This is a genomic window from Bacterioplanoides pacificum, from assembly GCF_042648445.1.
GTDB classification, from domain to species: domain Bacteria; phylum Pseudomonadota; class Gammaproteobacteria; order Pseudomonadales; family Oceanobacteraceae; genus Bacterioplanoides; species Bacterioplanoides pacificum.
This window is the reverse complement of record NZ_JBHRYB010000014.1, coordinates 1-57,671: the sequence shown is the minus strand read 5'-3', so window position 1 is coordinate 57,671 and position 57,671 is coordinate 1. Positions and strand designations below refer to the sequence as shown.

At 51.8% G+C, this 57,671-nt stretch carries 51 protein-coding genes (1 of these 51 running past the window's edge); 35 read left to right on the top strand and 16 right to left on the bottom strand.

Annotation, left to right across the window (positions count from 1 at the left end; genetic code table 11):
- The 12 genes from ACFOMG_RS14300 to yacG all read left to right on the top strand — a co-directional run.
- Window positions 1-157, top strand: partial view of a hypothetical protein gene (locus ACFOMG_RS14300; RefSeq protein ID WP_376867587.1) — the 3' portion only. Its footprint begins 1,469 nt before the window's first position; the window shows 157 of its 1,626 coding nt (coding positions 1,470-1,626); its start codon lies beyond the left edge, outside the window; its stop codon occupies window positions 155-157.
- A gap of 3 nt (window positions 158-160) precedes the next feature.
- Entirely contained in the window at window positions 161-1,438 is a 1,278-nt protein-coding gene (locus ACFOMG_RS14295; protein WP_376867585.1) for a hypothetical protein, read from the top strand.
- A gap of 1 nt (window position 1,439) precedes the next feature.
- Complete coding sequence (locus ACFOMG_RS14290) at window positions 1,440-2,309, top strand: decaprenyl-phosphate phosphoribosyltransferase (protein ID WP_376867584.1); 870 nt, start codon at window positions 1,440-1,442, stop codon at window positions 2,307-2,309.
- A complete protein-coding gene (locus ACFOMG_RS14285) occupies window positions 2,306-3,268 on the top strand; it encodes a lysylphosphatidylglycerol synthase transmembrane domain-containing protein (protein WP_376867582.1) in 963 nt (320 codons plus the stop codon). The genes ACFOMG_RS14290 and ACFOMG_RS14285 overlap by 4 nt, the downstream gene beginning before the upstream one ends.
- Window positions 3,265-4,560, top strand: a complete 1,296-nt coding sequence (locus ACFOMG_RS14280; RefSeq protein ID WP_376867580.1) for an FAD-binding oxidoreductase — start codon at window positions 3,265-3,267, stop codon at window positions 4,558-4,560. The genes ACFOMG_RS14285 and ACFOMG_RS14280 overlap by 4 nt, the downstream gene beginning before the upstream one ends.
- Window positions 4,557-5,315, top strand: coding sequence for an SDR family oxidoreductase (locus tag ACFOMG_RS14275; protein ID WP_376867578.1), 759 nt, complete (start codon window positions 4,557-4,559; stop codon window positions 5,313-5,315). The genes ACFOMG_RS14280 and ACFOMG_RS14275 overlap by 4 nt, the downstream gene beginning before the upstream one ends.
- Window positions 5,312-5,944, top strand: coding sequence for an HAD family hydrolase (locus tag ACFOMG_RS14270; RefSeq protein ID WP_376867576.1), 633 nt, complete (start codon window positions 5,312-5,314; stop codon window positions 5,942-5,944). The genes ACFOMG_RS14275 and ACFOMG_RS14270 overlap by 4 nt, the downstream gene beginning before the upstream one ends.
- 142 nt (window positions 5,945-6,086) lie before the next feature.
- Entirely contained in the window at window positions 6,087-7,784 is a 1,698-nt protein-coding gene (gene pilB, locus ACFOMG_RS14265) for a type IV-A pilus assembly ATPase PilB (protein WP_376867574.1), read from the top strand.
- 32 nt (window positions 7,785-7,816) lie between these two features.
- A complete protein-coding gene (locus tag ACFOMG_RS14260; RefSeq protein WP_376867572.1) occupies window positions 7,817-9,043 on the top strand; it encodes a type II secretion system F family protein in 1,227 nt (408 codons plus the stop codon).
- Between the two features lies 1 nt (window position 9,044).
- The gene (locus ACFOMG_RS14255) at window positions 9,045-9,926 is read left to right on the top strand and encodes a prepilin peptidase (RefSeq protein WP_376867570.1); all 882 of its coding nucleotides are present in this window, start codon (window positions 9,045-9,047) and stop codon (window positions 9,924-9,926) included.
- Between the two features lie 32 nt (window positions 9,927-9,958).
- On the top strand, window positions 9,959-10,555 hold the full coding sequence (gene coaE / locus ACFOMG_RS14250) for a dephospho-CoA kinase (RefSeq protein ID WP_376867568.1): 597 nt from the start codon (window positions 9,959-9,961) through the stop codon (window positions 10,553-10,555).
- Between the two features lie 18 nt (window positions 10,556-10,573).
- Entirely contained in the window at window positions 10,574-10,762 is a 189-nt protein-coding gene (gene yacG / locus ACFOMG_RS14245) for a DNA gyrase inhibitor YacG (protein ID WP_376867566.1), read from the top strand.
- Between the two features lie 55 nt (window positions 10,763-10,817).
- On the opposite strand, the gene ACFOMG_RS14240 is transcribed toward yacG, so the two are convergent.
- Window positions 10,818-11,357 carry a PadR family transcriptional regulator gene (locus ACFOMG_RS14240; protein WP_376867565.1) on the bottom strand — a complete coding sequence of 180 codons (540 nt, stop codon included), beginning with the start codon at window positions 11,355-11,357 and terminating at the stop codon, window positions 10,818-10,820.
- A gap of 130 nt (window positions 11,358-11,487) precedes the next feature.
- Here ACFOMG_RS14240 and ACFOMG_RS14235 point away from each other — a divergent pair, with 130 nt between their 5' ends.
- Window positions 11,488-13,134, top strand: a complete 1,647-nt coding sequence (locus tag ACFOMG_RS14235) for a phytoene desaturase family protein (RefSeq protein WP_376867563.1) — start codon at window positions 11,488-11,490, stop codon at window positions 13,132-13,134.
- 31 nt (window positions 13,135-13,165) lie between these two features.
- Here ACFOMG_RS14235 and ACFOMG_RS14230 read toward each other — a convergent pair whose 3' ends face one another.
- The 3 genes from ACFOMG_RS14230 to ACFOMG_RS14220 all read right to left on the bottom strand — a co-directional run bounded on the left by ACFOMG_RS14230 (window position 13,166) and on the right by ACFOMG_RS14220 (window position 16,322).
- Entirely contained in the window at window positions 13,166-13,588 is a 423-nt protein-coding gene (locus ACFOMG_RS14230; RefSeq protein WP_376867562.1) for a copper chaperone PCu(A)C, read from the bottom strand.
- A gap of 95 nt (window positions 13,589-13,683) precedes the next feature.
- Window positions 13,684-15,672: an EAL domain-containing protein gene (locus ACFOMG_RS14225; RefSeq protein ID WP_376867560.1), complete on the bottom strand. Its 1,989-nt coding sequence runs from the start codon at window positions 15,670-15,672 to the stop codon at window positions 13,684-13,686.
- A gap of 11 nt (window positions 15,673-15,683) precedes the next feature.
- Entirely contained in the window at window positions 15,684-16,322 is a 639-nt protein-coding gene (locus ACFOMG_RS14220; protein ID WP_376867558.1) for a transglutaminase-like cysteine peptidase, read from the bottom strand.
- A gap of 164 nt (window positions 16,323-16,486) precedes the next feature.
- Here ACFOMG_RS14220 and ACFOMG_RS14215 point away from each other — a divergent pair, with 164 nt between their 5' ends.
- From ACFOMG_RS14215 to ACFOMG_RS14175, 9 genes are all read left to right on the top strand, one after another.
- The gene (locus ACFOMG_RS14215) at window positions 16,487-18,088 is read left to right on the top strand and encodes a diguanylate cyclase (RefSeq protein ID WP_376867557.1); all 1,602 of its coding nucleotides are present in this window, start codon (window positions 16,487-16,489) and stop codon (window positions 18,086-18,088) included.
- Between the two features lie 93 nt (window positions 18,089-18,181).
- Window positions 18,182-18,646 (top strand): type II 3-dehydroquinate dehydratase, encoded by a 465-nt coding sequence (gene aroQ, locus ACFOMG_RS14210; RefSeq protein ID WP_376867556.1) that lies wholly within the window; start codon window positions 18,182-18,184, stop codon window positions 18,644-18,646.
- A 1-nt stretch (window position 18,647) separates the two neighbouring features.
- The gene (prmA, locus tag ACFOMG_RS14205) at window positions 18,648-19,538 is read left to right on the top strand and encodes a 50S ribosomal protein L11 methyltransferase (RefSeq protein WP_376867554.1); all 891 of its coding nucleotides are present in this window, start codon (window positions 18,648-18,650) and stop codon (window positions 19,536-19,538) included.
- A 27-nt stretch (window positions 19,539-19,565) separates the two neighbouring features.
- A complete protein-coding gene (locus tag ACFOMG_RS14200) occupies window positions 19,566-20,825 on the top strand; it encodes a DUF3426 domain-containing protein (RefSeq protein WP_376867552.1) in 1,260 nt (419 codons plus the stop codon).
- 126 nt (window positions 20,826-20,951) lie between these two features.
- On the top strand, window positions 20,952-21,953 hold the full coding sequence (gene dusB / locus ACFOMG_RS14195; RefSeq protein ID WP_376867550.1) for a tRNA dihydrouridine synthase DusB: 1,002 nt from the start codon (window positions 20,952-20,954) through the stop codon (window positions 21,951-21,953).
- Window positions 21,950-22,264: a DNA-binding transcriptional regulator Fis gene (gene fis / locus ACFOMG_RS14190; protein WP_376867549.1), complete on the top strand. Its 315-nt coding sequence runs from the start codon at window positions 21,950-21,952 to the stop codon at window positions 22,262-22,264. Before dusB ends, fis begins: the two co-directional genes overlap by 4 nt.
- A gap of 68 nt (window positions 22,265-22,332) precedes the next feature.
- Window positions 22,333-23,964 carry a bifunctional phosphoribosylaminoimidazolecarboxamide formyltransferase/IMP cyclohydrolase gene (gene purH, locus ACFOMG_RS14185; protein WP_376867547.1) on the top strand — a complete coding sequence of 544 codons (1,632 nt, stop codon included), beginning with the start codon at window positions 22,333-22,335 and terminating at the stop codon, window positions 23,962-23,964.
- 475 nt (window positions 23,965-24,439) lie between these two features.
- A complete protein-coding gene (gene purD, locus ACFOMG_RS14180; RefSeq protein ID WP_376867546.1) occupies window positions 24,440-25,723 on the top strand; it encodes a phosphoribosylamine--glycine ligase in 1,284 nt (427 codons plus the stop codon).
- 48 nt (window positions 25,724-25,771) lie between these two features.
- On the top strand, window positions 25,772-28,108 hold the full coding sequence (locus ACFOMG_RS14175; RefSeq protein ID WP_376867544.1) for a hybrid sensor histidine kinase/response regulator: 2,337 nt from the start codon (window positions 25,772-25,774) through the stop codon (window positions 28,106-28,108).
- On the opposite strand, the gene ACFOMG_RS14170 is transcribed toward ACFOMG_RS14175, so the two are convergent.
- Window positions 28,095-29,567, bottom strand: a complete 1,473-nt coding sequence (locus ACFOMG_RS14170; RefSeq protein ID WP_376867542.1) for an AAA family ATPase — start codon at window positions 29,565-29,567, stop codon at window positions 28,095-28,097. The genes ACFOMG_RS14175 and ACFOMG_RS14170 overlap by 14 nt on opposite strands.
- Before the next feature lie 200 nt (window positions 29,568-29,767).
- Here ACFOMG_RS14170 and coq7 point away from each other — a divergent pair, with 200 nt between their 5' ends.
- Both coq7 and ACFOMG_RS14160 read left to right on the top strand, forming a co-directional pair.
- A complete protein-coding gene (gene coq7 / locus ACFOMG_RS14165) occupies window positions 29,768-30,412 on the top strand; it encodes a 2-polyprenyl-3-methyl-6-methoxy-1,4-benzoquinone monooxygenase (protein WP_376867541.1) in 645 nt (214 codons plus the stop codon).
- A 160-nt stretch (window positions 30,413-30,572) separates the two neighbouring features.
- Window positions 30,573-30,803 carry a hypothetical protein gene (locus ACFOMG_RS14160; RefSeq protein ID WP_376867538.1) on the top strand — a complete coding sequence of 77 codons (231 nt, stop codon included), beginning with the start codon at window positions 30,573-30,575 and terminating at the stop codon, window positions 30,801-30,803.
- A gap of 79 nt (window positions 30,804-30,882) precedes the next feature.
- Here the strand turns inward: ACFOMG_RS14160 and ilvN are convergent, their stop codons facing one another.
- Window positions 30,883-31,374, bottom strand: a complete 492-nt coding sequence (ilvN, locus tag ACFOMG_RS14155; RefSeq protein WP_376867536.1) for an acetolactate synthase small subunit — start codon at window positions 31,372-31,374, stop codon at window positions 30,883-30,885.
- Window position 31,375: 1 nt separating this feature from the next.
- The gene (locus ACFOMG_RS14150) at window positions 31,376-33,100 is read right to left on the bottom strand and encodes an acetolactate synthase 3 large subunit (RefSeq protein WP_376867535.1); all 1,725 of its coding nucleotides are present in this window, start codon (window positions 33,098-33,100) and stop codon (window positions 31,376-31,378) included.
- Window positions 33,101-33,515: 415 nt separating this feature from the next.
- Between ACFOMG_RS14150 and ACFOMG_RS14145 the strand changes: the two genes are divergently transcribed.
- Window positions 33,516-33,947, top strand: coding sequence for a DUF4124 domain-containing protein (locus tag ACFOMG_RS14145; protein WP_376867533.1), 432 nt, complete (start codon window positions 33,516-33,518; stop codon window positions 33,945-33,947).
- Between the two features lie 16 nt (window positions 33,948-33,963).
- On the opposite strand, the gene pgeF is transcribed toward ACFOMG_RS14145, so the two are convergent.
- Window positions 33,964-34,704, bottom strand: coding sequence for a peptidoglycan editing factor PgeF (gene pgeF / locus ACFOMG_RS14140; RefSeq protein WP_376867531.1), 741 nt, complete (start codon window positions 34,702-34,704; stop codon window positions 33,964-33,966).
- Window positions 34,691-35,659 carry a 23S rRNA pseudouridine(1911/1915/1917) synthase RluD gene (gene rluD, locus ACFOMG_RS14135; protein ID WP_376867530.1) on the bottom strand — a complete coding sequence of 323 codons (969 nt, stop codon included), beginning with the start codon at window positions 35,657-35,659 and terminating at the stop codon, window positions 34,691-34,693. Before rluD ends, pgeF begins: the two co-directional genes overlap by 14 nt.
- 137 nt (window positions 35,660-35,796) lie before the next feature.
- Between rluD and ACFOMG_RS14130 the strand changes: the two genes are divergently transcribed.
- Window positions 35,797-36,669 carry an outer membrane protein assembly factor BamD gene (locus tag ACFOMG_RS14130; protein ID WP_376867528.1) on the top strand — a complete coding sequence of 291 codons (873 nt, stop codon included), beginning with the start codon at window positions 35,797-35,799 and terminating at the stop codon, window positions 36,667-36,669.
- 750 nt (window positions 36,670-37,419) lie between these two features.
- Here ACFOMG_RS14130 and ACFOMG_RS14125 read toward each other — a convergent pair.
- A complete protein-coding gene (locus ACFOMG_RS14125) occupies window positions 37,420-39,036 on the bottom strand; it encodes an NAD+ synthase (protein ID WP_376867525.1) in 1,617 nt (538 codons plus the stop codon).
- 14 nt (window positions 39,037-39,050) lie between these two features.
- Here ACFOMG_RS14125 and ACFOMG_RS14120 point away from each other — a divergent pair, with 14 nt between their 5' ends.
- From ACFOMG_RS14120 to ACFOMG_RS14080, 9 genes are all read left to right on the top strand, one after another.
- Window positions 39,051-40,643 carry a sensor histidine kinase gene (locus ACFOMG_RS14120; RefSeq protein WP_376867524.1) on the top strand — a complete coding sequence of 531 codons (1,593 nt, stop codon included), beginning with the start codon at window positions 39,051-39,053 and terminating at the stop codon, window positions 40,641-40,643.
- Between the two features lie 46 nt (window positions 40,644-40,689).
- Window positions 40,690-42,045, top strand: a complete 1,356-nt coding sequence (locus ACFOMG_RS14115; protein ID WP_376867522.1) for a sigma-54-dependent transcriptional regulator — start codon at window positions 40,690-40,692, stop codon at window positions 42,043-42,045.
- 74 nt (window positions 42,046-42,119) lie between these two features.
- Window positions 42,120-42,683 carry a GspH/FimT family pseudopilin gene (locus ACFOMG_RS14110; protein WP_376867521.1) on the top strand — a complete coding sequence of 188 codons (564 nt, stop codon included), beginning with the start codon at window positions 42,120-42,122 and terminating at the stop codon, window positions 42,681-42,683.
- 143 nt (window positions 42,684-42,826) lie between these two features.
- Window positions 42,827-43,378, top strand: coding sequence for a pilus assembly PilX family protein (locus ACFOMG_RS14105; RefSeq protein ID WP_376867520.1), 552 nt, complete (start codon window positions 42,827-42,829; stop codon window positions 43,376-43,378).
- A 58-nt stretch (window positions 43,379-43,436) separates the two neighbouring features.
- Entirely contained in the window at window positions 43,437-46,466 is a 3,030-nt protein-coding gene (locus ACFOMG_RS14100; RefSeq protein ID WP_376867519.1) for a pilus assembly protein, read from the top strand.
- Between the two features lie 3 nt (window positions 46,467-46,469).
- Complete coding sequence (locus tag ACFOMG_RS14095) at window positions 46,470-46,943, top strand: GspH/FimT family pseudopilin (RefSeq protein WP_376867518.1); 474 nt, start codon at window positions 46,470-46,472, stop codon at window positions 46,941-46,943.
- Window positions 46,934-47,515, top strand: coding sequence for a type IV pilus modification PilV family protein (locus ACFOMG_RS14090; protein ID WP_376867517.1), 582 nt, complete (start codon window positions 46,934-46,936; stop codon window positions 47,513-47,515). The genes ACFOMG_RS14095 and ACFOMG_RS14090 overlap by 10 nt, the downstream gene beginning before the upstream one ends.
- The gene (locus ACFOMG_RS14085) at window positions 47,512-48,351 is read left to right on the top strand and encodes a PilW family protein (protein WP_376867516.1); all 840 of its coding nucleotides are present in this window, start codon (window positions 47,512-47,514) and stop codon (window positions 48,349-48,351) included. The genes ACFOMG_RS14090 and ACFOMG_RS14085 overlap by 4 nt, the downstream gene beginning before the upstream one ends.
- An 11-nt stretch (window positions 48,352-48,362) precedes the next feature.
- Window positions 48,363-48,767: a type IV pilin protein gene (locus ACFOMG_RS14080; RefSeq protein WP_376867514.1), complete on the top strand. Its 405-nt coding sequence runs from the start codon at window positions 48,363-48,365 to the stop codon at window positions 48,765-48,767.
- Here the strand turns inward: ACFOMG_RS14080 and ispH are convergent.
- The 6 genes from ispH to murJ all read right to left on the bottom strand — a co-directional run bounded on the left by ispH (window position 48,764) and on the right by murJ (window position 56,589).
- On the bottom strand, window positions 48,764-49,711 hold the full coding sequence (gene ispH, locus ACFOMG_RS14075; RefSeq protein WP_376867512.1) for a 4-hydroxy-3-methylbut-2-enyl diphosphate reductase: 948 nt from the start codon (window positions 49,709-49,711) through the stop codon (window positions 48,764-48,766). The genes ACFOMG_RS14080 and ispH overlap by 4 nt on opposite strands.
- Window positions 49,701-50,156: an FKBP-type peptidyl-prolyl cis-trans isomerase gene (gene fkpB, locus ACFOMG_RS14070; protein WP_376867511.1), complete on the bottom strand. Its 456-nt coding sequence runs from the start codon at window positions 50,154-50,156 to the stop codon at window positions 49,701-49,703. Before fkpB ends, ispH begins: the two co-directional genes overlap by 11 nt.
- 179 nt (window positions 50,157-50,335) lie before the next feature.
- A complete protein-coding gene (lspA, locus tag ACFOMG_RS14065) occupies window positions 50,336-50,839 on the bottom strand; it encodes a signal peptidase II (protein WP_376867510.1) in 504 nt (167 codons plus the stop codon).
- 62 nt (window positions 50,840-50,901) lie between these two features.
- A complete protein-coding gene (ileS, locus tag ACFOMG_RS14060) occupies window positions 50,902-53,820 on the bottom strand; it encodes an isoleucine--tRNA ligase (protein ID WP_376867509.1) in 2,919 nt (972 codons plus the stop codon).
- Window positions 53,821-53,909: 89 nt separating this feature from the next.
- On the bottom strand, window positions 53,910-54,881 hold the full coding sequence (gene ribF / locus ACFOMG_RS14055; protein WP_376867507.1) for a bifunctional riboflavin kinase/FAD synthetase: 972 nt from the start codon (window positions 54,879-54,881) through the stop codon (window positions 53,910-53,912).
- A gap of 121 nt (window positions 54,882-55,002) precedes the next feature.
- Complete coding sequence (murJ, locus tag ACFOMG_RS14050) at window positions 55,003-56,589, bottom strand: murein biosynthesis integral membrane protein MurJ (protein WP_376867505.1); 1,587 nt, start codon at window positions 56,587-56,589, stop codon at window positions 55,003-55,005.
- Window positions 56,590-57,671: the final 1,082 nt, after the last annotated feature.

Sequence of the window (57,671 nt, the reverse complement as noted above, 5' to 3'; positions counted from 1 at the left end):
GAAAGGACTTCCGTATCACTTTGATAACCCAGAACTGGAAAGCCTGCATAGCGACATCAGACTCATCACTCGATCAGAGGATTTATTCAGCAAAGTCCGCTGGCAGGCTATCATAAGGCAGAATATGTCTTTCGTTAAAAATACACATGAGTCATAGTTAATGTCTGCACCTTCCAGATCAGTTTATTATTTGTCATTGACCGCGATTGTTTGGTGTTTATCTTTTTCTCTGATGAAAGGTTGGGGAGAAGTGCACGAGTGGGCTAATGTCAGCTGGTTAATGAATTATGAACTGGGATTTATTAAGCGTGGCTTATGGGGCAGCTTGATTACCTGGCTGACCCCTAACCATGTAAACATCAACCCTCAATATATGGCAGACCTTGGCTTGCCTGTGTTTTTCTTGTTTCTAGGAGTGTTGCTAACCATAGCTTTACGATTACTGTCGCTGAGCCATCACCATTGGATATTGCTTCTGCTCTGCCTGGTTTTTTTTACCTCCCCTTTTTTAACTATGTTGGCCAACATTCGTAATTACCTAGATATTCCTATAAGCCTGTTAGGGATTCTGGGGTTGCTATCCGCACTTAAGCGCCATTATCTACTGGCGATGGTGCTATTATCGCTGGGGGTATTTATTCATGAGCTTATTATTGTGATTTTTTCACCGCTGCTGGTACTGCTGCTAATGTTACAGCATGCGCATTGCACACCGCACCAGGCTGCAGGCACACAAGCACCTGTTCTCCCGGCCGAACCAGCCGTCAGCCCATGGAGACTGCCAGCCGCTTGGTTTGCCATGGTCCTGCCCTTACTCTGCCTGACGCTGATTGTATTCAACCAGCAATCCCTCGATCTGACAGCGTTGAGCACAGATATTGATCAGCGGCTAGAGACTTTGCTTGCGATGGATAGCGATAGAGCGGCTCTATATTCAGAAATGCTGACTCACTCTTTCTTTGATTACCTAAAGGAAGAAGCACCACTATTTGAACGCCGTATTACCGATCCCCAATTTGTGCTCACCGTCGGTTTATTTCCTGCAGTTATAGCCCTCATGGCCTGGAGGCTGTTATACCATTTAACACTTAAACGACGCTTGTGGCTGCTACTTATAACCGTTGGTGCCAGTGTTGCCCCTTTAACTTTGCACCTGATTGCTTTTGATACCAACCGCATCTGGGTAATGCCTATTTTGTCCAGCTTTCTTAGCCTATGGCTGATTCTGGAAATATCACCCAATAAACAACTCAATGAACCAATATTTCCGGGACTGTTACTACTGTGCACCTGGATCATATATTGGTTAATCGAACCGGTGATAATGTTTAACGCAGCACTGACCCTGTATCAATCAGACTCATTGCTAGCGGCATTTATCCCAATTATCTGGGCTTGTTACTATACAGCCCGATCAATTTCCCAACAGGTCCGCTGATATGTTAGCTGACAGCATTAAGCTGCTACGACCACACCAGTACGTCAAAAATGGGTTTGTCCTTATCGGTACACTGTTCTCTCAGCAGTGGGATCAGAATGCTATCGGCCAGGCAGTGACTTTATTTATAGCCTTTTGTGCCATTTCAAGCGCTGTTTATATTCTCAACGATATCTTCGATTCCGCAGCAGATCGCCTGCATCCGGTAAAATGCCATCGGCCAATAGCCAGCGGAGTGATTTCTCGAGCACGGGCGACCCTATTGTTATTACTGATGATGTGCATCTCGGTATCCCTGTCGATATCCATTAACAATTACGTGCTGTTATTTATTGCTGGCTACTTTGTTCTGAATGTTTTTTATTCAGTATATTTAAAGCACATTGTCATCCTTGATGTGTTTGTTATTGCCACCGGCTTTATGTTGCGCTTGCTGGCAGGCACCACTGGTCTGGATATTGAGCCATCACACTGGTTACTACTGTGCGGCCTGATGGTGACCTTATTTCTCGGCTTTGCAAAACGGAGAGCAGAGTTATTAACACTTGAAAAGTCAGGCAGTGACTCCAGCCGCAAAGTATTATCCGATTACAGTCCAATTCTGCTGGAGCTGATGTTGGGCATTACTGCCGCATGCACTATTCTGAGTTACGGTCTGTATACAGTATCACCACAGACACAAGCACTGCATCAGAGTCAATGGCTGATACTTACTTTACCACTCGTGATGTACGGTATGTTTCGTTATCTGTATTTGCTGTTTGGTGAGCAAGCTGGCAGCGACACAGCCCAGGATATATTTACTGACCGTCATCTGTTAATCACTGCATTGTTATGGCTACTACTGGTTATCTGGAGTCTGCAATCGTGAGTCAGCTACTCAGCAGGTATCAACTACACGCTTTATTGCTGTCTGTTGTTATCGCGATGACAAGTTATCTTGTTTTTTCACTCTGGAGCGGCTGGCATCAGGTTTCTCTGGCATTTCTGAAAATAGGCATTGCAGGCACTCTAATTGCGTTAACTTTATCACTGCTAAATTACCTGCTACGGTTTTTCCGTTGGCAGCTATACCTACAGCGAATGAATGCAAATCTTGCAATCGCAGCCAGCCTGCGAATTTATCTGGCTGGCTTCTCGTTAACCACCACACCTGGAAAAGCCGGCGAAATGATTCGTGCACTGTTGCTCAATGCATATCAGGTACGTACCTCAACCACCCTATCAGCCTTTGTCAGCGAGCGCTTATCCGATCTGCTGGCCATTGTATTGCTGGCTTTACTAGGCCTTAGTCAATATCCACAATGGCAACCTCTGGTTACATTAACATTATTGTTAATTATTACAGGACTGGGGTTACTGGGTAATAAAGCGATCATCCAACGTATTAACACCATCAATATTCGACCAGGTACCTTACGATCACGCCTGCACACCCTGATAACAACAGTATTGCAACAAGCCCGACGTTGCCATTCACCGTCACTACTACTTATTGCAACGGCTCTCAGTCTTATTGCCTGGGGTGCAGAAGCACTGGCTTTCTACTATGTTCTGCAGTGGTTATCACTGGAAGTGAGTTTTGCCACCGCTGCATTTATTTACGCTATTTCAATGTTGGCTGGTGCTCTGAGTTTTCTGCCCGGCGGCCTGGGCAGCGCCGAGGCAGTGATGGTATCACTACTGACCATGAATGATATGCTGTTAGCAGATGCCGTTGCAGCAACAGTGTTTACTCGCTTGGTTACTTTATGGTTTGCAGTAATACTGGGGATTATTGCCCTCTGGCGCAGTCAGTCAGTTCAGCATGACGGTGGAGCCCTGCGATGAAACCATTACTCAGCTGGAATCGTATCCCAAATACTCAGCCTGATCAGCTGATCACCTTACAACACGCCAGCTTGCCACCCGGGGGAAATACTCCTTTTACCGTCTATGGCAACGGCCGTAGTTACGGCGATGTATGCCTGACCAGTCATGGCAGCCTGATTTATACGAAACATCTGGATCGCTTTATTCAGTTTGACCGCATCCACGGCATTCTGCGCTGTGAGGCTGGCATACAACTGGCGGATATTTTACCGGTTATTGTTCCCCACGGTTGGTTTTTACCCGTTACACCGGGGACCCGTTTTATCACTACTGGCGGGGCTGTTGCCAATGACGTTCATGGTAAAAATCATCATAACAGCGGTAGCTTTGGCCACCACGTAACCGCACTGGGATTAATACGCAGCGATCATGGCTACCTGCATTGTAGCAAACAACAGAATTCAGCATATTTCAAAGCTACAATTGGCGGGCTGGGACTTACTGGACTGATCAGCTGGGTTGAGTTTAAGTTACTGCCGATAAAAACCGAATATATGACATGTCAGGCACAACAGTTTTCACATATTGATGAGTACTGGCACCTTAATAATACGTCAGCCCATCAAAACGACTACACAGTCGCCTGGATCGATTGCCTTTCCAGAGGCCGAGCACAAGGGCGCGGTATTTTATTTTCCGCCCGCCACAGTGACCAACAGCAACCAGGCAAACACTATCATGAAAAGTTTCACTCAATGCCTGTAACACCACCCATCTCACTGGTCAACAATCTCAGCCTGCGCATCTTTAACCAGCTTTATTACCATTGGCCACGAAAAACCGGGACGTATATCTCACATTACACCCCTTATTTTTATCCTCTTGATAGCATCAAACACTGGAACCGCATGTACGGCCCGGAGGGGTTTTATCAATATCAGTGTGTTATTCCGCCAGAACACGCCACACATGCCATAAAGCAATTACTTCGCTGTATCAGCAACAGTGGTCAGGGGTCGTTTCTTGCTGTACTTAAGTCTTTCGGGACACAACCTGCCGCAGGAATGCTTTCCTTTACTCGCCCAGGTACAACTCTGGCACTGGATTTCCCAAATCGTGGTCACGTGACCCAGAACCTGTTCAAACAACTGGATCAGATTGTGTTTGAAACTGGTGGCGCTTTATATCCGGCCAAGGATGCACGTATGCCAACAACTTTGTTTCGCAGCAGCTTTCCGCAATGGCAGAAATTTAGCGAATATACCGACCCCTGTTTTTCTTCTGACTTCTGGAGACGGATGAATTCATGAATAAACTTAAACGTATCGTTATTTTTGCAGCAACGTCGGCTATTGCCGAGCAATGTGCCCGGATTTTTGTACAACACCAGGCATCGGTATTTTGCATTGCTCGTGATGAAGGGAAGCTCAGCGTGATTGTCAGGGATTTAACCTGCCGTGCACAAACGAAGACACAGATTATTACCGGGACAACAGCAGACCTGGCAGATACCAGCCAACATGCTCAACTTTTTGACCGTGCCATGGCTGAACTGGGAGGAATTGACACAGTCCTGATTGCTCACGGCACCCTGCCCGATCAGCAAGCCTGCGAGGCGAGTGCTGACCTTGCCATAGCAAGTATGCACCTTAATGCCATAAGTACCATCAGTCTGATGACACACGCAGCGAACCGGCTTGAGCCCCAGGGCAATGGCGTAATAGCAGTGATCAGTTCAGTCGCAGGCGATCGTGGCAGGAAAAGTAACTATGTATATGGTTCGGCCAAGGGCATGGTTAGCCTGTTCGCAGAAGGACTGCGCAACCGGCTATTTTCGTCCGGGGTAAATGTCATCACGGTAAAACCCGGGTTTGTTGATACACCGATGACGGCGAGCTTTGATAAAAGTGGCCCTCTTTGGGCCCAACCCGATCAAATTGCAGCAGGTATAGTTAAGGCAATGCAACAAGGGCGTAATACCGTCTATCTACCGGGCTACTGGTGGGCAATTATGCAGGCAATTCGTCATATTCCTGAAGTCATCTTCAAGCGCCTGTCCTTATGAACGCTTCCTCGCCATCCAGTACAACCATCGCATTTTTCGACTTCGATGGCACTCTTACACGAAGCGACAGCCTGTTGCCTTTCCTGCGTTCTGTTGTTGGTCACAAGAAGTTCTACAGTGGACTGATAAAACTGACTCCGGTACTGCTGGCCTATCAGACCGGGATTATCAGAAACGACGTTGCTAAACAAAGGGTGCTGACATACTTTCTGAGGGGGTTATCCCGCCGAGAACTGGAAACCCTGGGGGAGAAGTTTGCTCACCAGTGCCTACCTGGACTGCTTTCAGGTGTCGGAATGAATAAGCTGTCATGGCACCAGTCTCAGGGGCACCGATGCCTGCTGGTGAGTGCCTCGCTGGATATCTGGCTTACGCCCTGGTCCAGAATTCAGGAGTTAGAACCACCACTATGCAGCGCTCTGGAGTATCAAGACGATCTATCCACCGGAAAGCTACAAGGCTACAACTGTTATGGAACGGAAAAAGTAAGGCGGATCTCACAGTGGTTAGAAACAGCAGGTAAACACCATACTATTTATGCTTATGGAGATAATGAATCTGATATGCCTATGCTCAGACAGGCCGACTTCGGTTTTATTCTGACGCATGGCACATTTCAACCAATATAAAAAAGAACCTTGCTAGCCCTGAACTGCTACTCAGGTCACGCTAAGGCATGTTCCCCCGCGCCTCCTGCCCCCGGTAGCTAGCGGTCTGAGGCCATGTCTGGTATGTTCAGCGTCAAAAGAACTATACACTCAGGCTTTTCTCATGAGCGCCATATCCGGCTTACCCAAACGACTGGTTGAACAGAATCTGATCTCGCAGGAACAGGCGGCACAGATTGTTGAAACATCTCGTAAAGAAAAACTCAGCTTTGTCAGTGCTGCGGTCAAATCGGGGTTTATTAAGGCTCGCCCGGTTGCTGTACTGGCATCGGAGGAGTTTGGTTTGCCACTGCTCGATCTCGCAGCCTTTGACTTTGAACTGGCCCCTCAGGAGCTGGTCAGTCAACATCTGATTGAAAAGCACCGGGTATTGCCGTTATTCAGTCGCGGCACCCGCTTGTATATCGCCCAGAGCGATCCTTCCGCCATGTTGGCGATTGATGAAATCAAATTTAATACCGGCATGAACATTGAGCCGGTTTTGGTCGAGGAAGACAAACTTTCCGCAGCCGTCGATAAATTCCTCAGCGCCAATGACAACTCCTTTGGCGACTTCGACGGTGAGCTGGACGACGTTGATCTGGAAGACCCGGAAGCCGAAGCCAAAAAACGTGAAGCGGAGCAGGATAATGCGGGCGACGATGCACCTATCGTAAAATTCGTTAATAAGATGTTACTGGATGCCATCAAACAAGGTTCATCCGACTTACACTTTGAACCTTACGAAAAGCGTTACCGGGTACGCTACCGCACCGATGGTGTGTTACACGAGGTTGCCAGCCCTCCGGTCAACCTGGCCGGTAAAATCGCCGCACGTCTGAAGGTGATGTCGCAGATGGACATTTCTGAGCGACGGATCCCTCAGGATGGCCGGATCAAGATGAAAATCTCGAAAAATAAGGCCATCGACTTCCGGGTAAATACCTTGCCCACCTTATTCGGCGAAAAAATTGTATTACGGATTCTTGACCCTTCTTCCGCCCAGCTGGGTATTGATATGCTGGGTTACGAACCCGAGCAAAAAGCGCTCTACATGGAAGCATTGGGCAAACCACAAGGCATGATTCTGGTTACCGGCCCTACGGGTTCCGGTAAAACGGTATCTCTGTACACCGGCCTGAATATTCTCAATGTCGAAGGCACCAATATCTCCACTGCCGAAGACCCGGTTGAAATCAACCTGGAAGGTATCAATCAGGTTAACGTTAACGCCCGGGTTGGCCTTGATTTCGCGTCGGCTCTGCGCTCTTTCCTGCGTCAGGATCCGGATGTGGTGATGGTTGGTGAAATCCGGGATCTGGAAACCGCCTCTATTGCCATTAAAGCCGCACAAACCGGCCATATGGTGATGTCGACACTGCACACCAACAGTGCACCGGAAACCCTGACCCGTCTCGCCAATATGGGGGTACCCAATTTCAGTATTGCTACCTCAGTCAGCCTGATTATCGCGCAGCGTCTGGCCCGGCGGCTATGCTCCAATTGCAAGGTCCCGGCAGAAATTCCAGAGCCGGCACTGTTAGAAGCCGGTTTCAGCAAAGAGCAGCTGGCCGAAGCAGAAATATTTAAACCTGTCGGCTGCGACAGCTGCAAAGAAGGCTTTAAAGGCCGGGTGGGCATCTACGAAGTGGTCAAGATTACCGATGCTATTTCGCGTATTATTATGCAAGGCGGCAATGCCATTGAAATTGCCGATGCCGCGCGTAAAGAAGGTTTTAACGACTTAAGAACCTCCGCTTTAATGAAGGTTGCACAGGGTATTACCAGCCTGGAAGAAGCCAACCGGGTGACAACGGATTAACAGTGTATTGACGCTGTAGCAGGAATTTATGTATGGCAAAACAAATTAAAAACAGCAGTTTTACCTGGGAAGGCGTAAACCGGCGTGGCCAGAAGGTCAAAGGGGAAATGTCTGGCCAGAATGCCGCCGTAGTTAAAGCTCAGTTACGCAAGCAAGGGGTTCAGCCGGAGAAAGTCCGCAAGAAAACCGAACCCTTATTCGGAATTGGAGGCAGCAGCAAAAAGCCTATCAAGTCCGCTGATATCACCTTTTTCGTGCGCCAGATGTCTACCATGATTAAAGCGGGCGTCCCTCTGGTACAGTCTTTCGATATTGTTGCAGATGGCGCCGACAACCCGTCAATGAAGGAGTTAATTTTTGAGCTGCGCGATACCGTGGCCGCGGGTAATGACTTTGCCTCAGCATTAAAACAGCATCCGCAATATTTCGACGACTTAACCTGTAACCTGGTGGAAGCTGGCGAACAGGCCGGTGCTCTGGAAACTCTGTTAGATAAGGTTGCGGTTTACAAAGAAAAAACCGAAGCCCTGCGCAAAAAAATCAAAAAAGCCACTATGTATCCGGCCATTACACTGGCGATTGCCGCTATTGTTACCGTGATTCTGCTGGTAAAAGTGGTACCCACCTTTGAAGAAATGTTTAATAACTTTGGCTCAGAATTGCCTGCACCAACTCAGTTTGTGGTGATGTTGTCTGAAATAGCCCAGGCTTATTATCTGGAGTTTCTGGGTATTGTCATTACGGGAGTGGTTGGCTTCTCCCAGGCAATGAAACGCTCAAAGCCGTTCCGGGAAGGGTTTGAACGCTTCAGTCTGAAACTGCCGTTATTCGGCGACCTGATCCGCAAAAGCGCCGTTGCCCGTTACGCCCGGGTGTTATCCACTACCTTTGCCGCCGGTGTACCTTTGGTCGAGGCACTGGAATCCGTGGCTGGCGCGGTCGGCAACGTGGTGTACAAAGACGCCGTATTAAAAATCCGCGACGAAGTCGCCACGGGTCAACAAATGCACTTTGCCATGCGCTCCACCGGGGTATTTCCGAATATGGTGATCCAGATGACCAGTATCGGTGAAGAATCCGGTGCTCTGGATGCGATGTTAGATAAAGCTGCCCATTACTTTGAAGAAGAAGTTGATGCGATGGTTGATGGTCTTACATCTATGATGGAACCGATGATTATGGCCTTCCTGGGTGTGGTTATTGGTGGCCTGATCGTTGCTATGTACCTGCCGATCTTCCAGATGGGTGACGTTGTTTAATATGGATTTATTCGACGTTTTGGCCGAAAACACCACAGCTTTGTTAATTGCAGTGATTGTTACCGGTTTATTAGTTGGCAGCTTTTTAAATGTTGTGATTCTGCGTTTTCCGGTGATGTTATTCCGTAGCTGGAAACGCGACTGCGATGAATTCAGTCAGAACCCGCCGCAACACCCGGCGCTGAACGATCTGTCTAAACCCTACAATCTGGTTAAGCCGGACTCTCATTGCCCTGAATGCCAGACACCGGTACGTGCCTGGCAAAATATTCCGCTGCTCAGTTTTGCTCTGCTGAAAGGCAAATGCGCCGGCTGTGGTACTGACATCGGCTGGCGTTATCCCGCCGTTGAGCTGGTAACCGCCGTTATGAGCGCCACCCTGTTGCTGATTTTCCCGTGGAGCTGGCAACTGGCGGCCATGCTGGTTTTCACCTGGTTGCTGATCAGTATGTCGGTGATTGATATCGATCACCAGATTTTGCCCGATAGCATGACGCTGGGGCTGATGTGGCTGGGTTTATTAGTGAACTCACAAGGATTATTCACCGATCTGAACAGCGCAGTGTACGGTGCGGCCTTGGGCTATGGCTCGCTGTGGACAGTATTCTGGCTATTTAAGCTGGCTACCGGTAAAGACGGTATGGGGTTTGGTGACTTTAAACTGTTAGCCGCGTTAGGAGCATGGCTGGGTTATTCCGCTTTGCCGCTGATCATCCTGTTGTCATCGGTCGTTGGTGCAATCGTTGGTATTGCCGGCATTCTGATTTTGGGGCGCGATAAGAATTTGCCGATTCCATTTGGCCCCTATCTGGCTATGGCGGGCTGGATAGCGGCGCTCTGGGGTGACAAAATCGTTGCCTGGTATCTGGGCAGCGTGCTCTGAATAACTCCTTAAACGATCACAGTTATACATCTATGTTTGTACTTGGATTAACCGGCGGTATTGGCAGCGGCAAGACCGCTGCCAGTGATTATCTTGCCAGTAAAGGCATTTGTGTGGTGGATGCTGATGTTGTCGCCCGGCAGATCGTTGAACCCGGGCAGCCGGCGCTGGCTGCCATAACACAACGTTATGGCGCGGATGCCCTGCTGGCAGATGGCAGCCTCGACCGGGCCTGGTTACGGCAAAAAGTATTTGCCGAGCCCGCCGAGCGCCAATGGCTGGAAAGCCAGACCCACCCCCGCATCCGCCAAGCGATTATTGATCAGCTGCAGAACGCCAGCTCGGAATACGCTGTGCTGGTATCGCCGTTGCTGTTTGAAAGTGGCCAGTATCAACTGACACAGCGCACCCTGTTGATCGATGTTGCAGAGGATATTCAGATAGCCCGTGCCACCAGTCGCGACCAGAATGACGAACAGCAGATCCGGCGGATTATTGCCGCACAAATGTCACGTACGGATAAACGTGCAAAAGCCGACGATATTGCCGACAATAGTGAAGATCTGGCCCATCTGTATCAGCAGCTGGATCAGCTTCATCACACCTACCTGCAACTGGCACAAGCCTGACACGAGTTACAAGATTCCATGAAAGTACAATGCCCAACCTGCCAGAAAGATGTGGAATGGAAACCGGAAAGTAAGTACCGGCCGTTCTGCAGTGAGCGCTGTAAACTGATTGATCTGGGGGAATGGGCCAGCGAGGGTCATGCCATCCCCGGTCGCCCGGCCGACGAAGTATTAATGTCGGAAGACCTGGAACAATATAAGCACTAGAGCCTGCGAATATAAGCACTAGGGCCTGCGAATATAAGAACTAGGGCCTGCGAAGCTATTGCCAGTCAGATAACAATTGACTGGCCTCCTCCGCCCAGGCTAACCAGCCCTGGACATGATAAATCCCGCGCCGCAGCGTCAGATAGGGCAAGCGATAGGGCTGCTTCTGTGACTCTGCCAAAGCCTGATACTGCTGCTCCAGCTGTTGCAACACCGCCAGGGTTTTACGATAACTATCCTGCTGTTGCTGCAAATCCCGCAACAACACCTCGCTATCGACCAGATGACCACCATACAGTTTTACCAACAGGGTATCGTTAATCTTTAACGGTTTACTGAGTTGATGCATCCAGCCGATCAGCTCCTGCTTACCGCTATCAGTGATGTGATACACCTTACGATCAGGCTTCCCTTGTTGTTGCTTATCCTGGCCGACAATCAGACCATCCGTTAACAGCCCTTTCAACTGCTGATAAATCTGCTGATGACTGGCCTGCCAGAAAAATCCCATATGTTGCTGAAAGCGTTTGTGTAAGTCATAACCCGAACCGGGCTGTTGCTCCAGTAACACCAGAATTGCGTGTTTTAACGCCAAAAGAATAACCTGCTTATCGAAACATGATATGCAAATTGTTGCATAGAAACGACAATAAGGATAGGGTAGAAAATATGCAAAAAGTTGCATAACACCCCTTAATTAAAAATAACAATACAGGGAGCTCAGCATGGCCAAAGTGAAAGTCAGAACCGGTACCCGCTTACGTCCGGACCGGGTTGATCAGCAATTTGATGTGATTGTGATTGGTTCCGGCATTGGCGGCCTGGCCAACGCCGCTTTTTTATCCTTGCTGGGTTATAAGGTTGCGGTCCTGGAGCAACACTACACCGCTGGCGGTTTTACCCATGCCTATCATCGGAATTGTTATGAATGGGATGTGGGGGTGCACTACGTTGGCGAGGTGCATAAACCATCAACCTTACGCCGGGTGTTTGATGTTATCAGTGAAGGCCGGTTGCAATGGGCTGCCATGCAGCCGGAATACGACCGTATTATTCTCGGCGACAAAGAATATGGCTTTGTCGCCGGCCGGGAAAATTTTGCCGCCATGCTGAAGCAACAATTTCCGGAAGAAGCGGCAATGATCGATGATTACATCGAGCTGATTCGTGAAATGAGCCGGAAAACGCCGAAGTTTTTTGCCGGCCAGGCCATGCCTCCGTGGCTGGCTCGGGCTTACAACCTGATTCGCCCGTTACTTGTGCCGAAGCCGTTTTTTCAGACAACCCGGGAAGTACTGGAAGGTATGACCAATAATCAGCAGCTGATTTCGGTATTAACCGGTCAGTGGGGCGATTACGGTCAGGCACCGGCAGATGCCGCTTTTATCATGCACGCTTTAATCGCCAAACATTATCTTGCTGGCGGCGCCTATCCGGTCGGCGGATCAAGCGAAATTGCCCGCACTATTATTCCAACGATTCAGCGCAGTGGTGGCGATGTTTTTACCTATGCAGGTGTGGCTGAAATTTTAGTGAAAGATAATCAGGCTTATGGCGTAAAACTGGAAAGTGGCCACGAGTTATATGCCAGTCGGGTAGTCAGTAACGCCGGTTTTTATAACACCACACAAAAGTTATTACCGGCAGCCGTCAGACAGAAGCTCGGCGTTGAACAATGGCAACAACAGGTACAGCTGTCCAGCTCTCACTTATGTATTTATGCCGGATTTAAAGGAACGGCGGAAGAACTGGGGATAAATACCACCAATTTATGGATTTATCCGGACGGTCATCACGAAGAGAATCTGCAACGCTTTAAACAAGACCCGGACGCTGACTTTCCGATTGTGTATGTGTCGTTCCCATCCGCCAAAGACCCGGACTGGAATAACCGCTACCCGGGAAAATCAACCGTCGAAATCGTCACTATGGCAAACCATGACTGGTTTAAACAATGGCAGGACAAAACCTGGGGGCAACGGGGTGACGACTACGAAACCATCAAAGAAAATTTCAGTCAGCGGCTGCTGGAAATTTTATTCAAACGCATGCCGCAGTTACGTGATGCTCTGGATTATTACGAATTATCAACGCCACTCTCTACCGACTGGTTTCAATACGCCAGCCAGGGAGAAATTTACGGCCTGGATCATTTTGTTGAACGCTTTAAAAAGCCGTTTCTGCATCCGGTGACACCGGTAAAAGGTCTCTATATGACCGGTGCCGATGTTATGACCGCCGGGGTTGGTGGTGCACTGATGGCCGGGTTAATGACCACCTGTGCAATGCAGGGCCGCAAAGCAGGTGATGTACTGAAACTGCTGAAAGGCTATCAGCCGGATACGCCCGCGGAAGCCGTTAACGCCCGCTGATCCTTATCAGCAGGCCGGTGGCAAGCAACCTTTATTTAATGGATTTCAGTTCAGCGCTGGTCTGTACACACTCACCATCGCTGAAACACAAATCCAGTGGCAAAGTCTTTGCCAGTGGCAGCTTCAGCTTAAACAGCATCAGGTGTAAGCCACCTGGTTCGAGAGCGACATGACCTGCGGCCGGAATCTCCAGTTCCATCAGCTGCCGCATTCGCATCACGCCCTGGTCGTGAGTATGGGTATGAATTTCAATCAGCCCGGCCCAGTCCGCACGGGCACTGACCAGTGTCCGTAGCTGCTCACCACGATTATGAATGGTTAAGAATGCTGCACTCATATAACGCCCCGGAATCGGCTCACGTACATAAGCACCGTCAATCTGAATACTGTTATCTGCCACCACAGGCAACGTCAGTAATAACAAAAAAAGGCTGCATAACCCGGATTTCCACATGATACTGTCCTCGGCCAGAGTCAAAAAGCGCTATTGTACGTTACCCATTCGTAGGTACCCAGTGACGACATGTCGCAGTAGCTGTCCACGGCACATTATTCGCCAGACCAGTGCAGCGCATGCTCCAGTTCAGCAATGGGTTTACTGAAATAATAACCACTCATACCATCCACACCGGTGGCCGCCAGCACAGCCACATCATTCTCTTCTTCCAGGCCTTCACCTAATACCTGCAAATCTAGGTTATGGGCAATCTGCACCATCGACTGGATAAAAAATTTATGGTCCTGCGCCGAATGCAGTCCACGGTTAAAACTGCCGTCAATGCGTACATAATCCAGAGGCAAACGTTGTAAATACGCAAATGCCATACTGCCCGTTCCAACCTGGTCGACTCCCAGACTGACCCCCAGCGGCTTCAGCAATAATGCCAGCCGCGATAACGCAGCCTCGCTGTGGGATAAAGCAAACTCAGGAACTTCAAGGCTGATACTGGTAGCCAGCTCTGCATGGCGACGCAATAAGGCTTCCAGCCTCCGGTGGAACGCTTCATCGGCAATCGAAGCCGGTGAAATATTAATACAGAAACGGACCTGCTCCGGCCTCACCAGCGAGTCAAGATCAGTTAACACTTTAGTGACAATGCACAGGTCATATTCAGGCGCCAGCTGATGTTGCTCTACCATTGGCCAGAAACGCGCAGCCGACAATGGTTGCTGTTGCCAGAGAATACGACTGAACACCTCAAACTGTATAACCCGGTGGTCGCCATTAGCCACCACTGGCAGGTACATCAACTCGATGCTCTGCTGCTGCAGCACCTGCTGTAATAACTGATGCCATTGTGAAGCCGTCCACTCCTGCTGCCCGGTTTCATCTTTACCATACAACAAAGCCCGGGCCTGAGGCTGACGCTGAGCCTGGCGTAACACGGCATCGGCTTTCATCAGCGCTTCCTGCAGCGTTTGTTTCTGCGCCTGCAGATACACCGCTCCTATATGAAACGTCAGTGCCTCATGCTGGGCATTATGTCGCTGAGATAAACTACCGGATGCCAGCTCGGCAAACAGCTGCTGCACCAGCTCATCGGCCTGAGCATGGTCACTGCTGGGCAGGTACAAGGCAAAATCAGCCCCTGAGCGACGACCACACAACAGGTTCGGGTACAAAGCCCCCCACTCTTGCAGGTTGCGCGACACGCCCCGCAGCCGGTCATCTCCCTGCTGACGGCCTTGTTGCTGATTAAAGGCGGCAAAGTTCTTCAGCTGAATTAACATCAGCACACCGCTGTGTTCTTCTTCACTTTCGAGAATATGGCTGAGGCGCTGATCAAAACCATGACGATTCAGCAGCCCCGTCACCTCGTCATGAAAGGATTCTTCCCGTAACTGTTCGGCCAGCGCCGCCTGCTCTTCAAAAATAGAACGCACTTTACGCACCATTTTGTTCATTGCCAGCACCATACGACGCAACTCCCGGGCCCTGGGGATATCTTCCTGTTCACGCCATTCTTTATCGCAAATTGCCAGAGCCTGCTGCTCCACCCGCTGCAGCGGCCGGAACAACCAACCCAGCAAGACGTACAACGCCATCAGGCTGATCAACAACACCCAGGCGAACCACACCAGTTCCGCCTTCACCATGGCCCACAGATCCCGGTAGGCAAAATCGCTGTGGGCCGTAACCATCACACTGCCCAGCCGCTGCCAGCCACGGCTGACATCCGCCTGCGCCGGCACCAGATCCAGTTCAACCCAGTCAATAAACCATTGCGGGGCGGGCTGTTGTGCCAGAGCTTCCCGGGCACGGCGATGTAAAGGCTCACCGTCGATCCGGGTAAATTCGATTGCCTCAAAAAAGCCCCGGTCAAACAGCACATCGATCAGCCGCGATAACTGCACATCATCCTGAATATCCACCTGCGACATCGATAACGCCAGCGAGGTTGCCGCATCATAAGCCCGGCCATTCAGCTGCTGCTGAAAATAATCCCGGCCATTCATTGCGGTAACCAGTAAATTTCCCAGCCACAGGGTGATCACCAGCAAGCTGGTCAGTGCGGAAAACTGTTGTTTTAACGTCATGCCAGCATTCCTTATAAATCCATGCCGAGTTCATTCATGCGGATTCGTAAATCCGTCCATAAGTCGAGTTTATTCGGGTTACCCATGCGGATTCCTTTACCCTTCATGCGTTCCAGCCACATGCCTTCGGCGTTAAAACTGTATACCGGTGCCAGGTCCGGACGCTTTGCAGCAGAGCGGATATCCGGCAACAGATTATCCAGTACCAGTGGTACCGCATCCGGCCGAGGAAAATAGGTTAACACCATATGAGCCTGGTTATAACGCAGCGCTTTGACATAGGTAATACGCAGCTTCTGAGTATCAACGCCAAGTTGCTGCAGGGAATAATATTTGGCAATCACATAGTCTTCACAATCGCCACCATGGGTGCCCAGCGCTTCATAGGGTGTGGCCCAATAATCCACCTTGCCCCAATGCTGGTCGTCATTAACAAACCGCACCGCCTGATTAAAAAAATCATTAATACGCTGCAGCTTTTCTGCTTCCGGCAACTGCGCACTGTCACGCATCAGCAGCTGCCAGTCACGAATACGTTCAGCCGCTTCAACACCGTATTGTTGCCGGGCTTTTTCAATCAGAGGCGTGGGAACCCAGCGTTGCCAGTCTGCCACCAGCAACAGCGGCAACCCGGCGGTTGCACTAAACAACAGCACAGCCGCCAGTGGCCGACAAACAGAAATAACAGTGTGCTGGTTAAAACCCATACAAGGTAAACAAACAATAATCAGAAATTTGCCATTAACTATAGTCGGCGAATCGCACTTCGCTGCAACGCTGCTAAGCTTTAGGTACTACTTATGGACTGAGCCCAATGACTGACCCGCAAAGCAAAGCGCAACAACTGCGAGAATTTTTCTCCAATCGCGTTATTAATCAGGTACGCCAGATCCTCGATTTATGGCGTTACCTTCCCGAGTGTAACTGGTCGGTCACCGCAGTCGCCGATCTCGCCCGGGCGCTGGAAAAACTGGCCGCGGCCGCACAACGTTTCGATGCCAAACGCCACCAGCAACTGGCGCAGGAGCTGCTTGATGTTCTGCAACAGATTCAGCCCGGTCAGTCGCCGGAAAGTGCCCAGCTGGAATTACTGAACCAGAAGGTACGGTTACTCAGTGAAACGGCTTTACGCCATAACGACAAACAAGCCGCAGAACGGCTGATTCCCAGTAAGAAACCGGTATACATCGCTCTCGATGACGAAGCAGCCGCCCAAACAATCGCCCAGCAAATGCAGTATTTTGGTATTCGTGCCGACGTTCAGCGCAGCAGTGACGAATTTCTTCAGGCGCTGCAGATACGTCATCCGGCAGCCCTGGTGCTGGATATGCATTTCAGCGGCAACGGCCATGGTTTGTTGCTGGCAGAACAGATTCAGCAACAACGTGAGCAAAGCCTGCCGATATTATTTACCTATCAGGATCAGCCACCGGATATCGAACAACGCCTCAGTGCCATGCGTAACGGCGCTACGGGTATCTACCAGCAAAGCGAAATACAGGCTGTTATCAGCCAACTGGAAGACTTACTGGATCGCACCCCGTTACAGCCGTTCCGCATTCTGATCGTGGATGACTCAAAAGCCCAGGCGATGCACAGTGCCCGGGTGTTAAATAAAGCGGGCATGGTCACCGAAATCGTCAACGACCCACTGCAGGTACTGACGGCACTGGCGGAGAGTACCCCCGACCTGGTACTGATGGATATGTATATGCCGGGCTGCAACGGCATGGAACTGGCGAAAGTCATCCGCCAGCAGCGCGAACACCTCAACCTGCCGATCATTTATTTATCCGGTGAAGAAGATCGCCAGCGCCAGCTTGATGCCATGGCCGAAGGTGGCGATGATTTTCTCACCAAACCGGTAGAAGCCCGACATCTGTTATCCACCGTAAAAACCCGGGTACTGCGCGCCCGTCAGCTGCAGAACCTGATTGCCCGCGACAGCCTCACCGGTTTACTGAACCACACCCATATTCTTGAAGCCCTGCAGGAAAATCTGAACCGCAACGATGGTACGCCGGTCACGTTTGTGATGATCGATATCGACCACTTTAAAAACATCAACGACCAGCATGGCCACCCGGTCGGCGATGAAGTGATCAAAAACCTGGCCTTGTTTCTGACCCAGAGTCTGCGTAAATCCGATCCGATTGGCCGCTACGGCGGTGAAGAGTTTGCCGTGGTATTACGTGACGCCAATCAGGATCAGGCCACCATGGTCATGGAACAGTTGCGGCAGAACTTCACCAAACTGATCCATGCCAATAACCGCGAATTGCAGGTGACATTTTCCTGCGGCCTGGCCCAATGGCAGGGTGACAGCCTCAGCGACCTGGTGGAGCGTGCAGACCAGGCGCTGTACCAGGCTAAACGTGCCGGTCGTAATCAGGTGTGTGTCGCAAAAGCATCGTAAAAACGCCGCCACGGCGGCACATAACTGGACGCACACCATGCTTTGCGGCAAACTCCCGCTTTTACTTCCTACTCCTTTCGGAAACCTCGGCGCATGGCAAACATACTGGTATTACAAGGGCCAAACCTGAACCTGCTCGGCAGTCGCGAGCCGGAGATTTACGGTGCAGCCACGCTGGCCGATATCGAACAAAAACTGCAACAGCAGGCCAGTCAGCAGGGTCATCGGCTGGAACAGCTGCAGAGTAATGCCGAACACGTATTGATCGATCGCATTCACGCCGCCCGTCTGGATGGCACAGATTTCATCCTGATTAACCCGGCGGCGTTTACCCACACCAGTGTTGCAATCCGTGACGCACTGGCCGGAGTAGCGATCCCGTTTATCGAAATTCATATTTCCAATGTGCACGCCCGCGAATCCTTCCGTCAGCACTCTTATTTATCAGACCTGGCGGTCGGTGTGATTTGTGGCCTCGGCGTTCAGGGGTATGAGCTGGCGTTACAGGCAGCCCTGGCACAACTGGAAACAACCTCATTGAACACCCATAAGGCCTGAGATGTCCTGGATTCAGATTCGTATTCACGCGCAACGTGCGCAGGTAAATTCCGTCGAAGATACATTGCTGGCGCTGGGAGCATTGTCCGTCACCATGCAGGATGATGCCGATCAGCCCATCCTCGAGCCCGAGCTGGGTACTAACCCGATCTGGGACAACACCCAGATCATTGGCTTATTTGACGCCAACCAGAACAGTGAAGAATTATTGCAGCGCCTTAGCCAGGCTTATGAACAGCTCAGTGGTGATGCATTGCCGCAATACAAACTGGAAATTCTGGAGGATAAAGACTGGGTTCGCGCCTGGATGGAAGATTATCATCCGATGCAGTTTGGTCAGCGTCTGTGGGTTTGTCCAAGCTGGCAAAAGCCGCCGCAACCGGACGCCGTCAACCTGATGCTCGACCCGGGCCTGGCATTTGGCACCGGTACCCACCCAACCACCGACCTGTGCCTGCAATTCCTCGATGCTGAGGTAGAAGGTGATGAACTGGTGGTCGACTACGGCTGTGGCAGCGGTATTCTTGGTATTGCAGCCTTATTATTGGGCGCCCGCAAAATGGTCGGAGTGGATATTGACCCGCAGGCGTTAACCGCCACCCGCGACAACGCTGGCCGCAACCAGATTGATGAGTCACTGTTTGATGTCTATCTGCCGGCCAGCACACCGGTGGTGGAAGCCGATATCATGGTAGCCAATATTCTCGCCGGACCATTACAAAGCCTGGCACCCGATATCGCCCGCCTGACCCGCAGTGGTGGTAAGCTGGCATTATCCGGTTTATTGGCCGAACAGGCGGAAGAAGTTGCTGCCTGTTACAGCCAGTGGTACGACATGCAGCCACCCAAACAACTGGGCGACTGGGTATTGTTAACCGGTGTTAAACGCTAATTAAGGATGCTTGAGTAAGGAACCACCATGGCCGTACACGTAACACGTTGCCCCCATTGCCGCACCACTTTCCGGGTACGGGACGAGCACCTGAAGGTTGCTAATGGTGCTGTACGTTGTGGTTCCTGTCTGCAGGTGTTTAAAGCAGCAGATCATTTTGTCAGTGAAGATCAGTTGCAACAGGAAGCTGCTCCTGCAACGCCAGCCTCTTCCTCTCAGAAGCAGGATGACGTTCTGATCCACGATGGCATGGATGACGATACACTGATCCATGACGACATGGATGATGATGACCTGATTCATGACGATATGGACAACGACGATGTCCCGGATGAAATCAGCGACGATCCGATGTTTGATTTTGGCATTCGCGCGCCGGATAAACTCGATCGCCCGGCGCCACGCAGTGATCTGGAAATCGACTCGTCGATTTTTGACCTTAAGGATGCCAGCAGTGATACGCTGGACCTGCTTGATCCGAACGCCGACACCAGCGCCCGCTCCGGTCTGGATCCGGATGAAGCCTGGGCCGATGCGCTGCTGGACGACGATGATGGCGATGTATCACTGGGTGGTCTGAATCTCAGCGACAGCAGCGATTTTTCCGCGCCCGACCACAACGACGACGAATTCAGTCATTTTAAAGCCGGTGCCGAAGAAGACGATTTTGACGGTTTTGCCGATCAGGACGACAGCTTCCACCTGGGCAACGACGACCTCGGCAGCGAAGCCACCGAAATTAACGTCGCCAGTGCCATCACCGAGTTACAGGAAGATCCGCTGGAATTCCGTCAGCCCGGCAGCGGCCGCTCCTTTGCCTGGGGCTGGGCACTGGCCGCGTTACTGATGATACTGATCGCAGCAGCTCAGGCGCTGTATTTTAAATTCGACGAATGGTCACGCACACCACAATGGCGGGGCTTTTACGGCATGGTTTGCACCCAGCTTAACTGCCAGTTACCTGCCATTCAGAATCTGCGCCAAATGACGACCCAGCATCTGGTGGTACGCAGCCACCCGAAACTCCAGAAAGCACTGGTTGTCGACACACTGCTGCAGAATCAGGCCGACTATGCCCAGCCATTCCCGGATCTGGAACTGGTGTTCAGCGATCTGAACGACAACGTGGTTGCCAGCCGGCGCTTTTTACCGGCGGAATACCTGTCAGGAGAACTGGCAGGACAAAAGCTGATGCCCAGCTATACCCCCATTCATGTAGCACTGGAAATTGTCGATCCTGGCCCGGAAGCGGTGAGTTATGCTATTCGTTTACGAAGCAATCAATAACTGCAGGCTGATTAACAAAATTTTGCTAAGCGAAGTCCCTCACCCCCTTTATTCATGAGGGGGTTATGAGTATCATACCGCGACTTTTTCGTCGCACACTTTTTGATCAGTTCTAAACGGTTACCCATGCCCGCTATCGGCCCTTATACGTTACCCAATCCGGTGGTTCTGGCACCGATGGCAGGCGTCACAGATCGTCCCTTCCGACAGTTATGCCGCCAGCTTGGCGCCGGACTGGTCGTCGGTGAGATGGTGGCGGCTAACCCGGAACTGCGTCATACCCGCAAGTCCCAGCTACGGCTCGACCACACCGGCGAACCTGAACCCATCGCGGTTCAGATTGTTGGCGGCGATCCGCAGACACTGGCGGAATGTGCTCAGTTTAACGTCGCTAATGGCGCCCAGATTATTGATATCAATATGGGCTGTCCGGCAAAAAAGGTCTGCAACAAGGCTGCAGGCTCTGCGTTACTGAAAGATGAAGGTCTGGTGAAAGAGATCTTACAGGCGGTTGTGGGTGCAGTGGATGTACCGGTCAGCCTGAAGATCCGTACCGGCTGGTCTCCCGAACATCGCAATGGTGTCACCATTGCTCAGCTTGCTCAGGACGCCGGCATTGTATCCCTGGCGGTGCATGGCCGCACCCGTGCCTGTGGTTACAAAAACACCGTCGAATACAACACCATTCGCGATATCAAGCGCAATATTGATATCCCGGTGTTTGCCAACGGTGACATCACCAGTGCCGAAAAAGCAGCTGAGGTCATGCAATACACCGGTGCCGATGGTGTGTTAATTGGCCGGGCCGCTCAGGGAAGACCCTGGATTTTCCGTGAGGTCAGTCATTTTCTGGCCACCGGCGAACACCTGCCTGCGGCAGACATCAACGAAATTGAACAGATTTTGTTAACCCATTTAGATGCCCTGCACGAGTTTTACGGCGACTATCTGGGAGTGCGGATTGCCCGCAAACACGTTGGCTGGTATCTGCAGCATCAGCACAACGGCGGCACTGACTTATACAAAAAGCAGCGCCAACAATTCAATGCTCTGGAAACGGCAACAGAACAACGCCAGGCCATTGAAGCATTTTTTAAGGAATATGACAGTGAGGGACAAGCAGCATGAACACAGAAGCATTAATTAGGAAGGTTGACACCGTGACCGATTCATCTGATCTACAAAACAACTTACGCGCACCATCAGAATCCACTCAGACATTGCGCGACAGTGTAGAAAAGGCCCTGCAAAATTATTTTGACCACCTCGACGGCCAGCCCGTGGTTGACCTTTACGACATGGTACTGTCGGAAGTAGAAGCACCGCTGCTGGAAACCGTGATGAAGTACACCCGGGATAACCAGACCAAAGCCTCTATTGTGCTGGGGCTGAACCGCGGCACCCTGCGTAAGAAGTTAAAACAGTACGGTATGCTGTAAGCATTTTTCACTTTCTCAAGCGGCTTCTGCCGCTTTTTCTTTTTAAATGAGCTACAAAACCTGACCATATGAGCAACTTCATTCCTGCAAACGAAACTCCAGCGGACATCACTCCGGTTCGTCGCGCCCTGATCAGCGTGTCTGACAAAAACGGCATCGTCGAATTTGCCCAGGCCCTGCATGCTGCGGGTGTGGAAATTCTGTCTACCGGCGGTACCTACAAACTGCTGCTCGATAACCAGATTCCGGCGGTAGAAGTGTCTGACTACACCGGCTTCCCGGAAATGATGGACGGCCGCGTTAAAACCCTGCACCCGAAAATTCACGGCGGTGTGCTGGGCCGTCGCGGTCAGGATGATGAAGTCATGAACGAGCACGGTATTAACCCGATTGACCTGGTTGTGGTGAACCTCTATCCATTTGCCGCCACCGTGGCTAAAGAAGACTGTCACCTGCCACTGGCGATTGAAAACATCGATATCGGCGGCCCGACCATGGTACGCTCTGCCGCGAAAAACCATGCTTATGTTGGTATTGTGGTTAACACCTCTGATTACAGCAAAGTGCTGGACGACCTGAACAACCATAACGGCCTGCAGTACAAAACCCGTTTTAATCTGGCATTAAAAGCGTTCGAGCACACCTCCAGCTATGACGGCATGATTGCCAACTACCTGGGTACTATCGATCAGGATGCAGAAACCTTAAGCACCGATAACCGCAAAGATTTCCCGCAGACTTACAACAGCCAGTTCATCAAAGCGCAGGACATGCGTTACGGTGAAAACCCGCATCAGAAAGCGGCGTTCTACGTTGAAGCGGAACCGGCGGAAGCCTCCATTGCCACCGCGAAACAGCTGCAGGGCAAAGAACTGTCTTATAACAACGTGGCCGACACCGATGCGGCGCTGGAATGTGTTAAGTCGTTTGTTAAACCGGCTTGTGTGATTGTTAAGCATGCCAACCCATGTGGTGTGGCGGTAGTACCGGAAGATGAAGGGGGTATCCGTAAGGCCTACGACCTGGCGTTCGAAACCGATACTGAATCCGCCTTTGGTGGCATCATCGCTTTCAACCGCGAACTGGATGCCGAAACGGCGAGCGCCATCGTTGAGCGTCAGTTTGTTGAAGTGATCATCGCACCCAAAGTCAGCGCAGAAGCCGTTGAAATTGTTGCCGCTAAGAAAAACGTGCGCCTGCTGGAATGTGGCGAGTGGCCGGCTGAACGCCCACAGGCGTTCGATTACAAACGCGTTAACGGTGGTCTGCTGGTTCAGGATCGTGACAACGGCATGATCAGCACCGACGACCTGAAAGTGGTCACCAAACGTGCGCCGACCGAAGCCGAGTTACACGACCTGATCTTCAGCTGGAAAGTGGCTAAGTTCGTAAAATCGAACGCCATCGTTTACGGCAAGAACCGTCAGACCGTCGGCGTGGGCGCTGGCCAGATGAGCCGGGTCAACTCGGCGCGTATCGCTGCGATTAAAGCAGAACATGCCGGTCTGCAGGTTGAAGGTGCGGTAATGGCATCCGACGCCTTCTTCCCGTTCCGTGACGGTATCGATAACGCCGCCAAAGCCGGCATTAAAGCGATTATCCAGCCGGGTGGCTCGATTCGTGATGAAGAAGTGATTGCCGCTGCCGACGAAGCTGGCATCGCCATGGTATTTACCGGCATGCGCCACTTCCGTCATTAAAAAATAATTTGTAGGAGCGGCCCTGTTCGCGAGCGGATATATGTCGGGGACAAGGTCCCCTCCTACTTAACGAATGTGTATTTATACCGCAGGAGCGGACCCTGTCCGCGACCAGATATATGTCGGGGACAAGGTCCCCTCCTACTTAACGAATGTGTATTTATACCGCAGGAGCGGACCCTATCCGCGACCAGATATATGTCGGGGACAAGGCCCCTCCTGCTTAACGAATGTGTATTTATGCCGTAGGAGCGGACCCTGTCCGCGACCAGATATATGTCGGGGACAAGGCCCTTCCTGCTTAACGAATGTGTATTTATGCCGTAGGAGCGGACCCTGTCCGCGAGCGGATATATGTCGGGGACAAGGTCCCCTCCTACTTAACAAATGTGTATGTATACCGTAGGAGCGGACCCTGTCCGCGAGCGGATGCTTAATTCGCGGACAGGGTCCGCCCCTACATGAAGGATATATTATGAAAGTTTTAGTAATCGGCTCCGGCGGTCGCGAACACGCCTTAGCGTGGAAAGCACTGCAATCGCCACTGGTTGAAAAAGTATTCGTCGCCCCCGGTAACGCCGGTACGGCGCGCGAAGACAACATGGAAAACGTCGCCATCGACGTAATGGCGTTCGATGAACTGGAAGCGTTCGCCAAAAACAACGACATCGGCCTGACCATTGTTGGTCCGGAAGCTCCTCTGGTCGATGGCCTGGTTGATCAATTCACAGCCGCAGGCCTGAAAGCCTTCGGCCCGGACAAAGGCGCGGCTCAGCTGGAAGGCTCTAAAGCCTTCACCAAAGATTTCCTGGCCCGCCAGAACATCCCCACCGCGGAATACCAGAACTTCACCGATGTGGAACCGGCGCTGGCGTATCTGCAGGAAAAAGGTGCACCAATCGTGGTTAAAGCCGACGGTCTGGCGGCTGGCAAAGGTGTGATTGTTGCGGAGACGCTGGAACAAGCCGAAGAAGCCGTAAAAGACATGCTGTCAGGTAACGCCTTTGGTGACGCTGGCTGCCGGGTGGTGATTGAAGAATTCCTGACCGGCGAAGAAGCCTCTTTCATCGTCATGGTAGATGGTAAAAACATCCTGCCAATGGCCACCAGCCAGGATCACAAGCGTGTCGGCGATGGCGATACCGGCCCGAACACCGGCGGTATGGGCGCATATTCCCCGGCTCCGGTTGTCACCCCGGAAATTCACGACCGCATTATGGCAGAAGTGATTCGTCCGACCGTTGATGGCATGGCCGCTGAAGGCAACGACTACACCGGCTTCCTGTACGCAGGTCTGATGATTGATGAATCCGGCGCGCCTAAAGTTATCGAATACAACTGCCGTTTCGGTGACCCGGAAACCCAGCCTATTATGCTGCGGATGCAATCCGATTTAGTCGCTCATTGTTTAGCCGCACTGGAAGGCAAGCTGGATCAGGAAACCACTCAGTGGGATCCCCGCGCCTCTTTAGGTGTGGTGCTGGCAGCGGGTGGTTATCCGGCGGATTACCGTAAAGGGGATGTGATCAGCCTGCCTGCCGACGACGGCACAGACCGCAAAGTATTCCACGCCGGCACCCAACTGGATGGCGACAATGTCGTCACCGCCGGTGGTCGTGTATTATGTGCCACAGCGTTGGGCAACAGCGTCAGTGAAGCACAGCAGCAGGCGTATCAGCTGGCAGCACAGGTTGACTGGCAGGACGTGTTCTATCGCAAAGATATCGGTTACCGTGCGGTAGCCCGCGAGCAACAATAAGCCGTCAGGCAGCCGCTGCACACAGTCAGAAAGAACGGAGAGTCAAGGATGAAGCTGTACCCTTCCTGCCAAGGAATGATGTCTTTCTGGCTGCTGTTATTGTTAACGCTCTGCTGCACCAGCCAGGCAGCGATCAGCCCGGTGCTGGTGCCTAATGAGTCGTTCGATTTTGGCGTCACACCGTATGTCTCTGTCTACGAAGACACCAGCGGCGAGCTGACCATTGATGACATGCTCAGTCCCGAACAGCAATTGCGTTTTACCCCCAGTCACAGTGACAAACTGAAATTCGGGGTAACGCGGTCGACCTACTGGCTGCGCATCAGCATCAGTAATCCTTATATTGAGCCGCGCAAAGCGGTGCTCAGTTTGTCCAATCCGGACCTCGGCCAGGTGTCACTGTATGACATCAGTAATATCAATAAACCCCAGATTTACAACAGCAAAACCCGCAATCGTATTGGCGGCTATCTGCAAGCCTACCCGTTTTTATTAACCGTACCCGCCGACACCACCGACAGTTACCTGATCCGGGTACGCTCTAATGCCAGTATCAATACCGAGCTGCGCCTCGCCAGTCTCGACTTCTACCTGTTCAATGAGCAGTGGGACTACATCATCCAGGGCCTGATGCTGGGCTGGGTGCTGGCGACCTTGTTGTTTTTCCTGTACCTGTTTTATCAACAGAAAATCCGCTTTGCCGCCCTGGCGGCCATTTATTGCCTTTGCGTATTGATTTATTTACCCACCTGGACCGGTTTACTGGGAATGGTTGCCGACATCAGCAGCGAGCGCATGACTCGCGTTGGCTTTCTGTTTGTGGTGTTATCCGTCGTGGCTCATATTGGCATCAGCTACCAGCTCGGCTGGTCTAACCGCCGCATTCGTCAGCTGCTGATGGCCATCGGAGTCGCTTACCTGCTGATCAACAGTTATCTGCTGGCCAGCGTGGACACCGGCCTGCAAATACTGATTGCTTCTGGTCTGGCAGTTTATTCACTGCTGATCTCCGTGTTATTGCTGCTGGGCCGCAGCCGTCAGCGTACCGCACAACGACGCATGGCCTATGGCGGTGTATTGTTTACCCTGACCTTGTTATTAACCCTGCTGACCATTCAGAACCTGTTGTCACTGGAGTTCCTGCACGACTGGGCCATCCTGATTCTGCCGGCCACCATTATCACCAGCCTGGTCGCCGCCGCCGTCAGTATTTCCTCCCAGCGCATCAAGCCACAAACCTCGCTGGAACAGGAACTGACGGTCACACCACAGATGTTGTCGCATATTACGCACGAGCTTCGCTCCCCCATCAATGGGGTGATTGGCATGGGGGAACTGCTCAATGACACGCCTCTGAGCCAGAACCAGCGTGAATTCCTCGATACCATCACCCAGGCCGGTTATGACATGTTACACGTCGTGAATCAGGTATCCGATCTGGGCAAAGTCCGTGGCAGCCAGCTGGAACTGGACATGCAGCCGGTGGCTGTCCGTACCCTGATCAACGACACCCTGCGGCATTTTCAGCAGGAAGCCGTGCGCAAACACATCGAACTGGTCAATGACGTCGACGAAGCCGTACCACAACGAATGCTGGCCGATAAAGACCATCTGAAGTCGATGTTACACACCCTGATCAACCATGCCCTGGCGTATACCGAGCACGGCGAACTGGCGTTAACCTGCAAGCTGTATCAGACCCCCAGCACCTCCGGCCTGACACTGCAGCTGCGCCTGACCGGCCATCTGGCGCGTCATGAAGAACTGCGTCAGGCACTGGCAACCCTGCAGTATCAGCAGCCACTTATTCCCCGGGATTACAGCAAGCTGTGGTACATGCTGGTATTACGCCAGGTGATGAAACGTATGAAAGCCAGCCTGGAGCTGGAAAGTTTCACCATACATGGAGCTTCGATGTCGCTTTATATGCCGTTACAGGCGGACAACAGCATTCAGGATGAACATTATGATGACAGCCTGATTGGCGAGCGTATTCTGATCGTTGAAGACAATGCGTCGGTACGCAGCGTACTGGAAAAACAGGTCACCCGCTGGGGGATGCGACCGGAGAGCACTTACAGTGGCAAAGAAGCGCTGGCCATGATGCGCACACAATGCCGCATTAATGAACCCTACACCTTCGTTATCATCGACCATGATATGCCACTGATGAATGGTCTGCAGCTGTCGGAGCGCCTGCTCAGTGACAGCGAAATCAGCCATAAACCGGCGCGGCTGATGTTAACCGGCATGAACATCAGTTACGTCCGCGACGAATCACTGGATGCCGGCATCCAGATGCTGTTATCCAAGCCCGCCGATCCGGAACAGTTACGGCAGGCGCTGTTATCACTGCGTGAACCCGTCAGGGTTAGTCAGCACTGACGGCCCGGCCACGCGCCCAGCTGCGCAAGCTGTTCAGCTGCTCGGCCATGGTGACCGACAACGGCTGGGTACGCTGAATCTCACGCATCAGGGTTTCCGTACTGATGCCATCGCCGTCATCCAGACTGCGTACCGCATGCCAGGCCGACACCACCGCCTGCTCAAGTTCAGCACCGGAAAATCCGGCACTGAGCTGAGCCAGCAGCGGCATATCAAAACGCTGGGGTTGCAGGCCGCGCTTTTCCATATGCAGCGTCAGAATTGCTTCGCGTACTTCGGCATCCGGCAGGTCAACAAAAAATAACTCATCCAGCCGCCCTTTACGCATCAGCTCCGGTGGTAAGGCGTGGATATTATTGGCCGTTGCAACCACAAACACCTGGGCTTCACGTTCAGCCATCCAGGTTAATAACGTGCCTAATAAGCGCTGACTGACACCAGCGTCGTTGCTGTCCTGGCCCAGACCCTTTTCCACTTCATCCATCCACACCACACAGGGTGCCATGGTTTCTGCCAGCTTCAGCGCCTCCCGCAGGTTGCGTTCGGTTTCGCCAAAAAACTTGTTATACAAAGACGCAAAATCCAGCCGTAACAAGGGCACCCCCCAGGAGCCGGCCACAGCTTTGGCTGCCAGACTTTTGCCACTGCCCTGCACACCAAATAACATCAGCCCGCGAGGCCGGTCAGCACTGTCCTGTAAAAACGGCTGGCGACGCTGCTCCAGCCAGCTTTTCATGATATTCAGCCCGGCCACGTCGCCAAAACGAGCGGTGTCGTATTCAAAACTCATGACACCTTCCATATCCAGCAATGCCATTTTGGCTTTGCTGACTTCCGGAACGTCATCCTGTGTAATGGCACCATCGTCAACAATGACACCACGCACCAGACGGCGGGCATCAGAAAACGTCAGGCCGCGTAAATTCGCCACAATCTGCTGCAGCGTTGCGGCATCCGTTTTTACTTTACGGCCACTGTGCTTGGCATAACGTTGCGCTTCTTCTTTCACCAGTGATAACAGCTGGCTCTCATCCGGCAACTGCAGATCAAAGCTCATCGCCAGACGCTGCAACTCCGGCGGAGCTTCGAGGCGGTGGCTGAGTAATACCAGAGTTTTGCCGAAACGCTCATGCTGCAATGCAATATCTTTGATCAGCCGCACGACCAGCGGCTCTTCCAGAAACGGATGCAGATCGCAGAATACAAATAAGCCGCCCTGTTCCCGGGCCTTGATTTGCTTTAAGGCATCAACCGGCTGAAAGGTTTCGCTGCCGCTGACATCTTCACCAAATCCCAAACGCCGTAAGCCTTCGGTTAAGCTCCACTGCTGCAACGCCAGGCCACGTTTGATGGCCACCCGGGTTAACAGCTCCAGCACCCGGGTTTCTTCGTGAGATTCCACCAGTAACAATGGTGTGTTGCGGTCGAGCATGAGCCCCAGATCGTGTAAATCCTGCATTCTGTTATCCTGCTTATGCACTGATTAACGCACTATATCACGGCCGTTCGGGGACAGACCCCCTCCAACAACCGCCTCATTTTTACCTCTGCATACGTGGCATGCAAATCCTGTTTACGATCATTGCCGCAGCAATTAATTATGCAAGCCCACACTGAATTCCGTAAAATGACCACAACCGTTATGAAGAAGTGATTGTTATGACAACCCGCCGCTATTCACTGTTCGATAAACTGATTCACAATGCCGATCAGGCACTGCGTACTCTGGTGCCCGGAGCCGCCACAGAAGAACGTCCGTCACCCGCGCAACAACGCGACTACCACGAACTCAGCGACCATGAAAAACAACACGCAGCAGGGCTGATGCGCATTAACCACAGCGGTGAAGTCTGCGCCCAGGCGCTGTACCAGGGCCAGGCGCTGACTGCGAAGTTGCCGCAAGTACGGGATGCGATGGAAGAAGCGGCGCGGGAAGAAGTCGACCATCTGGTTTGGTGTGAACAACGCATCAACGAACTGGGTAGTCATACCAGTTACCTCAATCCACTGTTTTATGGCTTGTCGTTCGGTATTGGTGCACTGGCCGGCAAAGTCAGCGATAAAGTCAGCCTCGGGTTTGTTGCCGCCACCGAAGAACAGGTGTGTAAACATTTAGCTGAACATATCGGCAGCCTGCCGGTGCAGGATGAAAAAAGCAAAGCCGTGTTATTACAGATGCTTGAAGACGAAGCTAAACACGCCACCGTCGCCCTGGAAGCCGGTGGCCATAAGTTCCCGTTACCAGTCAAACTGGCCATGACCGGTTTATCCAAAGTCATGACTCAATCCACCTACCGTCTCTGATCGGTCATCATTGTCTGTTTTGGTGCACTCTGCTGCACCAAAGCCGCTCAGATCAGGGATTTATAAGTTGCTCTGCAAACAGACGCTTTCTGAGTTAGCACAGGCAAAAACGCTGCTTCAGCGGTAAGCTAACCTGTGTTAACCGGCTAAGGAACACACCGTGGGAAAAATGAATCTGCTCAACCGCATCCGGCGTTTTTATAATATTCCGGAGCACAATCCGGACATTGCCTGGACCCGCAGCAAAACCTATCAGAGACGCCTGGAGCAGGTAAAAATCGGCTGGATCATTACCGGCCTGCTCATGCTGATCAGCGGCAGTACCGCGGTTTCTATTGTGATTGGCAGCTTTTCGTTATTTATGACCCTGGGGTTTCTTGAACGCGATTAAAATTTACCGGGCTGCCACCCGACACAAAAAAAGCCGGGCTGCCCCTCAAAGGCAACCCGGCTTTTTTATTACCGCAACGTTACAGGCTTAACACCTTCTCGCCCCGGGAGATACCCGATACACCGGTACGTACGGTTTCCAGTACCGAACCGGCACCCAGCGTCTCGATAAAGGCTTCCAGCTTTTCACTGGTACCCGTCAGCTGAATGGTATACACATTGGCCGTTACATCAACGATCTGACCACGGAAAATATCCGCTGTGCGTTTAATTTCCGCCCGCTGAGCACCCACAGCTTTTACCTTAATCAGCATCAGCTCACGTTCGATATGAGGACCTTCGGACAGGTCGACCAGCTTCACCACTTCAATCAGTTTGTTCAGCTGCTTGGTGATCTGCTCAATCTTACGATCGTCGCCGATGGTGGTCATGGTCAGGCGCGACAAAGTGTCGTCTTCTGTTGGTGCCACCGTCAGGGTTTCAATGTTGTAACCACGCTGGGCAAACAAACCCACCACACGCGCCAGTGCACCCGGCTCGTTTTCCAGCAGAATTGAAATAATATGTCTCATATCAGGTACGCTCCGTCTTGCTCAGCCACATATCACGCATGGAACCGGTTGGTACCTGCATTGGGTAAACGTGTTCCGTTTCATCAACAGCAACATCAAGGAACACAAGACGGTTTTTGTATTTGTTAAAGGTATCATCCAGCGCCTGAGGTAACTCATCACGCTCTTTAACCTGAATACCGACATGGCCGTAAGCTTCCACCAGCTTCACGAAGTCCGGCAGGGACTCCATATAAGAATGAGAATGACGACCTTCGTAATTCATATCCTGCCACTGACGTACCATACCCAGCGAACCGTTATTCAGGCAGACAATTTTTACCGGAATGCCGTACTGCAGACAGGTAGACAACTCCTGAATATTCATCTGGATGGAGCCTTCACCGGTGACACACACCACCATTTCATCCTGGAAATTCAGCTTCACGCCCATCGCCGCCGGGAAACCAAAACCCATGGTGCCCAGGCCACCGGAATTGATCCAGCGATTCGGTTTGTCGAACTTATAATACTGTGCGGCAAACATCTGGTGCTGGCCGACATCGGAGGTCACGTAAGCGTCGCCATTTGTGGCCTGCCATAAGGCTTCAATCACTTCCTGCGGTTTCATCAGGCCGTTATCGTTTTTCTCATAACGCATGCCATGACGCTGACGCCAGTCGTTGATTTGTTTCCACCAGGATTCCATCGCCGCTTCATCCGGCTTGTCGTCACCTTCATCCAGCAACGCGAGCATTTCATCCAGTACACTGCCAACCGGACCCACGATAGGTACATGGGCATCGATGGTTTTTGAAATCGACGATGGGTCGATATCAATATGCACAATGGTGGCATCCGGACAGAATTTGGTTGTGGCATTAGTAACCCGGTCGTCGAAACGGGCACCCACCGCCAGTACCACATCAGCGTGATGCATCGCCATATTGGCTTCGTAAGTACCGTGCATCCCCAGCATACCGAGGAAACGCTCACCGGTACCCGGGTAAGCACCCAGCCCCATCAAGGTGTTGGTACAAGGGAAATTCAGCCGATCCACCAGCGTACGCAGCTTATCGGAGCTGCCATCAATAACCACACCACCACCGGAATAAACCACCGGGCGTTTGGCTTTGGTCAGAATCTCGACCGCCTTTTTAATCTGGCCGGCATGACCGCGTTGTGGCGGCGTATAAGAACGCAGTTTGATTTTTTTCGGATAGACATATTCATAGCGCTCGTTTGGCATGGTCATGTCTTTCGGAATATCAATCAGTACCGGACCCGGACGGCCGGTGCTGGCAATATGAAACGCTTTGGCAACGATCTCCGGAATCTCTTCCGGGCGTTTTACCGCAAAGCTGTGTTTAACCACCGGACGAGAAATGCCCAGCATATCGGTTTCCTGGAAAGCGTCATCGCCCACCAGATGGCTCATTACCTGACCAGAGATAACGACCATAGGAATCGAATCGGTAAAAGCAGTCGCGATACCGGTTACTGTGTTGGTTGCCCCCGGGCCGGAAGTGACCATCACCACGCCGGCTTTGCCGGTCGCACGGGCATAGCCATCAGCCATATGAGCAGCGGCTTGCTCGTGACGGACCAGTACGTGTTTGACGGCGCTTTGTTTATAGACTGCATCGTACACGTGCAGCAATGAGCCGCCCGGGTAACCATAAATGTATTCAACGCCTGACTCATGCAGTGCGCGAACCAACATATCTCCGCCGGAAAGTAATTCCACCGTACTTATCCTCATTCACAAGCTCTAAAAAGAGCATGGGTAAAAATGTTTAACTGTGCGATATTGAGCCATGTACAACTGAGGCTCCCTCAGGCTGGATGCACAATTTTTTAATTGTTCATCAGTACTCGTTGCCTGGTCGAGGACGTCGAGGCTGAACTGGGTCGGAGGATAACCGCACCAGGGGCTGTAACCGTTGTTCACCAGAACCGGGGGTATTGGTAAAGGCCGCAACAACAGAAGCGCGCTAATTCTAGCATTCCCGCTATAATTGTCCACTGCAAAAACCGCAAAAAACCTTGACAAATCATACGGTTTAAATAACGTTGAGTGAACGCTCAGCGGTCATACCATGGTATATATCCAGAGCAACAATTTAACCGGAAAATATGACTGATTTTGGTCCGAGGCTTACATGCGCATTGTTTTAGTTTTCATCTCTCTGGCGGCCCTGCTGCACATAGGTACCGCCGCCGCCAAGGTTTATAAATGGACCGATGAAAACGGCCAGGTGCATTTCAGCTCCCAGCCTCCCCGCGGCACAGACAACGACGTTTACCAGCTGCGGCTGGACAAAGTACCCACTCCACCCGCTCCGGCAGCCGAAAAAACAGCGGAGAAAAAAAGCGCGATCGACAGCGATGACAGTGTCGAGCTGAAACCGGAAATTGATCCGAAAGTCGCCAGCCAGTATTGCCAGCAGGCGAAACAGGCAAAGCAACAATTGTCAGAAAATTTCAGCCGTCGCTACAAACAGGATGACGGCAGCGTGCGGCCATTCACTGACAAAGAACGCGCCGATATGATGAAACGCGCCGACGACGCGATCAAAAGTTACTGCAAATAACGCCCTCTCAGACGCGCTATTTTTCAATCCATATCAGGCTGGCCATACGGCCGGTCTGGCCGTTGCCCTGCCGACAGGCATGACGGTAAGAATAAAAGCGCTGCACCTCACTGACAGTACAAAACCCGCCGCCATAAATATCAGATACGCCCGCCGCCGCCAGTGCTTCTCGCGCCAGCTGATAAATATCCGCTAACAGACGATCGCCATTACCGGCAACAAAACAAGCGTCGCTTGCCCAGCAAAAGATATCGCGCAGTTCCGGGCCCACTTCGAAGTGGGCGGCACCAATCGCCGGCCCCAGATAAACCGTTACCGGCCCCGGGAAATGTTGCAGAGAACGTTCGATAATGCCATTCGCCAGCCCACGCCAGCCAGCGTGCACCGCCGCCACCTGTGAGCCATCGTGAGCGGCAATCAACAGCGGCAAACAATCCGCTGTCAGCACACAACAGGCCAGGCCAGGCTCCCGGCTGAAACAGGCATCAGCATCCGCTAACACAGTACCACCGTAAGCCGGTACCACACGATTACTGTGCGTCTGGTTCAGCCATTGCAGCGCCCGGACAGCGGGTAACTGACGCAACAGACGTTGGCGGTTGTGACGCACAGCCCGAGGGTCATCGCCGACATGGAGCGCCAGGTTGTTGCCGTCAAAAGGGGGCTGAGAAACCCCAGGCCAGCGGCTGGTAATAACGGCTCCGACACCCGCTGGTAACGGCCATTGCGGCTGGATCAGGCCATCAGAATTCGTCACCCTGTTCCTCTTCATCCTCTGCCAGTGCATCTAATAACTGTTCAAAATCTTGTGGCAGTTCGACTTCCCACTCACAATATTCCTCCGTTGCCGGATGCAGCAGCCCCAGTTGCCGGGCGTGTAATGCCTGGCGCTTAAAATTCTGCAACACAGTGCGCAATTCCGGCGTCACACCTTTGCTTAGCCGGGTACGACCGGCGTACGCCGGGTCTCCCACCAACGGATGGGCAATGTGCGCCATATGCACCCGAATCTGATGGGTGCGTCCGGTTTCCAGTTTGCAGCGAATATAGGTATGGGTCGGGAATTTGTGCAACACCCGGTAATGCGTCACCGCCTCTTTACCCAGCGGGTTTACCGCCATTTTGGTGCGTTGAGTACCATGCCGGCCGATCGGTTCTTCCACCGTACCACCGCCGGTCATAACCCCCTGTACCACGGCTTCGTATTCACGCCCCATACTGCGGTCCTGCAGTTGTGCCACCAGATGACCCTGGGCCTGCAGGGTTTTGGCCACCACCATCAGACCAGTAGTGTCCTTATCCAGCCGGTGGACGATACCGGCGCGCGGCAGGTTAGCCAGCTGAGGGTCGTGGTGTAACAAAGCATTCAGCAGAGTACCGGTTGGATTACCCGCCGCCGGATGCACCACCAGCCCGGCCGGTTTGTTGATCACCAGAATGTGATCATCTTCGTAAATGATATCCAGCGGAATATCTTCCGGCTGCCAGTCACCTTCGGCTTCCAGTTCGGTTTCCAGTACCAGGGTTTCACCACCGATCAGCTTATCGCGACCGCGCCAGCAAGCACCATCAACAGTCAGCTGACCGTCTTTGATCCATTGTTGCAGGCGCGAACGGGAAAAATCCGGAAATAATTGTGCGGCCACCTGATCGAGGCGCTTGTTCCCCAGTTCCAGTGGGACTTCAACGGTTTGACTAATCTGATTGGACATAAGACTCGGTTCAGTGCAGTCACCCTTCTTTACGCAATTAAACCCTGTGCCGGTAAGGCACTTATTGGGACGCGGTGGCGACTGTGTTTTAATACGGCGTTTGACCTCCAGTATATCGATAATCAGGAACAGTCTCCATGAAGTCGCTTGCCCCCAAATTGTTCGGGCTGTCTCAGTCATCCGCCCGCCAGCTTATTCTGGCTGGATTATTGTCGTTGCTGGCCGCCTGTTCCAGCAATCCGGGCAAGCCTGACGAGCTGACGGAAAAAGAATATTATCAGCAGGCGACCGAAGCGCTGGAAGACAACAACTTCCTGGTGGCCGTGGAAAAATTACGTGAGCTGGAATCGCGCTACCCCTTTGGCCAATACGCCGAGCAGGCGCAGCTGGAATTAATTTACGCCCAGTATCAGACCGGCGACATGGATGCCGTACTGGCTTCGACCGAACGTTTTATTCGTCTGCACCCGTTGCATGAACAGGTTGATTACGCTTATTACATGCGTGGTCTGGCAACCTACGATCTGGGGTTTTCTTTTGTTGAGCGTTACCTGCCCCATGAACTGGCGCGTCGTGATCAGCAGCCACTGCAGGATGCCTTTAACTATTTTGCCGAATTATTAACCCGCTTCCCCGACAGCCCGTACAACGCCGACGCGCGTGCGCGTATGGTGTACCTTAATGATCGTATGGCCTCATACCAGCTGGGGGTGGCGCAATATTATATGAAGCGTCATGCCTATATGGCCGCGGCTAACCGGGCCAATCAGATTGTGATGAATTATCAGAAAACCTCTGCCGTGGCTGATGCACTGGCATTACAGACAGAGGCGTATCAACTGTTGGGACTGGATGACAAGGCCAACCAGGCGTTGGCGTTACTGAGCCTGAATTACCCACAACATCCACAACTGGAAGATGGCGAATTTAAAAGCAGCGGCCTGATCTGGGTGGACCGCCGCTCGCTACTGAATGTGATTTCCTTCGGGCTGCTGGATTCTAAAGAATAGCGCCGAGCCTGGCTGCCATCATGCACCTGAGCTGGATTGATCGCGAACAGGGTTCGCTCCCACGGGAATACTTGCTGCAGGAGGGGACCCTGTCCCCGACCGGGATTAATCGCGAACAGGGTTCGCTCCCACGGAAATACTTACTGTAGGAGGGGACCCTGTCCCCGACCGGGATTGATCGCGAACAGGGTTCACTCCCACGGGAATACTTATTGTAGGAGGGGACCCTGTCCCCGACCGGGATTAATCGCGAACAGGGTTTACTCCCACGGAAATACTTACTGTAGGAGGGGACCCTGTCCCCGACCGGGATTGATCGCGAGCAAGGTTCGCTCCCACGGAAATACTTGCTGTAGGAGGGGACCCTATCCCCGACCGGGATTGATCGCGAACAGGTTCGCTCCCACGGGAATACTTGCTGTGGGAGGGGACCCTGTCCCCGATCAGGATTAATCGCGAACAAGGTTCGCTCCCACGGAGATACTTGCTGCATGAGGGGACCCTGTCCCCGACCTGGATTAATCGCGAACAGGGTTCGCTCCTACGGAGGTACTTGCTGTAGGAGGGGACCCTGTCCCCGACCGGGATTGATCGCGAACAAGGTTCACTCCCACGGAGATACTTGCTGCATGAGGGGACCCTGTCCCCGTTCAGGATTAATCGCGAACAAGGTTCGCTCCCACGGAGGTACTTGCTGTGGGAGGGGACCCTGTCCCCGATCAGCTTCACTCCTGGCGCTACCAATGGCGTTCAGATTCCGGCTTGCCAGCCATTAGTCACCGGATAACGGCGGTCGCGCCCGAAGCCACGCTGAGTTACCCGCACCCCAATCGGCGCCTGACGCCGCTTGTATTCATTGATATCCACCAGCCGTAATACACGCAATACATCCGCACGCTCGAAGCCGGCCGCGATAATGCTGTCGGCACTCATATCCTGTTCGATATAACGTTCCAGAATGGCATCCAATACGTCATAAGGAGGCAGGCTGTCTTCATCTTTCTGATCCGGTGCCAACTCCGCCGATGGCGGACGATCAATCACCCGCTGCGGAATGGTATAACCTAGCGTATTGCGGTACTCAGCCAACTCAAATACCCGGGTTTTATAAACGTCTTTCAGTGCGCTGTAACCGCCGACCATATCGCCGTATAACGTGGCGTAGCCAACTGCCATTTCGCTTTTATTACCGGTGGTCAGCACCATATAACCGGTTTTATTAGACACCGCCATCAGCAACACACCGCGACAACGCGCCTGTAAATTTTCTTCGGTAGTATCACGCGGTAAACCGTCGAACTGCGGTGCCAGTGCTGCCATAAAGGCGTTGTACATAGGTTCAATCGAAACCGATTCGTAAGCGACCCCCATCCGTTCGGCCTGCTCTGCGGCATCGGCTTTACTCATATCGGAGGTATAAGCAAACGGCATCATGATGGCTTTAACCCGCTCAGGACCAATCGCATCCGCGGCAATTGCCAGTGTCAGCGCCGAATCAATCCCACCCGACAAGCCCAGCACCACCCCTTTAAAACCGTTTTTATTAACGTAATCCCGCACCCCCAGCACCAGAGCATCGTACAACGACGCCAGCTCAGACGTCGCACTGAGCGGCGGCAACGGGCAACTCAGCTGAGTGTCCCACAGCAGCTGAGCACTGTCGGGCTGGTAAGCCGCCAGCTGATGCACCAGCGTGCCATCCGCTGCCACCGCAAACGAGCGGCCATCAAACACCAGCTCATCCTGCCCGCCAACCTGATTGACGTATAACAGCGGTACGTTTAACGCGCGTACATGCTGCTGAATCAACTCAATCCGCTGCTGTTGTTTTTCCTGATGGAAGGGAGAGGCATTCAGGTTCAGTATCATTTCTGCCCCCGCAGCCACACTCTGTTCTGCCGGGCCCTGATGCCAGATATCCTCGCACACCGTCAGCCCGAATCGGCGACCTTTGAGAGTTACCACACAAGGCTGGTCGCCGGCGGCAAAATAGCGTTTTTCGTCAAATACCTGATAGTTGGGTAAACATTGCTTGGCATAACGCCCCAGACATTCCCCCTGATAGTACAGCGCCGCACAGTTCAGTAACCGGCCCTGCTCTTGCCAGGGAAAACCCAGCGCCAGAGCAATATCCTGAGAAACCGGTAACAGCTGTTGCAGCGCCGCTTCCACACGCAATTGCAGACTCGGGCGTAACAACAGATCTTCCGGTGGATAACCGGTCAGCGCCAGCTCACTGAAAACAATCAGCTCGCTGCCCTGATCGGCAGCCTGGCGAGCGGCAGCAATCATTTTTTCAGTATTGCCGGCAATATCACCAACCACAAAATTCAGCTGGCTAAGGGTAATACGCATGGATTCTGGCATGGATGTCTCTCTAAATGGGTGTGGCTCTGGCGAAAATCCTTAAGGCCGCGTATTGTCTGGAAATTCCCCCGACGACGCAAACAGAAGAAACCACTATGCGCCTGGTGCCCAGCGACTTCCTGATTAAAGGTCAGCGACTGCTCCGCCTCTACAGTTATTATTCCCTTTTTCTCGCGCTGTTACTGATTATTGCAGACAGCATCGACCGCCAGGATATTTTACTGGCCGGCAATGCCCCCCGGGTGTTCCTGATCGTTTCTTCGTTGTACGTCATCATCGCGGCCGCGTTTGTGGCGTTTGCCAGCCGTCGTCCAAATCCACATAACGCCATCAGCTATGTGTTTCTGGAGATTGCCCTGCTGTCAGCACTGATGTTTGCCAGCGGCGGCAGTGACTCCGGTTTCAGCAGTCTGATCCTGATCCCGCTGGTAATCTCCAATTTACTGGCACCCGGGGTACTGGGATTTGGTGTGGCCGCCTGGAGCACCCTGGCGCTGTTTTATACCCAACAATATCTGCTGGCCGATCTGGAAGCCCAGAGCATCGTACACTCAGGCCTTCAGGGCGCGTTATTTTTTACCCTGGCCGCCATTACCCAGAGCTTATCCAGCCGGCTGCAAAGCACTTTGTCACTGGCGGATAAACAGGCCACCCGTATCCGCCGGCTGCAGAACTTCAGTAAGACCGCACTGTATGAATTACCGAATGGTGTGATCGCCTGCGATAAAGACCATCAGATTCTGCTGTTTAATCAGCAGGCCAGTCGCTGGTTCGAGCTGAGTGAAGGCGAACCACTGCCAACCCTGCTGCAACAGACCCGACCCGGTGACGTACTGGAGCACCAGCAACTGAATCTGTTAATTAACCGCGTGGCACTGGAACAGGCCGAACCCGGGGATTACCTGCTGTACCTGGAAGACAGCGCCCGCATCAGCGCCGAAGCACAGCAGATTAAACTGGCCTCACTCGGGCGCCTGACTGCCAGCATTGCTCACGAAATCCGCAATCCGTTAAGCGCCCTGCGCCAGGCTGCACAGTTACTGGGCGAGACCGACTACCTGCAACCAGCAGAACAGAAACTGACCCAGATTGCCGAACAACACTGCATGCGCATCAACCGCACCATTGAGGATATTCTGCAACTGTCACGCCGTACCCAGGCGTGCCGGGAAACCCTGAGGCTACGCCCCTGGCTGGTCCATTTTGCCGATCATTTCCGCAACCTGCATGCACAGCAAACCTTTTCGCTGAGGTATCGCTGTGATGAGTCTCTGTTGATTGATTTTGACCCGGATCACCTGCAACAAATTCTGCATAATTTGTGCAGTAATGGTCTGCGTCATGCGTTGCAACACCGCCCGGATAACGCTTGTCTGTACCTGATTGCGCAACAAAAAGACGACAAGGTTCAACTCACCATTGCCGACAACGGCAGCGGTGTTCCAGCAGAGCAACAAAAGCATTTATTTGAACCTTTTTATACCACTGAGCACAACGGCACCGGCCTGGGACTGTATTTGTGTCGCGAGTTGTGTGAAGCCAATCATGCAACAATCCAGTATATTCGTAGCCGCAATCAGACCTGTTTCCGCATTCAGGCCAAATAAACTGTTAATGTCTCCGCATGACCCAGGATCAGAACAGAGAGAAGTAATGAGTCAATACGCCGCCTTAATTATCGACGACGAACCCGACATCCGCGAGCTGATCGCCATGACCCTGGAGCGCATGGATCTGCAGTGTTTTCAGGCCGCTAACGTCAGTGAAGCACTGGCCTTGCTGAAACAACGCCCTTATCACTTCTGCATCACCGATATGAAGCTGCCCGATGGCAATGGCCTGGAGATCATCAATTTCTGCAACGCCCAGCATCCCAATATGCCGATTGCCATGATCACCGCCTTTGGCAACGTTGACCTGGCCGTCAACGCCCTGAAAGCCGGGGCCTTCGATCTGGTGGCAAAACCCATTGATATCGTCCGCCTGCGCGAGCTGGTGCACGCCGCTCTGAGGCTGACCCGGGTACCAGCCAATATTGAAGCCGTTCCTTCCAGCGAAGGGTTATTAGGCCAGTCAGAAGTCATGCATACGCTGAAAGAAAAAATCCGCAAAGTCGCCCGAACCCAGGCACCGGTATTTATTCATGGTGAATCCGGCACCGGCAAAGAGCTGGTTGCCCGGCTGATTCATTATCAGAGCGTGCGCGCCGACCAGCCGTTTATTGCGGTTAACTGCGGCGCCATCCCCAAAGATCTGATGGAAAGTGAATTCTTTGGCCACCGTAAGGGCTCCTTTACCGGCGCCAACAGCGACAAAGCCGGTTTTTTTAAAGCTGCACAGGGCGGCACCCTGTTTCTCGATGAAGTAGCCGAGTTGCCACTGGATATGCAGGCCAAGTTATTGCGTGTCATTCAGGAAAAAGCGGTGCGCAGTGTTGGCAGTGAGCATGAAGAAAGCATCGATGTCCGCGTGGTATCCGCCAGCCACAAAGACCTGCAGCAACTGGTCGATGAAGAAACCTTCCGCCAGGATCTGTTCTTCCGCCTCAACGTCATTCAGGTCAGTGTGCCCAGATTAGCCGAGCGACCAGAAGATATCCCACTGCTCAGCCAGCATTTTATCCGCAAATACGCCCTTGAGTGGGGTATGCCGGAAGTCAGCCTCGACGCTCGCGCGGCCGACGCCCTGCTGCACTACACCTTCCCCGGCAATGTCCGTGAGCTGGAAAATATCCTGCAACGTGCCTTTACCATGGCAGAAGGCGATAGTATTTCACTGGAAGATCTCAGCCTCACTCCCCAGGCGGAACGCATTCAGCCATTGTTAGCAGACACAGACGCCGAACGCATCGAAACCAATAACCTCGAAGCCTATCTGGAAAACATTGAGCGACAGGCCATCACCCAGGCGCTTGAAGCCACACGCTGGAATAAAACCGCCGCCGCCGAAAAACTGGGCATCAGTTTTCGCGCCCTGCGCTACCGCTGTAAGAAGCTGGCAATCGACTGAAAATCACACAAAACTCCGAGTGACAGGGATATCCCAGCCGCTATATTGACAACAGGTTTCCAGGGAAGGTTACTATGTTGACTATCAGAAGAGGACAGGCATTTGTCCTGATTGAACTTATTATCGTTGTTGTTATCAGCGCCATTATCGCCACCATTGGCGTGCCGGCCTATCAACGCTTTACCCAGAATATGCAGGCCCGACAAGAGATCGCCCGCCTGAAGCTGGTTGTTGATTTCACCCGTAACCGGGCAGTTGCAACCACCTCCAGAACCACCCTATGTCCGCTCGACAGTTCCGGACAATGTATCAATGACTGGAATAACGCTCTGAGTGTCTTTAACGATAAAAACAATAATCGTCGCCTCGACAGTGATGAAGCGCAACTCACCAGCATTGCAGCAACAACAGACCCCGCCATACTCAGATCTTTTAACGGGTCTGTCATCAGCTTTGATGATCGGGGCTTTGCCGGCTCACATACCGGATCGCTCAGTTATTGCCTGCAGGGCCAGATAACCCGTGGCGCGGTATTTATCATCTCCCGCATTGGCCGGGTCAGGGCCGGTTATGATCAGAATGATGACAACCTGCCAGAACTGCCAGACGGCAACAACATCCCCTGCCCGGCAGGTTGAAATGACCGCTTACTTCAGCAGATCATGCCATTAGTCGGCCAACTATGGAAGTTGCAACTCAGCGGCTTAATATAGCCTTATAACTCTGTATACGGGTCACTTTTATGGTCATCACCAAGACACTCCGCCGATACCCCGGATCAATGAGCCTGAAGCATCGTGGCTCGGCACTGATCATCAGCCTGATTATTCTCAACGTTATTACACTGGGCGCGATGGTTGCGATTCAGCGCTCAACGGTACAGATCCGCATGATCAGCAACCTGCAACACCAGCAGGAGATCCACAACGCGACCTTAGGTACACTGAACTACCTGTATGACCAGCTGGAAAACAACACGTTATTGCAAAATCAGGTCATTATTAAAGCAGAAACCCTGTATCAGCAGTCGCTCGAAAGCACCGGGGAAAACAGTATTGACCCGAAATACGATCCGTTTGCAGCATTCGCTGCGCTAACGCAGCCCACTTTCCAGAGCAAAAGTATTAAACAAGATGGCATCTCGGCCAAGGTCCGCAGTTTGCCCAGCCCTGCCGGGGCACAGTTTTATCTGAAAGGTAAAGGTGGCTGTGGTAATGGCTGTAGTGTGCGCCACGCAGCGATTAACGTCACCACCGTCAGTAAAAACGATACCATCACCCGTTCACAGGAAATTGGCGTGCGTCGCCTCGCTCCGGGAGGAACCGCACAATGACTTTACACCCTGAAACTCAAGTTAGTAAAAACACGATCTGCAAGCTGGAGGAAATGTTATGAAACTGTATTGGTTATCGATTATTGCCTTCGGCTTGCTGTCAGCGAGACTGGCTTATGCGGATGACACTGAAATATACCGCAACACCAAAACTCGTATTAATCCGAATGTGATTTTCCTGATTGATACCTCAGGAAGTATGACCTGGTCTGCAGGTGACAAATCACGAATTGAGGTAGTCAAGTCAGCGGCAAATGCCGCGATTAACAATCTCAAAGTATCGGAACCCATTAATATCGCCATCATGCGGTTCGATGACAGGTACAGGACCTATCAGGGTGGTTATGTTATTGAACATTTTACTCCAACTGACTCAGCCTCAAATAAACAACAGCTGATAGATACCATCAGCTCTCTCAGCTATTCCAATATTGGTGGTGGCACCCCACTTACCGAGTCTTTTTATGAGGCGGCCCGCTATATGCGAGGAGACTCAACCTATTATGGCACGCCTGACTCTGACAGATACAGAAGTGTTATCAATGGCGGAAACAGCTACACATATAAGAGGAATTATGGCAGCGTCGCTGAAAGCGTCTATACAAACAACTCCAGGTATTATTACAGAACCCCGGTAACAGCAACCTGCCAGAAAAACCATATTGTTTTATTTACTGACGGGGATCCTTCCTCAGATAACAGCGCAAATTACAGAATTCAGAATTTGGTCGATAATATGACATTACCTAATGCACTCGATGACGATTGTTCAGGTGATGGTGGTTGCGCTGATGAGCTTGCTTATTGGTTACAAAACACGGATCACTTTCAGGATTCAAGTTTAACCGGTCAATCTGACCCCAATGCCAGTGAAACGGATCAGAAAATATTTGTCCACACCGTAGGCGGTTTCTCCGGCATTAGCCAATCAGGTGAGCAACTACTGAATAACATTGCAAAGTATGGTCACCCGTTAACCAAAGACCACCTGAATGATGATGGGTCTTCTAAACATTATTATGCGGCCAGCGACGAGGCCAGTTTAACTACAGCACTTAACAATGTATTTGGTGGAATTTCCAACTCCGCTGGCAACTTCGCAGCCCCGGTGGTTGCAGTCAACGCCTTTAACAGCCTGGAGCACCGGGAAGAGCTGTATTATTCTGTATTCCAGCCAGCCGAATTACCTGGCTGGTCAGGTAATATTAAACGTTACAAAATGAGCTCCTCCGGACAAATTCTGGATGCGGATGATCAGCTAGCCATCAACCCGGATACTGGTTTCTTCAAAGATTCCGCCAAAAGCGTTTGGACTCAGGGATCAGCTGACGGCGCAGTTGTGACCAAAGGAGGTATTGCCAATCGTTTACCCGCTAACCGTAAGATTTATACCCGCCTGCTTGGCACTGGAAATATCATCAGTGTAACTAACGCAGTGAATGAGAATAATACGGCTCTCACCAGTGCTCTGCTGGAAACCAAACTTCCGGTTGGCAGTAGCCTGAGCAGCAGCGAACGAAATAACGTATTAAAATGGGCAAGAGGCCTTGATCCGGAAAGTGACACGGCCCGGAAATCCATGGCGGACCCGTTGCACGGCAACCCGGTTATGGTGAGTTACCGCGACAGCAGCAATAATATCTCCGACATTCTGTTCAGTGGTACTAATGTCGGTTATATTCATGCGATTGATCCACAAGAAACAAACCCGGAAGAACTCTGGGCTTATATCCCCAAAGAGCTGTTAGGCAACTTGGCAGCTTACCAGCAGGGACGCTCCCGCTTGCAGAAAGTCTATGGTATTGATGGCCCGATGAGCCTGTACCATCAGGATAACAATCAGGATCGCATAGTGGATACTGGCGATAAGGCCTATCTGATCGCTGGTATGCGTCGTGGTGGATCATCCTATTATTTCCTGGACGTATCATCCAAGAAGTCACCCAGCCTGAAAGCACAAATTAACGCTGGCGACAGTGGTTTTGAGGAACTGGGACAAACCTGGTCAAAAATGATCCCGGCCAGAGTTAGCTGGAATGGCAAAGTAACTGATGTCTTTTTCTTTGGTGGCGGCTACGATGTTGATGAAGATAGCGCCAAAACACGCCAGGTTCATGATCAGGGCAACGCCATTTACATGATCAGTGCGCCAACAGCGACCAAAGGGCCGGAACTACTCTGGAAAGCAACCGGAGCAAGTTCAAACAGCAAAGGGAAAACCTACAGCGAAATGGATTCCAGTTTCGCAGCTGACCTGACTCTGATTGATAATGATGGTAACGGTACGGTTGATTTATTATATGCTGCCGATATTGGTGGTCGCCTGTGGCGTTTTGATATCGATAAAGCCAACACAGGCGCAAACAGCTTTGCAGATGGCGGAGTGATTGCAGACTTTAACGACGGTAGCGAAACCGGCAACCGCCGTTTCTTTACCCAGCCTGATGTTGTGTATACCGAATATGGCTTCTTTAAAACGACAGACCCTTCAGATTCCACTAAAACGGTAACAACTAAAAAAGGTCGCTATCAGATTTCAATCGGTTCTGGTTTCCGTGCAGACCCACTGAATAAAGTGGTGCAGAACAAGATCTTTATTATTAATGATTTCGATATCGATGGTGCACCAGGCTCAGGTTACACCAAACTGGGTCTTTCAGACCTGGCTAACCTCAGCAATTATAGTAACTCCAGCTATGCTCAACAAAAAAATGGTGCCTATTACTCTTTGAGTCGTGCGGGTGAAAAGGTGCTCAGCTCAACTCTGACAGTAAATGATGTTATTTATGTCCCGACTTTCCGGCCTTCGGACAGTAACGTTAATGTTGGCTGTGAACCCGACTCTGGTCAGGCCAGCCTGATCAAGATACAACCAGTCAATGATCCGGATGACACTGAGCGTCAGGTTGATACCATTGCTCTGAAGCAAGGTGGTATTGTTCCTGAACCGGTCCTGGTATTTCCACCAAAGGATAAGAGTGGAAGCAGTACAGCATCAGGAGCACCTGTAATTGCCATCGGTACCGAAATCGAAGATATCACTGGTGACTTTAATGCCTTCCAGAAAACCTACTGGAAGGAAAACTAGTTTATGCCAGCTGCAGTAAACAAAGGGTTTACCCTGATTGAAACCATGATTGTTATTGTTATCGCTGCCATACTTTTTGTAGCGGTAATGCCAACACTCAGCAGTATGCCAGCCAATGGGCTGGCAGATAGAATACACCGGGATCTGGAAAATGATTTACGTTATGCCCGTGGCCGGGCATCTACGGCAGGGGTCATAATTAACTTTGTTCCGCTTAATGACTGGCAGAACGGCTGGCAAATAAAAGATAACGACGACAATATCATTCGCGAACGAAAACTGGATATTCCAACCGGTGCAGTTTCCAGCACTGATCTGGACAGCAGTAAACCGCTGGTTTTTGACCCTAATGGCAGAACCAGCGCTGAAGTAAGCATTACGATTAAAGTTCCGGAATGTACCGGGCTCAGGCAGCGCACACTGATGATTAATCGCATTGGACAGATTCTGTTAACCGGAGAAGCCAAATGTCCTTAAAAAACCAAGGTATTACGCTGATCGAAGTAATGGTAACGCTGGCAATCACGACAACCGGGCTACTTGGTATCAGCGCCTTACAACTGCAGTCTAACAGAGCAAATCAGGATTCTGGTAATCGTTCCCAGGCAGTCTGGATGCTGGAAGACCTTGCCAACCGCATCAATGCAAACAGCACCTCCTGGCAGAACTACGATACTAGCGGTGTATACAGCTGCCCCAGTTCACCACCGACCCGTTGTGCCGATTACTACTCAGGCGGAAGCAAAACAAGTTCTGCAGCCTGTACGTCGGCCCAGATAGCCGCTTTTGATCTATGGGATGTTGCTTGTCCCCACAGTGAAACTATTTCGGTTAATGGAAAAACGGTAAAAATCAGACAATCTTACGCCGACTTTATCAGTAACCCAAAACTGTCTGTCACCACCTCCGCCATTAATAACCAGGCAACGATCTCATTAACCTGGGACGCAAGGACCTCTGGTACCGATGGCAATGGCAATACACAATTCATCATTGATGAAAGCAGCAGCAACCGCTCTGTGACACTGACAAGGCAGGTACAACTATGAAAATAACACGCCAGTCTGGCATGTCACTCATTGAGTTAATGTTAGCTGCGGCACTGAGCCTGATTATTTCGTATTTCATAATGAATATTATGATAACCAGTTCGCGCACCACCTCCACTGCCGAGGGTTTGTCCCAGGCTCAGGAAACCGGACGCCTGGTAATGGACTGGCTGGATGGTGAGATATCGATTGCGGGTTATAACAGCAACTATAAATCTACCGCATCAATGGCTCCGATGGCAGCATTGTGTACTTCAACAGATGTTCCTCCCGCTAATAATGCGCACTGTACATTTGATGCCACCAACAATACTAATGGCGGAGACCGGTTGGCTATTATACGTACTACGGGTGGTGATTCTGCGGCGGAAAGGGATTTACGAACCTGTGGTGGTGAGAAACTGGACACAACAATCACTGATGACATGAAGCAAGTGATCGATGTTTATTGGGTCAGTCTGAATACCGGCGACACCGATCCAACGAACGACTACCAGTTTCGCTGTGTGACATACGATGAAGCGGGTATCAAACAAGGTAGTGCTCAAACCATAGCTAACGGTATCGAGAGCATGCAGATTTTAGTTGGTGTCAGTGATGGCAGTGGTACTGGCAATATGGTGAATTTTATTTCGGCCAACCGGGTTGCTGACTGGAATTCGGTTACTGCGGTGCGTATCGCTCTGTTAGCCAGAGAGTTTTCCGAAAATAATACACTCAGCCAGGAAAGCAGAGCTTACGGCCTGCTGGACTCAGTCCCCGCAGATTATGACGACACAATAGCCCGCTATGTACAAAATGGTACTATCTGGTTCCCAAATACGAAAAAAATGTAATGGACATCCCCATGAACAGTAAAGGCATTACTATCCTTGAACTGATGGTCACATTGGCCATCATCGCAATCCTATTCTCGTACGCAGTCCCTTCTTACCGTAACTACACCATGCGAGCAGACCGCACCGATGGCCTGGAAAGTATCCAGGCGATTATGAATGCTCAGGAACGATACTACGCCGAGAATATGACTTATGCTGACAGCCTTACCAAACTGGGCATGGCAAGCAGCAGCTATACCACACCGAAAGAGCACTATAAAATTTCTGTCGAAAAGTGCACAGGAATGGAATACACCCAGTGTGTGCAATTAAAAGCCACCGCACAAGACAGCCAAACTAAAGACGGTGACCTGATTTTTAACACTGCTGGCAAGCAGGTTCGAAAAGTCGGAACCGAAGAACACGATCTTTAATCCGCTTCAACCAGCCTCAATTCCTTGGGCAGAGAAAACACCACATTTTCTTCCTGCCCCTGGAGTTCCTGCGGTTGCTCTCCGCCCAGTTCAACCAGTTTATTTACCACTTCTTTGACTAACACTTCCGGCGCGGATGCACCGGCAGTAATACCCACCGCTTTAACATTTGTCAGCCAGTCCGGCTGAATTTCATCCGCATTATCGATCAGGTAAGCTTTCGCCCCCATACGCTCTCCCAGTTCACGCAGGCGATTGGAGTTAGAGCTGTTCGGTGAGCCAACCACCATTAATAAATCACAATCAGCAGCCAGCTGTTTAACCGCATCCTGACGATTCTGAGTGGCGTAACAGATATCATCTTTACGCGGCCCTTCGATATGTTCAAATTTATTGCGCAGTGCATCAATCACCACGGCGGTATCATCCATCGATAATGTCGTTTGTGTAACAAAGTAGAGCTTTTCAGGGTTATTTACCTGGAGTGCAGCAACATCAGCCTCGTCTTCAACCAGATAAATATTGCCGCCATTGGAATAATCGTACTGACCCATAGTGCCTTCAACTTCCGGGTGACCTTTATGGCCAATCAGAATGCACTCACTGCCATCGGCGCTATAGCGACTGACTTCAAGATGTACTTTGGTTACCAATGGACAAGTCGCATCAAAGACTTTTAAACCACGATCTTCTGCGTTTTTTCGTACCGCCTGAGATACACCGTGGGCAGAAAAAATAACAATGCAGTTATCCGGCACTTCATCCAGCTCGTCGACAAAAATGGCACCACGCTCACGTAAGCCGTTTACCACAAACTTGTTATGCACCACTTCATGACGTACATAAATCGGTGGTTCAAACAGATCGAGCGCGCGGTTAACAATGTCGATAGCGCGATCGACGCCAGCACAAAAACCGCGTGGATTCGCGAGTTTAATCTGCATCTTTCACCTCCGGCCGAACCTCCAGAATCTGCACTTCGAAGATCAGCGTTTTACCCGCTAATGGATGATTAAAATCCACGGTGACCCAATCACCTTCCACTTTATCAATGACTCCTGGCAACTCCTGGCCCTGTGCATCAGCGAAGGAAACCATCAATCCCGGCGCGACTGGCATATCAACCGGAAAATCTTTGCGTTTCATTTCCTGCTGGTTTTGTGGATTAGGCTGGCCGAACGCTTTTTCCGGCGGCACTTCGAATAATTTTTTATCACCCGTGGTTAAACCCAGCAAATACTCTTCAAAGCCGGGCAATAAATTGCCATCACCCAATACAAATGAAGCCGGCTCACGCTCAAAGGTGGAGTCCACAACCTGATCTTCCGCCAGCTTCAGCGCGAAGTGCATGGTGATTTGGCTGCCTTGCTGAATAATCGCTACAGACATAATTTTTAGTACCTTTGAGTATTAGCAGCGGAGTTACTGCTCAAGAAATATCGATTCGTACACCAACGGTATTTTTCAGCCGCCGGATCGGACGGCACATCCATGTGCCGACGATCCTTACGCAACATCCTGTTGCTGCTTTGACAAACACCGATGATGCACTTCTCTGAATTTAAATCTCAGGAAGCTTTCTGCTGAGCTTCCCGCTTACCTTCTAATACAACATCGATGGCCATCATAATAGCACCAACAGTAATAGCCGAGTCGGCCAGATTAAATGCCGGAAAATACGATTGTTGCCAATGCACAGAAATAAAATCAATCACATGACCATAAACCAGACGGTCAAATAAATTTCCCAGCGCACCACCCAGAATCAGGGTTAGCGCCACCGGTAGCCAGACCTGAGTACGCGGTAGTTTTTTCAGCCAGACAACCAGAACCGCACTGACACCAAGCGAAATGGCGGTGAAAAACCAGCGCTGCCAGCCACTTTCGTTGGCCAGGAAACTAAACGCCGCACCGCGGTTGTACAGCAAAGTAAAATCCAGTACAGGCAGCAGATATACCGGCTTGCCGTAGCTCAGCAAAGCTTCGGCGATCTGCTTGGTCGCGATATCCAGTACAAATACCGCCAGCGCCAGCCATAACCAGATTAATGCAGAACGTTGTTGTGTCATCATTTATCTCTAATCGTTTTACAAGCTGCTGCAACGTGCTAATGAAAGCACCTTGCAGCCGGTTGTCAGGCGTAGTGGCGAACTTCGCCGCTACCTTCTACATTTTCAACACAACGACCACACAGAGTCGGATGTTGTTCGTTTTGGCCAACATCATCACTGTGGTGCCAGCAACGTTCACACTTGGCTTTATCTGAAGCAACAACCGCAACCCGTAAACCTTCCAGTTCGGTTGCTTCGCCCGCGTTCGCATCAAAGCCGGCAACCGACGCACCGGAAGTAATCAACACGAAACGTAACTCATTGCCCAGTTTATCCAGCTGCGCCTTGAGATTGTCACTGGCAAACAGCTCGACTTCAGCGCTCAGGCTGGCGCCAATGGTTTTATCTGCGCGTGCCTTTTCCAACACACCGTTAACGGCCGCTTTCGCTGCCAGAATATCTTTCCAGAAAGCGTCATCGAACTCGCCGCTGACCGTTTCCGGGAAGCCGGTGTACCACTCGCTCAACATGACAGACTCTTCACGCTCAGAGCCTGCCGCCGCCAGGCATTCCCAGATTTCTTCTGCGGTAAACGACAATACCGGTGCAATCCAGCGCGCCATCGCTTCCAGTACATGGAACAAGGCTGTTTGGGCACTGCGACGAGGTAAGCTGTCGGCCTTACAGGTGTACTGACGGTCTTTGATCACGTCGAGGTAAAACGCACCCAGCTCTGTCACACAGAAATTCATCAGGGTCTTAGTCAGGGTTTTAAAATCGTAATCCTGGTAATAACCAACCACTTTCTGCTGCAGCTCACGGGTGTAGCTAACGATCCAGGCGTCCAGTGGCAACAGGTCTTTACCATCGACCATATCAGTAGCGGCATTAAAACCATTAATATTGGCCAGCAGGAAACGACAGGTATTACGCACTCGGCGATAAGCATCGGCGTTACGTTTCAGAATTTCATCCGACACCGTCATTTCACCACTGTAATCGGTATCGGCAACCCACCAACGCAGAATGTCGCCACCCAGTTTGTTCATCACTTCCTGTGGCTCAACCGTGTTACCCAGCGATTTGGACATCTTGCGGCCATTGGCATCAACGGTAAAACCGTGGGTCAGCACAGTTTTATAAGGTGCCTGACCATGTGCAGCGACTGACGTTAGCAATGAGCTCTGGAACCAACCACGATGCTGATCCGAACCTTCGAGGTATAAATCGGCCGGGAATTGCAATTCAGCGCGCTCTTTACATACCGCAGTGTGAGTCACACCGGAGTCGAACCAAACATCCAGCGTATCGTTAACTTTAACGTAATCAGCCGCGTCAGCCCCCAATAGCTCTTCAGCCTGAAGTTCAAACCAGGCATCAATGCCTTTTTCTTCAACCTTGAGGGCCACTTTTTCGATCAGGGCCGCAGAATCCGGATGCAGCGCACTGGTTTCTTTATGCACAAATAACGCAATTGGCACGCCCCAGGTACGCTGGCGGGAAATACACCAATCAGGCCGATCGCTCATCATGCCTTCGATACGTGCTTTACCCCACCCCGGACGCCATTCAATGGTGTTATCCACTTCGTGCATCGCCTGTTCCAGCAATCCGGCCTGCTTCATACTGATAAACCACTGTGGCGTGGCACGGAAAATAATCGGTGACTTGTGACGCCAGCAATGCGGGTAGCTGTGAGTGATGTTGGCTTTTTTCAGCAATGCACCTTTTTCTGCCAGAATTCCCAACACCCGGAAATTACCTTTATCACGGGTGCTCAGGCCGGTCAGTTCCAGCGCTTGTAACGCAGGGTTAGCAATAAAGTTACCCTGATTATCCACCAGCATCTGCTCGGAGCTGATGCCAAAGGTATTCGAGACGTTGTAATCGTCAACGCCGTGCATCGGAGCGGTGTGTACCGCACCGGTACCGGAATCAGCGGTAACGTGATCACCGGTGATAACAGGCACCTGCTTAGTTGCAGCAGCGTCGCCAGCCGGCATAAACGGATGGCTGACGCGGAACGGCGCCTCCTGTTGCTCAGGCAACTGGCCAAAAGCAGCACCCTTAGCAGTTGCCAGTACCTCATAGGTTTCAATGCCATAACGTTGCATGGCGTCGTTCACCAGATCGGCCGCTAACAGCAATATTTCGTTCTGCTCTTTAAGTAACACCAACGAGTAATCGAGCGTTGGATGCACGGAAACCGCTTCATTAGCTGGCAGGGTCCACGGCGTGGTGGTCCAGATCACAATGCTCACTGGCTTGTCAGCGTGGCCTGCATCCGCCGCAAATGCCGCCAGGACGGCAGCGCTGTCGGGGAAGGTAAATTTAACGTCGATGGCGATGGATTTTTTATCCTGATATTCCACCTCAGCTTCCGCCAGCGCAGAACCACAGTCGCTGCACCAGTTAACCGGTTTAAAGCCTTTATGCAGATGACCCTTATCGATGATGCTGCCCAGCGTACGGATGATGTTGGCTTCAAACTTGAAGTCCATGGTCAGATAAGGATTTTCCCAATCGCCCAAAACCATCAGACGCTTGAAATCCTGGCGTTGGCCATCCACCTGTTCGGCAGCGTATTCACGGCAATGCTTACGGAATTCACTGGCGCTGACCACTTGCCCTTCCGCATTAATGGCGCCAACTTTGCCGACCTTTTCTTCCACTTTTAATTCGATCGGCAAGCCATGACAGTCCCAGCCAGGAATATAGGGCGCATCTTTACCACCCAGTGTCTGCGACTTAACAATAATATCTTTCAGCACCTTATTGACTGCATGACCAATATGGATCTTGCCATTCGCGTACGGCGGGCCATCGTGCAGAATAAACGGATCACGGCCGGCACGGGCTTCACGAATTTTCTGGTACAGGCCGATCTGCTCCCAGCGCGCCAGCAGCTCAGGCTCGCGTTTTGCCAGGTTGCCGCGCATCGGAAAATCCGTATCCGGCAGGTTAAGAGTCGACTTGTATTGGCTTTCCACTTTGTCGTTCATAGCAGGGTCACTTATTGATTGCGCCATCATTGGCGACAGCTTCGGTTACTTTAGCTTCGTTCGGCAGTTACTTTTTAATGATAAAAGCATCAAATGCTACGAAATGAATTTGGCATTGCGGCAAAATATTGTTTCGCCGCCTGTTTATCCCGCTCAATGGCGTTTTGTAAGGCATCCAGGCCGTCAAACTTCTGCTCCTCACGGATTTTGTGCAGGAACTCAACCGTCAGGTGCTGATAATACAAATCCCCCTTAAAACCAAACAGGTGAACTTCCAGCGATGGCTCCGGCTGGCCGGCAACCGTCGGTTTAATACCAACATTGGCGACAGCAAAATATTCATTGCCTGCACGGGCAGAAGATTGATCATCCAGATAAACACGCACAGCGTACACACCGGACAGAGGTAACTTAGCGCGCTTGATCATGACGTTGGCTGTCGGAGTATCGAGCGTGCGCCCTAACTGACGGCCAAAAGCCACCCGGCCACTCATGCAGTAGTTGCGTCCTAATAAACGCCCGACGCGGCTGAGATTATTGCTGGCCAGCTCACTGCGCACCCGGGTACTGCTGACCCGTTCACCATCCAGTTCCAGTGTTGGCGTATCCTGTACCAGAAAACCCGCGGCTTCCCCCGCCTGCTGCAGCAACTGATAATCGCCGCTGCGATCGCAGCCAAAACGGAAATCATCGCCGACAATCAGGTGGCGGACTTTCAGGCCATCCACCAGGATCTGCTGGATAAACTCAGCGGCTGGCATAGAACGCAGGGCCTGGTTAAACGGCAGGCACAACACATAATCCACCCCGTATGACGCCAGATCCTGGAACTTCTCACGCAGATTAGCCAGCCGTGGCGGTGCCACATCCGGGGCAAAAAACTCTTTCGGCTGGGGCTCAAACATCATCACCAGCGTCGGTACCGTTTGCTGCGCAGCCGCCTTCCTGAGTGATTTAAGGATGGCCTGATGCCCGAGGTGCACACCATCAAAGTTCCCGATGGTGGCCACGCACCCGGGAAAATCAGCTGGAATGGTATGTAGTCCGCGTAAAACACGCATCAAAGCAAAACCCGCGAAAAAACGAAAAGGCCGGATTATAGCCAACCCGTCGCCCGGGTGACAGTCATTTTGCGGTCAGATTTTGGTCAACAGCCAGGAAAGCAGTCAGCTTTTCCTCATATCAGAAAAGCTGACCCTTCAAATGACGCGGACGCAGACCTGCGGCAATCAGAATCACGAAATACACCAGTACACCGGCCGCCACAATCAGCGCCATCCAGCTGCTGCGCTGCAGCGTGCTCCATTCGAGCCACTGCTGTACATCCCCCATCAGCCAGAACATCAGCGTAAACAGCGCGGCATTCGCAACCAGTGCTTTCAATGCAAACGATAACCAGCCCGGCTGGGCCGTATAAACCCCCTGCTGGCGCAAGCCGCGATACAACATAAAGGCATTAAAATAGGCCGATAACGAGGTCGCCAGCGCCAGACCAACGTGCTGCAGCGGAAACACCAGCGCCAGGTTCAGCAACATATTCACCACCATCGCCTGAATACCAATTTTGACCGGGGTTCTGGTGTCCTGGCGGGCATAATAGCCCGGCGCCAGCACTTTGATCATCATAAAGGCCAGCAAACCAGAACCATACGCCTGCAGGCTGAGCGTCATTTTACCGACATCGTACGCAGTGATTTCACCATGGTAAAAAATGGTCGCCATCAACGGCGTCGCCAAGGTCACCAGCGCCAGTGCCGCCGGCAGCGCCAGCAGAAACACCATACGAATGGCCCAGTCCAGCGTTCGGGCAAAGCCCTCCCCCTGCTGCGCTGCATGTTTATTCGATAACGCCGGCAAAATCACCACACCAATAGCAATGGCAAAAATACCCAGCGGCAGGTTGTTCAGGCGATCGGAATAATACAACCAGCTGACACTGCCACTTTCCAGAAACGATGCCAGCAAGGTGTCCAGCAGCAGGTTGATCTGACTCACCGACACACCGAATAACGCCGGAATCATCAGCTTACCGATACGGCGTACCCCCTCATCTTTTGGCTGATATTGCGGCCGCACCAACAATCCCAGGCGTGCAACAAACGGCAGCTGAAATAACAGCTGCACAGCACCCGCCATAAAGACCCCCCAGGCCAGAGCAAACAGTGGCTCGACAAACCAGTCTGTCATCACCACCACAGAAAAAATCAGACAGAGGTTCAGCAGCACCGGAGTAAACGCCGGCACAGCAAAACGGCCATAAGCATTCAGCACACTGCTGGCGAATGCCGTGAGGGAAATAAAGGCCAGATAAGGAAAGGTGATACGCAACAGCTCAGCGGTCAGGGCAAATTTTTGCGGGTCGTCGCGAAACCCCGGGGCAAACACCCAGGGCAGATAATCCGCCCCTAACAAGGCCAGCGCAGTGATTGCCAGCAACGCCAGCCCCAATACACCCGACACCCGGGCGATCAGCAGCTTAACCTCAACCAGACTGCGCTGGGTTTTGTATTCACTTAACACCGGCACAAAGGCGACGGAAAACGCACCTTCAGCAAACAAACGACGGAAGAAGTTGGGAATCTTAAAGGCGACAAAGAAGGCGTCAGCACGGGCGCCAAAGTACTGAGCGACCATCACATCGCGCACCAGACCGAGCACACGGCTGAGCAGCGTCATGACACTGACAATGGAAGAGGATCTCAGCAGGCTACCGCCCTTACTGGCTGCCTCAACGTTTTCGCTTTGTTGTTGTGGTGCTTCTTTATCCATCCGACTTTCACCAATACCGCAGGAGGGGGGCCCTGCCCCGAACAAACGATTTTTCAGTTATCGCGGACAAGGTCCGCTCCCACCATTTAGCTCATACACCGCCAAACGCAGCTGTAGGAGGGGACCCTGTCCCCGAACAAACGATTTTCAATTATCGCGGACGAGGTCCGCTCCCACCGTTTAGCTCATACACTGCCAAACGCAGCTGTAGGAGGGGGCCCTGCCCCGAACAAACGATTTTTCAATTATCGCGGACAAGGTCCGCTCCCACCGTTTAGCTCATACACTGCCAAACGCAGCGGTAGGAGGGGACCCTGTCCCCGAACAAACGATTTTTCAGTTATCGCGGACAAGATCCGCTCCCACCGTTTAGCTCATACACCGCCAAACGCAGATGTAGGAGGGGACCCTGTCCCCGATCAAACGATTTTTCAATTATCGCGGACAAGGTCCGCTCCCACCGTTTAGCTCATACACTGCCAAACGCAGCTGTAGGAGGGGACCCTGTCCCCAAATAAACGATTTTTCAATTATCGCGGACGAGGTTCTCTCCCACCGTTTAGCTCATACACCGCCAAACGCAGCTGTAGGAGGAGACACTGTCCCCGAACAAACGATTTTTCAGTTATCGCGGAAGAGGTCCTCTCCCACCGTTCAACTCATACACCGACAAGCGCAGTTGTAGGAGGGGACCCCGTCCCCGATCAAACGATTTTTCAATTATCGCGGACGAGGTTCTCTCCCACCGTTTAGCTCATACACCGCCAAACGCAGTTGTAGGAGGGGACCCTGTCCCCGAACAAACGATTTTTCAATTATCGCGGACAAAGGTCCGCTCCCACCGTTTAGCTCATACACCGACAAACGCAGTTGTAGGAGGGGACCCTGTCCCCGAACAAACGATTTTCAATTATCGCGGACGAGGTCCGCTCCCACCGTTTAGCTCATACACCGACAAACGCAGCTGTAGGAGGAGACACTGTCCCCGAACAAACGATTTTTCAGTTATCGCGGAAGAGGTCCTCTCCCACCGTTCAACTCATACACCGACAAGCGCAGTTGTAGGAGGGGACCCCGTCCCC

Coding starts and splice junctions, on each gene's coding strand:
- ACFOMG_RS14295 (WP_376867585.1), top strand. CDS start 161: ATGTCTGCACCTTCCAGATCAGTTTATTATTTGTCATTGACCGCGATT.
- ACFOMG_RS14290 (WP_376867584.1), top strand. CDS start 1,440: ATGTTAGCTGACAGCATTAAGCTGCTACGACCACACCAGTACGTCAAA.
- ACFOMG_RS14280 (WP_376867580.1), top strand. CDS start 3,265: ATGAAACCATTACTCAGCTGGAATCGTATCCCAAATACTCAGCCTGAT.
- ACFOMG_RS14275 (WP_376867578.1), top strand. CDS start 4,557: ATGAATAAACTTAAACGTATCGTTATTTTTGCAGCAACGTCGGCTATT.
- ACFOMG_RS14270 (WP_376867576.1), top strand. CDS start 5,312: ATGAACGCTTCCTCGCCATCCAGTACAACCATCGCATTTTTCGACTTC.
- pilB (WP_376867574.1), top strand. CDS start 6,087: ATGAGCGCCATATCCGGCTTACCCAAACGACTGGTTGAACAGAATCTG.
- ACFOMG_RS14260 (WP_376867572.1), top strand. CDS start 7,817: ATGGCAAAACAAATTAAAAACAGCAGTTTTACCTGGGAAGGCGTAAAC.
- ACFOMG_RS14255 (WP_376867570.1), top strand. CDS start 9,045: ATGGATTTATTCGACGTTTTGGCCGAAAACACCACAGCTTTGTTAATT.
- coaE (WP_376867568.1), top strand. CDS start 9,959: ATGTTTGTACTTGGATTAACCGGCGGTATTGGCAGCGGCAAGACCGCT.
- yacG (WP_376867566.1), top strand. CDS start 10,574: ATGAAAGTACAATGCCCAACCTGCCAGAAAGATGTGGAATGGAAACCG.
- ACFOMG_RS14235 (WP_376867563.1), top strand. CDS start 11,488: ATGGCCAAAGTGAAAGTCAGAACCGGTACCCGCTTACGTCCGGACCGG.
- ACFOMG_RS14230 (WP_376867562.1), bottom strand. CDS start 13,588: ATGTGGAAATCCGGGTTATGCAGCCTTTTTTTGTTATTACTGACGTTG.
- ACFOMG_RS14225 (WP_376867560.1), bottom strand. CDS start 15,672: ATGACGTTAAAACAACAGTTTTCCGCACTGACCAGCTTGCTGGTGATC.
- ACFOMG_RS14215 (WP_376867557.1), top strand. CDS start 16,487: ATGACTGACCCGCAAAGCAAAGCGCAACAACTGCGAGAATTTTTCTCC.
- aroQ (WP_376867556.1), top strand. CDS start 18,182: ATGGCAAACATACTGGTATTACAAGGGCCAAACCTGAACCTGCTCGGC.
- prmA (WP_376867554.1), top strand. CDS start 18,648: ATGTCCTGGATTCAGATTCGTATTCACGCGCAACGTGCGCAGGTAAAT.
- ACFOMG_RS14200 (WP_376867552.1), top strand. CDS start 19,566: ATGGCCGTACACGTAACACGTTGCCCCCATTGCCGCACCACTTTCCGG.
- dusB (WP_376867550.1), top strand. CDS start 20,952: ATGCCCGCTATCGGCCCTTATACGTTACCCAATCCGGTGGTTCTGGCA.
- fis (WP_376867549.1), top strand. CDS start 21,950: ATGAACACAGAAGCATTAATTAGGAAGGTTGACACCGTGACCGATTCA.
- purH (WP_376867547.1), top strand. CDS start 22,333: ATGAGCAACTTCATTCCTGCAAACGAAACTCCAGCGGACATCACTCCG.
- purD (WP_376867546.1), top strand. CDS start 24,440: ATGAAAGTTTTAGTAATCGGCTCCGGCGGTCGCGAACACGCCTTAGCG.
- ACFOMG_RS14175 (WP_376867544.1), top strand. CDS start 25,772: ATGAAGCTGTACCCTTCCTGCCAAGGAATGATGTCTTTCTGGCTGCTG.
- ACFOMG_RS14170 (WP_376867542.1), bottom strand. CDS start 29,567: ATGCAGGATTTACACGATCTGGGGCTCATGCTCGACCGCAACACACCA.
- coq7 (WP_376867541.1), top strand. CDS start 29,768: ATGACAACCCGCCGCTATTCACTGTTCGATAAACTGATTCACAATGCC.
- ilvN (WP_376867536.1), bottom strand. CDS start 31,374: ATGAGACATATTATTTCAATTCTGCTGGAAAACGAGCCGGGTGCACTG.
- ACFOMG_RS14145 (WP_376867533.1), top strand. CDS start 33,516: ATGCGCATTGTTTTAGTTTTCATCTCTCTGGCGGCCCTGCTGCACATA.
- rluD (WP_376867530.1), bottom strand. CDS start 35,659: ATGTCCAATCAGATTAGTCAAACCGTTGAAGTCCCACTGGAACTGGGG.
- ACFOMG_RS14130 (WP_376867528.1), top strand. CDS start 35,797: ATGAAGTCGCTTGCCCCCAAATTGTTCGGGCTGTCTCAGTCATCCGCC.
- ACFOMG_RS14125 (WP_376867525.1), bottom strand. CDS start 39,036: ATGCCAGAATCCATGCGTATTACCCTTAGCCAGCTGAATTTTGTGGTT.
- ACFOMG_RS14120 (WP_376867524.1), top strand. CDS start 39,051: ATGGGTGTGGCTCTGGCGAAAATCCTTAAGGCCGCGTATTGTCTGGAA.
- ACFOMG_RS14115 (WP_376867522.1), top strand. CDS start 40,690: ATGAGTCAATACGCCGCCTTAATTATCGACGACGAACCCGACATCCGC.
- ACFOMG_RS14110 (WP_376867521.1), top strand. CDS start 42,120: ATGTTGACTATCAGAAGAGGACAGGCATTTGTCCTGATTGAACTTATT.
- ACFOMG_RS14105 (WP_376867520.1), top strand. CDS start 42,827: ATGAGCCTGAAGCATCGTGGCTCGGCACTGATCATCAGCCTGATTATT.
- ACFOMG_RS14100 (WP_376867519.1), top strand. CDS start 43,437: ATGAAACTGTATTGGTTATCGATTATTGCCTTCGGCTTGCTGTCAGCG.
- ACFOMG_RS14095 (WP_376867518.1), top strand. CDS start 46,470: ATGCCAGCTGCAGTAAACAAAGGGTTTACCCTGATTGAAACCATGATT.
- ACFOMG_RS14090 (WP_376867517.1), top strand. CDS start 46,934: ATGTCCTTAAAAAACCAAGGTATTACGCTGATCGAAGTAATGGTAACG.
- ACFOMG_RS14085 (WP_376867516.1), top strand. CDS start 47,512: ATGAAAATAACACGCCAGTCTGGCATGTCACTCATTGAGTTAATGTTA.
- ACFOMG_RS14080 (WP_376867514.1), top strand. CDS start 48,363: ATGAACAGTAAAGGCATTACTATCCTTGAACTGATGGTCACATTGGCC.
- ispH (WP_376867512.1), bottom strand. CDS start 49,711: ATGCAGATTAAACTCGCGAATCCACGCGGTTTTTGTGCTGGCGTCGAT.
- fkpB (WP_376867511.1), bottom strand. CDS start 50,156: ATGTCTGTAGCGATTATTCAGCAAGGCAGCCAAATCACCATGCACTTC.
- lspA (WP_376867510.1), bottom strand. CDS start 50,839: ATGATGACACAACAACGTTCTGCATTAATCTGGTTATGGCTGGCGCTG.
- ileS (WP_376867509.1), bottom strand. CDS start 53,820: ATGAACGACAAAGTGGAAAGCCAATACAAGTCGACTCTTAACCTGCCG.
- ribF (WP_376867507.1), bottom strand. CDS start 54,881: ATGCGTGTTTTACGCGGACTACATACCATTCCAGCTGATTTTCCCGGG.
- murJ (WP_376867505.1), bottom strand. CDS start 56,589: ATGGATAAAGAAGCACCACAACAACAAAGCGAAAACGTTGAGGCAGCC.